Origin of the sequence: Paraburkholderia sartisoli (assembly GCF_900107685.1) — a bacterium.
In the GTDB taxonomy this organism is placed as follows: Bacteria; Pseudomonadota; Gammaproteobacteria; order Burkholderiales; family Burkholderiaceae; genus Paraburkholderia; species Paraburkholderia sartisoli.
Genome location: NZ_FNRQ01000003.1, coordinates 230687 through 285354, shown reverse-complemented (window position 1 = coordinate 285354; position 54668 = coordinate 230687). Strand labels below are relative to the sequence as shown.

Here is a 54668-nt window from a genome sequence, read left to right as displayed (position 1 = left end):
TCATGGAGGTGCCCTATACGATGGGCTGGCCGGGTTCGCTGCTCTATGTTTCTGGAATCGTCCTGCTGATCACGCGGGCGTTCGCTGCAAGCCGGGCGCGGCCGCACGACCGCTTCGGTGTTTCCGGCGTCGGCATCGCGGTCGCGATCGTCGCGATGATGCTGTTCTCCAACACGCTGGCGGGCATGACGGGCATGTTCTTTTTTATCGGCGTGCTCATGCCTGTAAACGGTCTGCGGTATGTCCGCGAAACCGAAGCCGCCGCGCGTCGCGAAGCGGCGAAGCGTCAGGCGGCGCAGGCGGCACATGCGGCGCAACCGCCGCCGACTGCTGTCGTCACGCCTCAATACGGGCCGCACACGGTTCCGTCCGTTCCCTTCCATTCTGGAGCCGGGCGATGAGAATTCTGATCGTGACCCACCGCGTCAGCACGAATGACGGCCAGGGACGGGTGAACTACGAGATCGTGCGCGCGCTGCTGGCCGCGGGCCATTCGGTGACGGTACTCGGCTCGCGCATCGAAGAGGCGCTGCTGGCCCATCCGCGCCTGCGCTTCGTGCGGATTCGCGAGAGCTGGCTTCCGACCCGCCTCGTCAAGTACCAGGTCTTCGCATTGCGCAGCGGCATCTGGATTGCCGCGCATCGCGGCCAGTTCGACCTGATTCACGTGAACGGCTTCATCACGTGGGCGCGCGCCGACGTCAACAGCGTGCATTTTGTCCACGACGGCTGGTATCGATGCGGGTTTTATCCGATCAATCTTCGGCAGGGCGCGTACGCGGCGTATCAGCTGGCCTTCACGCGGCTTAACGCATGGTGCGAGAAGCGCGCGTTTCTCGCCGCGCGCACGGTCGTGCCCGTGTCACGGAAAGTGGCCGCCGAGGTGCAGGCCACGGGCATCGCCGCGCAGCGCCTGCACGTGATCCACAACGGCGTCGACGTCGACGAGTTCGCGCCAGGTCCAGCCGAACGGGCGCGTTTCGGCCTGCCGTTGACGCCGTTCCTGCTGCTCTTCGCCGGCGACCTGCGCGTCGCGCGTAAAAATCTCGATGCGGTGCTGCGCGCGCTGGTGTCGACGCCGGCCCACGTTCATCTGGTGGTGGCGGGCGGCGTGGGCAACTGTCCTTATCCCGCGCTCGCGGCCGCGCTCGGTGTCGCGGACCGGGTGCATTTTGTCGACTTCGTGCGCGACATGCCGGCGCTGATGCGTTCCGTGGATGCGTTCGTGTTTCCATCGCGCTACGAAGCGATGAGTCTCGTCATGCTCGAGGCGCTCGCGAGCGCACTGCCGGTCGTGACGGTCGCCACCGCCGGCGGCGCCGAAGTGATCGACAGTGCGTGCGGCGTCGTGCTCGACAGCCCGGAAGATTTCGACGGTCTCGCCGCGGCGATCAGCTGGCTTGCCGCTGATCCCGCGCGCGCGCGGACCATGGGCGCGGCCGCTCGCGAACTGGCGACGTCGCTCAGCTGGGAACAGATGGCGATGCGCTATCTGTCGCTCTACGAAGAACTGCGCAAGACGCAGCCTCCCGGAAAAAACGGGATCACCCACAACGCGGTATCCGCGACGTCATGAGCACCTTGATCAATTCGCTGCAGATCGGCATGCACTGGTTCGGCGAGCGGCCGGGTGGCCTCGACCGGGTATTCAAGGCCCTGATCGAATCGCTCCCGGCGCAGGGCGTCAGCGTGCGCGGTCTCGTGGCGGGCAGTGACGACGTGTTCCACGACTCGGGTGGCCAGGTCCACGCGTTCGCGGACGCCGAAGATCGTCTTCCGACCCGCATGTGGCAGGCGCGCAGGCATTCGCAGAAACTCAAGCGTGCGATGCCGCCGGACGTCGTGGCATCGCACTTCGCGCTGTACACGGCGCCGACGCTCGGCGTATTCGCGAAGATTCCGCGCGTCGTGCATTTTCACGGCCCGTGGGCAGACGAGGCGGCGGCGGAAGGGCGCAGCAGCGTGTCGCGCGTCGTCAGGCACGCGATCGAGAAGTCGGTGTATCGCAACGCGAGCCGGCATATCGTGCTGTCACGCGCGTTCGGCGATCTTCTGCGCGAGCGCTACGGCGTGCCTGAAGAGACGATCCGGATCGTGCCGGGATGTGTCGACGTCGAGCGCTTCAACGTCACGCAGACGAAAGCCGAAGTGCGCGAGAGGCTCGGTCTGCCGGCTGATCGCCCGCTGGTTTTCTGCATCCGGAGGCTGGTGTCGCGCATGGGGCTCGAGGAACTCGTCGATGCGATGTTCGTGGTGCGCCAGAGCGTCCCCGACGCGTTGCTGGTGATCGCGGGCAGGGGCCCGCTCGAACCCGCGTTGCGCTCGACGATCGCAGCGCGCCGGCTCGACAGCCACGTGCAGCTTGCCGGCTACGTGGCGGATGAAACCCTGCCGCTGTGGTATCGCGCCGCCGACGTGACCGTCGTGCCGACGCTCTCGCTCGAGGGCTTTGGCCTGACGACGATCGAGTCGCTCGCGGCCGGCACGCCCGTGCTGGTGACGCCGGTGGGCGGCCTGCCGGAAGCGGTGGCGCCGCTTTCGCCGGAACTGGTGCTGCCGTCCGTCGGCTATCAGGCGATCGCCGCCGGCATCGCGGATGCGCTGCGCGGCAGGCGCGTGCTGCCCGATGAAACCGCATGCCGCGCATACGCCCGCGCGCGCTTCGACAACGCCGTCGTGGCGGCCCAGGTCGCCCGCGTTTACCGCGAGGCGCTCGGCGAGCCTTGAACCGTGCGGCGTGGCGGGGTTTGTGTGTGCGCGCGCACCGATACCGCGCCCGAACGCTGCTCCAATACGTCAAACGAGGCATTCCGGCTGGCGCGGCAACGTCCGCATGGCGATACGCAGCGCGCTGACAAGTCGCCGCGCGAACGGTGATGCCGCCAACCTGGGGGCAAGATGGACAGTCGGATTCTGCGTAACGTCGGTCTGAATCTGCTTGGAACGGCCGTCCCGATCGCGATTTCGTTTGTGACCGTGCCGGGATATCTGCTCACGCTTGGCGCCGAGCGCTATGGCGTGATGAACCTCGTCTGGACGCTGATCGGCTACTTCGGCGTGCTCGACATGGGCATCAGCCTCGCCACCGAGAACCGCATCTCGATTGCCCGCGCGGCAAAGGACCAGTCGCACGAACGCGTCGAGCAGGTGTTTTTCAGCGCGCTGTTCGTCAATTTCATGACCGGCACGGCCGGCGCGCTGCTGCTCTGGGGTATTTCGTTCACGTGGCTGAAGATGTTCGGCCATCTGTCGCCCGCGTTCAGTCAGGAGGTGTACGCGAGCCTGCCGTGGCTCGCCGTCGCGATTCCGCTCGCCAATCTCACGTGGGTGATGGCCGGCTCGCTGACCGGCGCGGAGCGCTTCGCCGTCTTCAACCTCAACCAGGTGTTCGGCATGGCGACGTTCCAGTGCCTGCCGCTCGTCGCCGCGCACTGGATCTCGCCGACGCTGCCCGTCGTGATCGCGACCGCCGTCGCCACGCGCTTTCTCGGCGCGATCATCTTTGGCGTGTCGACGTGGCGCGTGCTCGGCCTGACAGGCTGGCGCCGGCCGCGCTGGCCGATCATCAAGGAACTGTTCCAGTACGGCAGCTGGATCGTGATCGGCGGCAGTGCGGAGATGTTCGCGGCGAGCATCGACCGCGTGATCATCGGCACGATGCTCGGCGCGCGCGCGGTCGCGTATTACTCGACGCCGCAGAATCTGGTGGGTCGCCTGTCGGTGCTGCCGACCGCCGTCATGCGGACGCTGTTTCCCCGTCTTTCCGCTTCGTCGCATGTCGACGCGCACGAGCTGGCGCGCCAGGGCATTGCGCTCGTCGTCGGCATTCTCACGCCCTGCACGATCGTCGTCATCTGCGCGCTGCATCCGTTCCTGCTGTGGTGGGTCGGCAGCGAAATCGCCAGCGCGGGCACCACCGCAGGCCACCTCGTCGCGCTGTCGGTGTGGGTCGGCAGCTCGGCGAGCGTCGTGCGCGTGCTGTTGCAGGCGCGGGCCGATCCGGGCCGCGCCGCGCGCATCAGTCTCGTGCAGTTGCCGGTGCTCGCCGTCCTGCTGTGGGTTGGCATCTCGATGTTCGGCCTCGTCGGCGCGGCGCTGGCCGTGCTGCTGAAGACGCTGATCGACGGCGCGCTGCTGATCATCCTGTCGCGCCTCGGTGGCCGCGCGCTGCTGGGCGTGCTCGTGCCGCACGCGCTCTGCCTGTGCATGGCCATCGCGATCGCGAGCGTGGTCGACAGCCGCCTGATGCTGGCGGGCGCGGCGCTCGTGCTGGTCGCGGTGAATCTCGCGCTGTCGCTGGCGCTTTCGGCGGAGCTGCGCGACTTCGTACACAAGTTTCTGGAACGCGCGGGCCTCGGGCGCCGCATCACGCCGCGGACGGAGCCGCTCGACGCGGAAACGTGAAGCGGTGCGGCGCGCGGCGCCCGTGACTGTGTGCATGCGCACGGAAGCATTGCCGCGTGCCTGCTGTAATGCGCGGGACAGGGCGCGGGGCGCATGGTGCGCGGGTTCGACGGCAAACCTCTTGCATGGGAATGAACGGGCAATGGAACGGCCAGAGGAATCGAATCAACCGATGGAGCCGATCGTTTTTGGCGGATGTTTCGGCTGGCTGCACGGCGCGGATAGTGCAAACGGCGCGCATGCCGGGCGCGGTGTCGTGCTGTGCAGCCCGTTCGGCTACGACATCCTGTGTACGCATCGCGGCTGGCGCAAACTGGCCGAGGGCATCGCCGCGCGCGGCATGCCGGCGTTGCGCTTCGACTATCCTGGCTCGGGCGATTCCGCCGGCGTCGAGGAAGACCCGGGCCGCATCGACGCATGGCTCGACAGCATCGACGCCGCTATCGAAACGCTGCGCGCGCGCACGGGCGTCACCGAAGTCGCGCTGTGCGGATTCCGGCTCGGCGCGCTGCTGGCCGCGCGCGCCGCCGAACGGCGCGGCGGCGTCGACGCGCTCGTGCTGCTCGCGCCGGTGATCTCGGGGCGCCAGTACGTGCGCGAGCTGCGTGCGCACCGCCAGAGCTGGGCGACCACGCCCGCGGGTTTCAGCGCGGATCCGCTGCCCGACACGAACGCTTATGTCGAAGCGTTCGGCTTCGGCGTGCATGGCGAGGACGTCGCGCGACTCTCCGCGCTCGATCTGACGAAGGTCGAGTCCAGCGTCGCGAAGCGCGTGTTGCTGCTCGATTCGCGCGGCGGCAAACAGGCGGCCAATCTGGCGAGCCGCCATGAGGCGCTCGGCAGCGAAGTGGAAACGGGGCCGTTCGACGAATGCGACCGCTTCCAGCTTGAGGCGCTCTACAGCGAAGTGCCGCACGACGTGTTCCTCCGGGCGACCGACTGGCTCGCGCGCGACATGCCGCCGCGTGCCGGTGGGGCGAGTGCCAGCAAGCAGACGTGCCACGAACTGAAACTGCCCGCGCAGGGTCTGTGCGAAACACCGGTTTCGTTCGACGTGCCTTACCAGGACGGCCGGTATTTCGGCATGCACTGTGTGCCGGACCGCATCGATCCTGAATTGCCCGCGGTACTCTTCTGCAACACGGGCGCGAGTCATCACATCGGCGACGGGCGCATGTTCGTGCTCTTCGCCCGGCGGCTCGCGGAGCAGGGCATAGCCTCGCTGCGCATGGATCTCGCGGGGCTGGGCGACAGTTCGCCGCTGTCGCCGACGGTCACGCTCGATACGATCTACGCCGACGCATCCGGTATCGACGTCGCGGCCGGCGCGCAGTGGCTCGTTTCGCAGGGTTACCGGCGCGTGGTGGTGGTGGGCGTGTGCGGCGGCGCGTTCAACGGCCTGCATGGCGCGCGCAGACATCCGGCGATCGTCGGGTGCGTGGGCGTGAACCTGCAGAAGTTCATCTGGGATGGCGAGGATCGCGCGCCCGGCACGCCGGTGTTCGCGCAGAGCCGTCTCTACTGGCGTTCCGCGTTCAGTCTGAAGAAATGGCTCGCGGCGCTGCACGGCAAGGCGAACCCGATGCGCGCGGCACGCGCGATATCGCAGCGCGCGTGGCGTCTCGTGCGCGCACGGACCGGCGACGTGGTGGCGCGCGTCGGCGGCGAGGATAAAGACCCGATCCGCACGCTCGCACGCGATCTGGCCGCGAAGGGCGTGCAGGTCCGGCTGGTGTACGGCGAGTTCGACGTCGGTCTTGAAGAGCTGAAGATTCACTTCGGCACGCACGGCAGCGGTCTTGGACGGTATCCGTCGATCCGTGTCGTCCTGCTGCCGAAACTCGATCACGCGCTTTTCACCGGCGCGGCGCGCGAAGCGGTCATGCGCGACACCGAAACATGGCTCATGCAGTCGATGCGCGAGCCCGTGGTTTCGAAGTCCGACGCGAAGGATGCGTCGCAAATGAGGCAGGGCGCGGACCGGCGGCACGCCGGACTCGCGCCCGATGCAGCGAATCCTGCCGTCGCGGTTACGGAAACAGATTCCGACCGTCAGGGCGACACGGCGCTCCAGGGGGCGCATTTTCCAGGAGTCGGATCATGAATCTGGGCAAGGCACTCGATCACGTCAACCAGAGCGCGTGGAATTCGCGTGACGCCAGGCGCGAATTCACGACGCACCCAGGCTGGAGCGATCCGGGCGAACGCGCGGCCATCGAGTGGGTGGCGTCGCGCACACGCGGCCAGCCCATTCTCGACGTGGGCGTGGGCGCGGGGCGGACGGTGCCGATGCTGACCGCGCTGTCGAGCGACTACACGGCGGTCGATTACACGCACAGGCTCATCGACCTGTGCAAGGAACGTCACCCGGGACTCGACCTGCGCTGGATGGACGCGCGCGACATGTCGGCGCTGCCGTCCGGTCACTATGCGTTCGTGCAGTTCAGCTGGAACGGCATCGATTGCGTCGATTACGACGACCGCATGCGCATCCTGCAGGAAATGAAGCGCGTGACGCGGCCCGGCGGACTGATCCTGTTTTCGTCGCACAACCGCGAAGGCCCGGGCTATCGCGAGCCGTTCAGCCGGATCTTTCCGGTGTTCACGTTCAATCCGCTCAAGCTCGGCGTGCGCACGATGCGCACGTTGCGCCGGCTGCCGGCGGCGAGCTACAACTATCTGCGGCACGCGCGTCTCACGCGCGATTTCGACGGCTATTCGATCGCGACCGCGGCCGCCCACAACTTCGGCATCGTCATCGTGTACACGACGCTCGCGCACGAACGTCGCCAGATCGCGGACCTCGGCCTCGAACTCGAAGCCGTGTTCGGCAGCACCGACACGCAGCGCATTCCCGACGACGCAGCTTCGTCGGACGCGTGGTGGCTGCATTTCGTGGCGAGAAAGCCGGAACATCCGCTGGCTTGAGATGACGTTTGCAAAGGTATCCAGGAGATGAAACGGACCTGTTCGTGGCTGACTTACCTGCTCGTGGGCGCGTCCATATCGCTGGTCTGGGCCGTGACGATGTCGAATCCGGCGCGTCTGAACTGGAGCCCGTGGGCCTATTCGGAATGGCTGATCAGCTATAACGCGGGCTTTATCCGGCGCGGCATCAGCGGCTGGCTGATCAGTCTCGTCAACGGCGATGGCGCGGACGTCGCCACCGTCAATCTCCTCGTGTTCGCGAACTACGCGATGCTGAGCCTGCTGATGGTGTCGGTCTGGGCGCGCTCGCGCGAACGCAGCCCGGCCGCGCTCGCGCTTGCGTTTCTGGTGCCGGGCGGTCTCTTCCAGATGGCGATCGGTAACGCGTTCTTCTTTCGCAAGGAGATCGTTTTTCACGTGGCGCTCGGTATCGACTGCCTGCTCTACAGCGCGATCGTCCGTTCGACCGTGATGCCGCGCCGGCTGCGCGCGGCGCGTTTTCTTGCCGCGTTCGTCCTCGTGCAGGCGGTAGCGCTGCCGCTCCTGCACGAATCGTATGCGTTCATTTCGTTCCCCGCCGCGTGGCTGATCGTCCGGCGTCTCGCCGCGATGTTCCCCGCGCAGCCCGCGTTCGCGCGCGTGGTGAAAGTGTCGCTCGTGCTGCAGGTCGTGATGTTCCTGATGTGCGCGGCGTTCAAGGGCAACCCGGACATCGCGGGCCAGCTCTGGCACATGCTCGCCCCCGCCGACCGCTCGCTGATTTCTCCCGGCACGCCGATGGTGCCGGGCGGCGGCATCTCCGCGATCGGCTGGAGCACGGTCTTCAATCTTTCCGGCGTCGCGTATCTCTTCATGGCCGGGCAGTTCTGGGTATGGGGCTTCGCGGGCGCCGGCATCGCCGCGATTCTCGTGCTCGTGACGCTGTGGAACGGCGGCGGCTACGGTCTCGCGCACGAAGAGATGCTGCGCCGCCATCTGGCGCAGCTCGGGTTTCTCTTTGCCGCTTCGCTGCCCATGTATCTGCTGGGTATCGACTGGGGGCGCTGGCTCTCGGCGGTGTCGATTTCGTATCTGCTGCTGTTTTTCGCCGACGGCCCGGCCGCGATCACGGTGCCGGATCTGAAGCGTCTCGTGCCGCGCGGGTTGCGCGCGCGGATCGCGGACGCATTCGTCGTCACGCCGCCCGACGTGATGCGCGGCATCGTCGCTTCGGCGGCGCGCCACCGAAAGGCGCTGTTTCTGCTCGCGCTGTTCTTCTGTTTGACGTTTCGCGCGCCCGAATGCTGCGTGACGCTCGGCAGCCCCTTCTACCGGTTAAAGCCGATGCTCGAACAGATCGTCAAGCCGGCGCTGCATGGCCTGTAGCGGCGCGTACCGTCCCGCAATGTGGCGCCACGTACAGAGGTCGCCGGGCCGGTCTGCTTCAATGGACCTGCGATGCACGTCGTGCGCCTCGTGCGCGTCACATGCATTGACCTGCATCCGCGCCGCAGCGTATGAATCGCGCGCCGCGCGTCGTATCGACGGGGAGAGTGTCGAATGAACGATCTCGCATTGCCTTTTGCGTTTCGCGACCGTGACGCCCGTTCGCGCTGCACGGTGCAGCCCGTGATTCTGGCGGGCGGCTCCGGCACGCGGCTGTGGCCCCTGTCGCGCGAACAGTATCCGAAGCAGATGATTGGCCTCATCGACGACGAATCCCTGCTCGAAGCCACGCTGCGCCGTCTTGACGGCGCGTTCGCGCCGTCGGGTGACGATGCCGGTCACGCGGCTGACAGCGCCATCGAAATGGTCCAGGCCGCGCCGATGATCGTCTGCGGCGAGGACCTGCGGCTCCTGACGCTCGACAAGATCGAACGTTGCGGCAAGGCCGCGCGGCTCGTGCTCGAACCGTTGCCGCGCAACACGGCGCCCGCGCTAACCGTCGCGGCGCTGGCCGCGCGCGACGACGCGCCGGACGGCAGCGATCCGGTGCTGGTCGTGATGCCGGCCGACCACCTGATCGCCGACCGCGCGGCCTTCGCGCACGCGCTCGAAGCGGCCGTCGCCCACGCGGCGCGCGGCGCGATTGTCGCGCTCGGCGTGCCGCCCGAGCGCGCCGAAACCGGCTACGGCTATATCCGGACGGGCGCCGCGAGCGGCGACAACGGCGCGCGCGCGATCGACCGCTTCGTCGAAAAACCTGACGCCGAACTCGCTGCGCGCTATGTCGCGTCGGGCGAATACTGGTGGAACAGCGGCATTTTCGTGGTGCGCGCGTCGGTCTGGCTCGCGGCGATCGGCGAGTGCCGTCCGGCCATCGCGGCGGCGTGCGCGGACGCCTTCGCGCACGCGTCGATCGACAGCGACAGCGACGGCGCGTTGCGGCTCGATCGCACGGCCTTCGCGGGCTGCCCGTCCGATTCGATCGACTACGCGGTGATGGAACAGATCACGCTCGACGGGAGGCTCACGGGCGTGGTCGTGCCGTTCGTCGCGGGATGGTCCGACGTCGGCGCATGGGACGCGGTGTGGGACGTCTCGAAGAAAGATGCCGATGGTAACGTCGCGCGTGGCCGCGTGCTGTTCGAGGGCTCGCAGGACAGCTTCGCGCATTCGGACGGCCGCCTCGTCGCGTGCGTCGGCGTGAGCGGCGTGGTGGTCGTCGAAACGGCCGACGCGGTGCTGGTCGCGTCGAAGGATCGCGTGCAGGACGTGAAGGCGATTGTCGGCCGGCTGAAGGCGACGGCCGGCACGGAAGCCAGGGAACATCGCAAGGTGCAGCGGCCGTGGGGCTGCTATGACTCGATCGATCACGGCGAGCGCTTTCAGGTGAAGCGCATCGTGGTGAAGCCGGGCGGCAGGCTCTCGCTGCAGATGCATCACCACCGCGCGGAACACTGGGTCGTGGTGCGCGGCACGGCACGCGTCACGCGTGGCGACGAACACTTCCTGCTGACGGAAAACCAGTCCACGTATATTCCGCTTGGCGTCACGCACCGGCTCGAAAACCCGGGCAAGACGCCGCTCGAAATCATCGAGGTGCAGTCGGGCAGCTATCTCGGCGAAGACGACATCGTGCGCTTCGACGACCAGTATGGGCGTGTCGCGAACGGCGCGGCAGGCGAGGGGGCCTCGCAGGGAACCGCGAGCGGAACCGTGGGGGCCGACGATGAATGCACGGGCACTTCCGGTCAGTGACACTGCGTGTCCCGACCGCGCGGCGAACGAAAACGCCGCGCAATTCGACGAGCGCGATTTTCGTCGCGCGCTGGGCCGCTTCGCGACCGGTGTCGTCGTGATCTCGACGGGCCGCGGCGACCAGTTGCACGCGATGACCGCCAACGCGTTCATGTCGGGGTCGCTGAAGCCGCCGCTCATCGTCGTGTCGGTTGGACAGCGCGCGCGCATGCACGAGCGTCTGATGCAGAGCGACCTGTTCGGCGTCAGCGTGCTGTCCGACGAACAGGAACCGCACAGCCGCCACTTCGCCGGCGAGCCACAGACGTGGCTCGCGCCGCGCTTCACGGAAGTCGACGGACTCGATGGCGTGGTGCTGCTCGACCGCGCGGTTGCGCGCTTCGGCGCGCGCGTCGTCGACCGGCATCCATGCGGCGACCACACGCTGTTTGTCGGCGAGGTGCTCGCGTTTTCGCTCGACGAGCATGCGCCGCTCGTTTTCTTCGGCGGCCGCTACGCTTCGGTCGCGCGCGATCATTGAGCGGCGGCGCGGGCCTGGCGCGCCCGGCGCGGCCTCGCCGGATTCCGCTGGCGTGTCGCCGCGTGGCGGCGTGGTGTGAACGGCTGTGCGCGTGCGCCGGCGGCGGGCTCGCATCTCATGCAAGGCAGTGCAATTTTTTCATGGAACATCCGCTTGCGGGCCGCGCGGCACGCGCCTTTGGCCGATGTGCGTTACGCAGACGAAACAATTTGTCAGAGGGATAACCCTGTCAGGACGTATCCCAACTGGCGCAACGCTGATGAACGACGCAACGTACAGAAAAGCAATCGGCAAAGATACGCGGGCGCAGGGTCAACGGGTAACACAGGCGACGGACGCCGTATCGGGGAGAGTGTCATGGAACAGCCGAACAAGGACCGCTCGCTGGTGAGCAAGGTCATGGATGGGCTCGTCACGGGCATCGTCGAGGAAAAATATGGGGCGGTGCTGCCGCCGCAGGATGTGCTGTCGAAGGACTTCGACGTCAGCCGCACGGTGATGCGCGAGGCGCTTTCGATGCTGCTCGCGCGCCACATGCTCGACGTGCGGCCGAAGATCGGCACGCGTATCCGACCGATGCGCGACTGGCGCATGATCGACGAGGAAGTCGTGAACTGGCGCTTTCGGGCGAAACCGGATCAGACCTTCCTGCGCGACGTGATCGAGTTTCGCATGCTGATCGAGCCGCGCGCCTCGGCGCAGGCGGCGGCGCGCGCGACGCCCGCCGAGATCGCCGGCATTCGCGACGCGTACACCGCGTTTCGCGCACTGCGCCCGGGCGACCCAGGATATGCGGCGGCGGACGAGCTGCTGCACACGCGCATTCTGGTCGCGAGCGGCAACCAGTTCTTCCAGCAGATGGCGGCGATCATTCGCGGCGCGCTTTCGGCGGCGCGCGAGGTGGTCGACCAGAAGGACGGTGTCTGGCAGGCCACGCTCGACACGCATGCCCGCGTGGTGAGCGCCATCGAGCGTCACGACCCGAAGGATGCGGAAGCCGCCTCGCGTGCGCTGATCGACTTCACCGCCGACGAGATCTGCAGCATGTTCGAGGCAGAACGGCCGGTGTCCGGCTAACGCCGTATCGATGCGATTCCAGTGAAGGGCAGGCGATGGCGCTTTGGTCGGCCCGAGGCTCACATGCGCGACAATGTCACCTGTCAGCAACCGCACTGGAACAGGCCATCGATGAAAGAAGAAACCGTGATCCGCTGGGGCATCGTCGGAACAGGGCGCATCGCGCGCCGCTTTGCACAAGGCCTCGCGCACGTACCCGCCACGCGGATCGCCGCCGTGTGGTCGCGCCGCGCCGAACCGGCAGCGGCGTTCGCCGCGGAATTCGGCGGCGCCGCGTGCGACAGCCTCGACGCGCTCCTCGCGAGCGACATCGACGCCGTCTATATCGCCACCCATCAGGACAGCCACGCGGATTACGCGATCGCCGCGCTCGCGGCCGGGCGTCACGTGCTGTGCGAAAAGCCCGCCACCGTCAACGCGGCGCAACTCGATCGCGTGGTCGAAGCGGCGCGCGCCGCGCAGCGGCTCTTCATGGAGGCGATGAAGCCGCCGTTCTATCCGCTCTATCGCCAGTTGCGCGCGCATCTCGAAGCGGATCCGGTCGGCGCGATCGGGCTCGTGCGCGCGGGCTGCTCGGTGCCGGGCGTGCCCGATGACCATCCTTCGCTGTCGCCCGATCATGCGGGCGGCGCGCTGCTCGACATCGGCATCTACGAGATGTTTCTCGCCGTCGACTGGCTCGGCGCGCCGCTCGACGTGCAGACCATCGGCCGGCTCGGCGCAACGGGTGTAGACGTGTTCGCGAGCCTCAACAGCCGCCACGAGCGCGGTATCGCGCAACTCTTCTGCGGCCTTGACCTCGCCGGCAAGGGCGACGCGCTGCTCGCCGCGAAGGGCGGCCACGTCACGATCCACGAAAACTGGTGGAACCCGACGCGCGCGACGATCCGTTACACGGACGGCCGCGTCGTCGAACTCGACGCGCCGTTCGAAGGCGGCGGCCTGAACTACGAGACCGCGCACTTCTGCGAGCTGATCCGCGCGGGGCATACGGAGAGTCCGGTCATGACGCACGCGAAATCGCGGCAGATGATCATGATGGCCGACACCGCGCGCGCGACGCTCGGTCTGCGCTTCGCCGCCGACGAGTGATACGATCTGCCCGGTCGACGCGTTGCAGCGAGCCTGCCGCGCGTCGATCGAGCTTTCGGATTCCTTGCCGCAGGAGCAGGTCGTGACACGTATGTTGATGAGATTCTGGCGCAGCAATAAAAGCCTGATCACCTTTCTCGCGCTGATGGTGCTGTTTCGCAGCGCGGTGGCCGACTGGAACGTCGTGCCGAGCGGCTCGATGCTGCCGACGATCCGCGAGGGCGATCGCATTCTCGTCGACAAGATGGCGTACGACCTGCGCATTCCGTTCACGCATATCGCGATTGCGCATCTGCACGATCCGCGGCGCGGCGATATCGTGACGATCGATTCGTCGGCGGCGCACGAGCTGATTGTGAAGCGGCTGATCGGCCTGCCGGGCGACCGCATCGCGATGCGCGACAACGTGCTGTACGTGAACGGCGTGCGCGCGGATTATCAGCCGATGCGGCAGGCGCCGCTGCCGGGCGACGCGCTGTCGCCGGGTGACTATCTGCGCGAGCGGTTTGGCGGCGTGTCGCACGCGGTGCGGCTCTCGGAAGTCGCGCCCAGCCCGCGCCGTTCGTTCGGCCCGGTGACGGTGCCGCCGAACGCCTACCTGATGCTCGGCGACAATCGCGACGACAGCGCCGACTCGCGCTACTTCGGTTTTTTCCCGCGCAACGAGCTGATGGGCCGCACGCGGCGCGTCGTGTATTCGCTCGACCCGCATCACTTCTACGAGCCGCGCTTCGACCGTTTCGGCGCGGCGCTCGACGGGCCGGCACGCGGCGGTTAGTCAGGTTAGTCAGGCCGCGGCGCGCCGGCTGGCGGGCTTACGCGTTGTTTGCGAGCGCCTGCGCGCACTCGGCGACGAGCGCCGGGCCGCGATAGATGAACCCCGTGTAAAGCTGCACCAACGAAGCGCCGGCCGCCAGTTTGGCGCGGGCATCGGCACCCGAAAAAATACCGCCGACGCCGATGATCGGCACCGTGTCGCCGACTTCCGCGCGCAGCTTGCGGATCACTTCGTTCGACGCGTCGAACACCGGACGGCCCGACAGCCCGCCGGCTTCGTCCGCATGCGGCAGACCCTTGACGGCTTCGCGCGAGAGCGTCGTGTTCGTGGCGATCACGCCTTCGAAGCGATGGCGCAGCAGCGTACCGGCGATCGACTTGATCTGCTCGTCGTCGAGGTCCGGTGCGATTTTCAGCGCGAGCGGCACCAGCTTGCCGTGCAGGTCGGCGAGACGCTGCTGCTTGTCCTTCAGCGCGGCAAGGAGCGCATCGAGTTCGTCCGCGCCCTGCAACTGGCGCAGGTTCTTCGTATTCGGCGACGAGATGTTGACCGTCACGTAGCTCGCGAACGGATACACGCGCTCGAGACAGTACAGGTAATCCTCGGCGGCACGCTCGATCGGCGTGTCGGCGTTCTTGCCGATGTTCAGGCCGAGGATGCCGCGATAGCGCGCGGCCTGCACGTTCTTCACGAACTGGTCGACGCCCGCGTTGTTAAAGCCCATGCGGTTGATGACCGCATTCGCTTCCGGCAGCCGGAACATGCGCGGGCGCGGGTTGCCCGGCTGCGCGCGCGGCGTGACCGTGCCCACCTCGATGAAGCCGAAGCCGAGCGCGGCGAGGCCGTCGATGCACGCGCCGTCCTTGTCGAGCCCGGCGGCGAGGCCAACCGGATTGCGGAACGTCAGGCCCATGACGGTACGGGGCGAGTCGGGCACGCGCGGCGCGAGCGCGCCGGCGAGGCCGCTGCGGCCGGCGGCGCCGAGCATGCGCAGCGTCAGATGGTGAGCGTCTTCCGCGTCCATGCGAAAGAGCCGGGCGCGCACGAGCGGATACAGGGAGCTGAACAAGGGGGAGCGGAACACAGGACGAAGCCGGGCGGCCGGAAATGAGAACCCGCTATTTTAGCCGATGCCGCCGCCGCGCCTGCCGTTGGGTTTTTCATCGGGCTTGTCAGCGGGATTGCCCGGTAAGGTCGCGCCGAACGGAGAAAGATCGATGTTCGCGGTGTCGAACACTTTCCACAGGCCTTCGTGCAATCCTTCGAGCGGATGGAAATTCGCCTTGTACGCCATTTTCTGGCTCTCGCGAATCCAGTAGCCGAGGTAGACGTAGGGCAGATTCAGGCTGCGTGCCTGCTCGATCTGCCAGAGGATGTTGTACGTGCCGAAGCTCGCGTGCGGGTGGTCCGGATCGAAGAACGTGTACACCGACGACAGGCCATCACCGAGGATGTCGATCATGCTGACCATGCGCAGGACGCCGGGCAGATCGGGGTGGCCGCCGTGCGGCGGCTCGCGGAATTCGACGAGGCGCGAGTTGATCCGGCTTTGCAGCAGGAACTGTTCGTACTGGTCGCGGCTGTCGCGATCCATGCCGCCGCCCGCGTGCCGCGCCGACTGGTACCGCATGTAGAGCGCGTAGTGCTCCTCGTCGTAGTGCAGCGGCGCGACGGACGCGATCAGCTCGCCGTGCTTCTTCCACACGCGGCGTTGCGTGCGGTTCGGGTGGAAACGCCCGACCGGCACGCGCACCGGCACGCAGGCGCGGCAGCCGTCGCAGTAGGGGCGATACGTGAAGACGCCCGAGCGCCGGAAGCCCGCCTTGACGAGTTCGGTGTAGACGTCGGAGTTGATCAGATGGCTGGGCGTGGCGACCTGCGAGCGTGCGATACGCCCTTCCAGGTAGCTGCAAGGGTAAGGCGCCGTTGCGTAGAATTGCAGCGCCGAAAGCGGTGACAGCGGCAGCTCATTCGGGTGAGTCACGTTGGCGGCTCTCGAAGCGTTTTCGGGTCCAGCAAACCCGACGGTTCATGAGCGGCGCGATCCGCGTGACTGTTTTCACGCCGGCCGTGCTCCGCCGTTTGCCTTCGGTTTGCTCTTCAGTGTGCCTGTTACGTCGCCCGCGTGACGACGTCGGTCAGTACGGTCTTGTCGAAACGCCAGGGTATGGAAGGCGCATCGACAGAGGCGCGCACATGCGCGACGAACGCCTTGCGCGCTATCTCGCGACCGCCCAGCGACGCCAGATGCGACGTGTTCTGCTGGCAGTCTATCATTTCTATTTCGTGACGTCGCAGGTGGGCGACGAGCGCGGAGAGCGCGATTTTCGACGCATCCGTGACTTCGGCGAACATCGATTCGCCGAAGAACATCCGCCCGAACGACACACCGTACAACCCGCCGACGCGCCGGCCTTCGTGCCAGGTTTCGATGCTGTGCGCGTCGCCCGTGCGGTGCAGCGACGTATAGGCTTCGACGACATCCGCGGTGATCCACGTGCCGCGCTGGCCGTGGCGGGGCGTGAGCGCGCACGCGCGCATCACGCTCGCGAAATCGTGATCGACGCGGATTTCCCACGTGTCGTCGCGCAGCACGCGCTTGAGTGTCTTCCTGAGCGAAGGCGAGACCTTGAACTCGCCCGTTCGCAGGATCATGCGCGGGTCGGGGCTCCACCAGAGCACCGGCTGGCCGTCCGAATACCACGGGAAGATGCCGCGCCGGTAGGCGTCGATGAGCCGCGAGGGCAGCAGGTCGGCGCTCGCGGCAAGGAGGCCCGGCGCGCCGCTCGCCGCTCCGAGGGCGCGCTCGACGGGTGGAAACGGATCGTCGGGTCCGAGCCAGGGCACCATGCTCGCGGCCCGCTCAGCCGTCGCGCAGCGAGCGGAAGATGTCGCCGGTGTGCAGGCTGTAATTGCCCGACGCACGATCGGCAAAGAAGAACCGCAGTGTCTGGCCGACGGTCGGGAATGCGATGTCGTCCCACGGAATTTCGTGTTCTTCGAAGAGGCGCACTTCGAGGCTTTCCTCGCCGGCGGCGACGTCGGGATCGAGCAGCCGCGCCATGTAGAACAGGTGGACCTGATGCACGTGCGGCACGTTCAGCAGCGAGAACAGGTTCTGCACCTCGACGCGGGCGCCGGCTTCTTCCAGCGTTTCGCGCGACGCCGCTTCGGCCGTGGTTTCGCCCATTTCCATGAAGCCCGCGGGGAGCGTCCAGTAGCCGTAGCGCGGTTCGATCGCGCGGCGGCATAGCAGCACCTTGTCGTCCCAGACCGGAACGGTGCCGACCACGTTGCGCGGATTCTGATAGTGCACGGTGCCGCAATCGGCGCAGATGAAGCGCTCGCGGTTGTCGCCGGGCGGAATGCCGAGGCTGACTGCGTGGCCGCAGACGGAGCAGAATTTCATGGGCAAGGGGAGGAGGAGCGGTGATGGGAGTTTATCACCGGGCCGGCCGTTCACGATGGCTGGGAGCGTCGTCCGGCGCGTGGCCCGGGCGGCGGGTGGCGGCGAACACGCGTGGAAAGCGGCTGGAAGGTTCCTGGGAGCCGCTGCGAAACGCTGCGCGCAGGCGGCGGCGAGTCTAGTGGCACGCGCGTCGTTCGAACAGCGACCAGTCGGGCACTTCCTTCACGAGGACCACCTCGCATTCGTCGTTTTTGAATAGCATCGCGGGCAGGGGCGCGGTATGGCGCACGAAGAAGTAGCGGTACGCGCGGCCGTCCACCGCGTGCCAGTCGAAGCTCTCCGCCGACGATTCCTGCGGCCCCGGTCGCACCACGGGCACGCGGTCCGGCCGGAAGCGCACGATTTGCGGCAGGAAGAACGCGAAGTTGAAATCGACGAAGCCGTGCCGCTCGGCCTGATACCACAGCGGATACGTGTGGTACGTCCAGAGGTTATGGACGATCGGGCTTTCGGGCGCGTAGATCAGGCTGAGCGCGCGCTGGCCCGGAACGGTCGCCGAAAGCAGCGTTTCGAACGGCGCGTTCTCGACGGCGAAGCGATGGTTGCGCACGGCCAGCACGCCCAGATACGACCAGCAGAACAGCACGATTGTGAGTTGCGTGAGCCATGTGAGCCATGTGCGCCGCGTGTACCGGGTGGGTGCCGGCGACGCCGTACGATTCGCGATGGCCGGGTCGGCCTGAAACATCACTGCGTAGAGCGGCAGCAGGAAGATCGGGAAGCGCTGATACAGCAGGGCGATGCCGAGCGCGTCGGACGGTGCGCAAAACCAGATGAACACGATCGCGAGCATCGGCAGCCAGGCGGTCGGATCGCGATCGTTGAGCTTCGCGCGCAGCAGCCATGGCGCGGCCAGCATGAACACCGCGCCGAGCAGGAAGTACGCGTCCTTCATCTCGGTGGCGAGCGTATAGAGCGCGAAGTTGTAGACGCGATGCCAGCCGAACGGACCGGTCCAGTCCCACGCCATGCCCGACGATGCCTGCGTCGCCGCACCCTGTATGACGAGCGCGTTGGATCGCACATAGAGCATGTAGCCGAGCGTCAGCGCGCCGAGCAGCACGTACGGAACGAGCGCGCGGACGATGCGCGCGGGTTGTCGCGTGAAGCACGGAATGAACGCGGCGCCGACGGCACACGCGAACAGGAAGACCAGCCCGTGCGAGAAAAACAGCACCACGCCGGCCACGGTCAACGCCATGCCACCCGCGATGCCGGGCGCACGCGCGAAGCGTCGCGCGAGGAGCAGGAAGTAGAGCCCGACGGGCACGGCGAGCAGATACGTGTAGAAGCCGTATTGATACGCGAAGCCGAAAAAGCCGGGCACGTACAGCCAGTCGAGCCGCGCGTCGGCCTTGTATTCCTTGCGAAGCGCCACGCCCGCTGCGACGTACGCGTAGAACGCGAGCATCAGGAAGAGCTTCATCGCGCTCACGACCGGCATCACGAACGACAGCACGAACGCGAGACCGTAGCCGAGCAGATAGGGCGTGAAGTAGTTGGCCCGCACCAGATCGGCCCACGGCGACGTACCGTTGACGAGATCATGCAGCAGCGCGACCTGGGCGGCGTGCTGCGGCAGGTCGCCCATCGGCGGACGCGGCGCGATCCAGAACAGCGCGCCGGCCAGCAGCACCGTGCCGATGAAAAGAAGCTGGCCGGGCCATGTGCCCGCACCCTGGTCACGGTCGAGTGAGGCAAGCGAAGCGGAAGCGGGATTCATTGTTACCCTCGTTTGCCGGACATGTTCACGGCGTGCGAAAAGTTGCTGCATCCCGTTGCTGCATCGCTTGCCGCGATCCTCTTCACGACGGGCGACGGGAGTGCCTTGCCGGCCGCTCAGGCCTGCGGCGTGATGGATGAAAAAAGGAGCGCCACGCCCACCAGCAGGAAGCCCGCGCCGGTCAGCGTTCTAAACGTCAATGCCTCGTTGCTCACCAGCGCGAAGATGAAGATCTCGAATACGGTCACGCCGACCATCAATGGATACGCGATGCTCAGTTCGATTTTCTTCAACGCGATGGCGTAAAAAATGAAGCCCAGACCGTAGGCGCCCAGCGCGCCGACGCGCAGCAGCATCGCCTGGTTAAAGAGTGCGGAAAGGTGACTGAAATCGTCGGTTGATTTGCCGGCGATCCGAAGCAGCACGCTCGCCGTTGCACTACAGGTGCCGCTTAGCAGCAGAAATATTATGTACATTGTGGCCTGTCGCGGGCGGTCGGAAAATCGGCGTGCCGCATCGACACGAATCGACGCTGCGCAACCCTGTGTTTTTGCAAAACTTTTCGCAGAACATACAGGGACGACGATTTGACGTGTGTTCGCTAACCCACGCCGCGCAATATTCGAGGAATCAGGGAGTTGAAGGAGAAGATGAGATCAGGGAGCCGCGCTGAAGAGGGTCGCGCGATGAGTGTGCGGTCAGTGTGACCAGCCAGAAAATGGCGGGTACAAAGCAAAAAGCCCATCACGGGGATGGGCTTTGAATACTTTCGAGGGACCTGGTGTCAATCCATTCAGTGCTATTTGAATGGTTGGTTGCGGGGACAGGATTTGAACCTGTGACCTTCGGGTTATGAGCCCGACGAGCTGCCAGACTGCTCCACCCCGCGTCCGTCGAAGAAAAGATTATAGGACAGATTGAAAGCTGGCGCAACGGGTATTTACGAATCCGTTTCAATGCCAGCGTGACGGGCGCTTCGCACAGACGTGAAGCTGCGGCAATCGCAGGGACGATCAAGCCGCGCGCTGCGCTAGAATTGAGCCCTTCCTGAGCCGCCGTGGTGCGGCTCACTCTCTCATCTTCCGTTTCTCTTGCTCTCATGGATATCGCACACGATCTGCAGTCGATTCTCGCCCAGGAAAAAGCGCTGGTGTATCCCCGCTTCGATACCGACCGTGCGTGGCAGCTCGGTGTGTGGCTGCGCGAAGTCGCGAAGGCGCGCGGTCTTGCGCTTGCGATCGACGTGCGCACGTTCGGCCAGCCGCTCTTTTTCAGCGCGCTCGATGGCGCCACGCCCGACAACGTCGACTGGGCGCGCAGGAAGGGCAACGTGGTCGCGCATTTCCGCCGCAGTTCGTACGCCATCGGCCTGCGCATGCAGCAGGCGGGCGCGACGCTCGTCGACAAACACGGTCTGCCTGCGAGCGAATATGCGTCGCATGGCGGCGCGTTTCCGCTGACCGTCGCGGGCGCGGGTGTGATCGGGTCGGTGACCGTGTCGGGTTTGCCGCAGCGCGCCGATCATGAGCTCGTGGTCGAAGCGCTGTGCGCGCAGCTCGAACTCGACTACGGCAAGCTCGCGCTCGCGAAGGTCTGACGCCGATGCGTCTGCCTCCCTACCTGTGGCTCGCCATCGCAATCGTCGCGGAAGTGATCGCGACTTCCGCGCTGCGTGCCGCCGATGGCTTCTCGCGGCTCGTGCCTTCGATCGTTGTCGTCGCGGGTTATGCCGTTGCGTTCTACTGTCTTTCGATGACGCTCCGGTCGATACCCGTGGGCATTGTCTACGCGATCTGGTCGGGCGCCGGCATCGTGCTGATCACGCTGGTGGCGATGGTGCTCTATCGCCAGGTGCCGGATCTTGCCGCGATCTGCGGACTCGGGTTGATTGTCGCGGGCGTCGTCGTGCTCAACCTGTTCTCGAAGATGCAGGCGCATTGACCGCGCGTCGCGACCGCGTGCGGGCGCAGCCGCGACGTTACTTGCAGCGAATCACCATCGAGCGGTTCTTCACGTTCGCCGAAACGACGTTCGTGATGCCGCCGCCCGCGGCGCCGCCTTCGTCGTTGTCCTTCGAGATGATGTCGTAACCGGTTGCGCCGCAGGCCTTGCCGGCCTGCACATAGCACGACGCCCAGCTCGATCCGGCATCGGCGCCGCTGCAGTTCACGGCGAAACCGGTCTGGCCGTTCGGCAGGTTGATGAGCGACGTGGTGTTCGACGACGCACACCCGGCGAGACCCGCGACCAGCAGGGCGGCGCAGGGCAGCGCGACGACGCGCGCCGCGGCAGGGAGGGCAGACTGGCGCAAGCGCCGCTCGAATAGCTTCATCGTGTGTCCTTGTGACTGAAAATGCGTGCGGTGATGGACGCGGGTTGCGCACGCGGGTTGCGCGTGGGCCGGCGACGTGCGTCAGGTGAGCGCTGGATCGATGCGGATACCCGCACCGCCGACGATGCGACGACTTTCAGCGCCGCTTTCGGTTGCCGCGTCTTCCCAGATGCTGATGGCTTTGGGCATGTCGATGCCGTGACGTCCGGCATACGTAAACCACGTACTGGCGGCATCGGGCTCGGGGACTTCCGTGTCCTGCATGAAATATTTTCCCATATCGACGTTGCTCTCTCCGGATTCGCGCTGGTTGGGCTGCGCATCTTTCGATGCCCGTTCATCAGTTCGACCGTGCCGGCGGCCACAAGTGCGTGGCAATCGCCGTGCTGGCACAGAACTTATCGCGGCGGGAAATGACAGATACCTGATACGACCGCGACGACTGCACGTCGCGCCGCATTGCAGCAGTCCGGTTTTTGCGCAATACGTGCCGGTCATCGTGCTGGCCAAAGCGATATCGACGAGACCGACAGCGTGCAACTTACCAGAACAGGCAGCAGGAGGACGACATGGCAGAACGGGTGAGCGGCCCCTATCGCGGGTACTACATCAGCGCCGCCGCGCGGCTCGTCGCCGCCCACGAGGCGACCCAGGCGGAACATCCGGATCACCGGCCCGAAGGACTGTACGTTGGCTCAGTCAGCCTTTCGCAGCGCGGGCCGGACGATCCGCACCGGATCGAAACGCTCGTGGAACTGGGCGCGGAGCACCGGTTTGCCACCGAGACCGATGCGCTCGAACATGTCGAGAAAGCCGCGCGCGAGTACGTCAACCGTCTCGTCGATACACCCTGAGCGGCGGCCGTGCAGGGCAATGAAGGGCCGCGTGCGGAAGGCTGCCGGCTGGACCGTCATGTGTCCCTGCGAGTAGCATGATGTGCTGCGCGCGCCTGCCTGCGCCTGCCTTTGAAACAGCCGGGTTGCGATGCGGTTCATGCCGGATTTTCCTGATGAGGCGACCATGGAAATTCGTTTTCTCGCGGAAGCGCCCGCTTATCGCGACTTCAACCTGACCCTCGTGTTTCCCGCGCTCGTGGACGGCGAACCGGTGCCGTGCGCGATCTCCGTCGAGGCGCTCGAAGACCATTTCGGTGCGCAATCCCGCGACAGTGAAGGCTGGCGCCGCGCGTTCGACGCGGGCCGCGCGCATATCGAAGCCGTGGCGCGCGAGCATCTGCGTATCAGCAACGGCACGCCGGTTCTGCTGAAGAGCGGCCACTTTCCACCGGGCAACGTCTCCGACGCGTAAGGATTCCGTCAACCGCGCTGCCGGTGCATGTCAGGCCGCGCGGGCGGCGTCGCGACGCGCGGCTTCGACGGATCGTGCGATGCCTTCTTCGTATGATGTTTTGCTGACCGGTCCGATGAGCGTGCGCAATGCCGTGTCGTCAAGCACGACCGGATCGGTGACGAGGTAATGCATCTCCACCAGTTCCCGCATTATCGGATTGAACAGCCCCATCACGCGTAGCGTGGGCTTGCCCGCCACGATCAGCCTGGGCGCACGGCTCGCGAGCGCGTACGCCTTTTCCGCGACTTCGCGCTGCGTGATCGTACCCGCGCCGGCCAGATGCAGCACGCGGCCATACGCCTGCGGCGTGCGGGTCAGGGTTTCGATGACAGGGCCGACGTCCGGCATGAAAACGAACTCGTGTGGCACGTCGATCGGGCCGATCATCTGCGCACGCGTGCCGCGCGCGGCGCCCTCGAATACACCGTGCAGGAAACTGCGCTCGATGCCCGGACCATAGAAGTCCGGCAGACGCAAAACAAGCGTCTCGAGCCCGTGGTGTCCGTGCGCGTCGAGCACGAGATTTTCCTGCGCGAGACGCATCTTGCCCTTGAACGTATGCGGGTTGCGCGGATGCGCCTCCGTTACCGGCAGCGTCTGTGCATACCCATACGGGTAAACGGTGCCGATCAGGATCAGTCGCCGCACGCCGGCTGCAATCAGCCCGTCGAGCGTTTTCTGCGTCAGCGGCGGGTGCGTCGCGAACTGGTTGTAGGGCACGCCGACCAGATACACGGCGGTATCCAGGCCCGCCAAAGCCGACTTGACCGATGCCGGATCCGCCGGATCCCACGTGACGATTTCCGCGTTCGGATCGTTGCCGAATACGCGCTGCAACGCGCTTTGCCCGCGGCCGATCACGCGGTACGGACGGCCCGCCGTACGCAACGCCGCCGCGATGCTTTGCCCGGCCGCGCCAGCGGCGCCGATCAGACCCACTTTTCCTGCCGTTTCCATGTCGACTCCCGTTTCAGGCACGGCATCAGGAAGGGTCCTGACGCCACGCGGGTTAACGTCTAAATTAAATTGAACGATGTTCAGTAAACGGTGTTCAGTTTAATTTGACTTTTCAGTTTGTCAACCCGAAAATGCACTGCATGGGAATCACCGAACGAAAGAACCGCCAGAAAGTGGCGCTGCGCGAACGCATCCTCGATGCGTCGCGGCGCATCGTGATGCGTGAGGGCTTTGCTGCGCTGTCGATGCGCAAGATTGCCGACGCCATCGAATATTCACCGGCCACGCTGTATCTGCATTTCGCGAGCCGCGACGAGATCGCGCGGGCGTTGTGCGCGGAGGGCTACGCGCAGTTGCTGGCAAGCTTCGAGCCGCTCGCGGCTATCGCCGATCCGGCACAACGGCTACGGGCGCTCGGGCACGCGTATGTCGCGTTCGGCATCGCGCATCCGCAGACATACCGGCTGATCTTCATGGAAGATCCCAGCTATACCGGCGCGGCGCTGACCGAAGCCGCCGAGGCATCGGACGAACCGGACGACGCATCGTTTCGTCTGATGGTCGATTCGATCGACGAACTCAGGGCGGCGGGGCGGTTGCCGGCATCCACGCAGGGCGAGGTGTGGGCCGAGGCGTTGTGGGCGACGATGCACGGTGTCGTCGCGCTGAAGCTCACGTGTCCGGTCTTTCCGCGCACGCCGGTCGACACGCTGATCGACGTCGCGTTCGACGCGTGGTTCGGCTCCGTGCAGCAGGGTACGGGCGCCTATGCAGCAGAGACAGCGGCCGACCCGCAGCCGCCGTTGCAAATGCAAACGCCAACGCCAGCGCCAGTGGAACCGAAGCCACGCGCCAGACGCACGCGCCGCGCGGCCGCGAAACCGGAATCGCCGGTCGCGTGATACCGTTCAGTTCCCGATTCATTCAATCCAGCGCAGCCCATGTCCATCACCGCAACGCTCGCGACGAGCGACGAGATCGTCACCTATGTCGCGAATCATATTGGCTTCATTGAACTCGAGCGCCCGAAAGCGCTGAATGCGCTTTCCACCGGCATGATCCGCGCGATGCACGCCGCGCTCGAGGGCTGGCGTGAAGATTCCGGCGTCCACGCGGTCGTCATCCGCAGCCAGCATGCGCGGGCGTTCTGCGCGGGCGGCGATATCCGCTTTCTGTACGAGTCCGCGCAACGCGGCGAACGCGACGCGCTGGACACGTTTTTCATCGAGGAATACGCGCTCAATCACGCGATCTTCACGTATCCGAAGCCGTATGTCGCGTTGATGAACGGTGTCGTGATGGGCGGCGGCATGGGCATTTCGCAGGGCGCCCATCGCACGCACGGTCTGCGCGTCGTGACCGGTTCGACGCGCATGGCGATGCCGGAAACGCGCATCGGACTCTTTCCGGATGTCGGCGCGGGCTGGTTTCTCGCGCGCGCGCCGGGCGCGCTTGGACGCTATCTGGCGATCACGGGCGAGACGATCGGCGCGGCCGATGCGCTCTACGCCGGTCTCGCCGATATCTATATCGACGATGCCGCGCTGCCCGCGCTGATCGATACGCTGAAGCGCGAATCGTTCGCGTCCGGCGCCGACGTGGTGGCGTGCGTCGCGCGTGAGGCGGCGCGCTGCGAGATCATGCCGCGGCCGGACGCGTCGCCGCTCGCGCAGGTGCGTGTGCTGATCGACCGGCATTTTTCGAAGCCCGACGTCGGCCAGATCCTGAAGTCGCTGGAGACGGAAACGGGCGCGGAAGCGGAATGCGAGGCAGCCGAATGGGCCGAGCAGACCGCGGCCGTGCTGCGCGAGCGTTCGCCGCTGTCGATGGCGATTTCGCTCGAAGTGGTGACGCGCGCGGAGGGATCGATGGCGGAGTGTCTGCGTCGCGATCTCGATCTGACGCGCTCGTGCTTCGCTCAGGGCGACGTGATCGAAGGGATCCGCGCACGCATCATCGACAAGGACAACCGTCCGGCGTGGCGGTTCGCGCAGATTGAAGACGTGCCGGCCGAAGCGGTCGAGAAGATGTTCGAGAGCCCGTGGCCGGCGGACGCGCATCCGCTGCGTGAGCTTCAGGACTAGCCGGCGTCGGGCGTAACCGGGCCGCGATGGTCCGGCGCCACAGCCAGGATCAATGCCCCGGTTAGCGGCTTCAACGGCGCGCGCAGCGACGATCTGAACGATCGCCGCGCGCCGTTGCGTGAAACGCCTATTCCTCTTCGTGCGAGGCCATGAATGCCCGCATGAAGACGAGCGCACCCCAACCCCACATCGCATTGGCTGCAAAGCCGACCGCAAGCCGCGGCAGCATGTTGCCGCTCGGCCAGATACCGCGCAGCGGGTCAACGACGAAAACGCCTGCGGCCGTCAGCACGATGCCGCCGAACACGAACGCCTGAACCCACGGCGCGATCCGCTCAGGCGAGACGCGCAGCAACCAGGCCATCAGGACCGCCCAGCACGCACTCCAGATCGCATTTGCGATGAAGGTGGGCAAACCGAGTGGCAGGAACGGGTCGGTCGAGAATCCGCTCGGGTCGATCAACCCGGCCGCGTGCAGTAGCGCGAGCGTCGATTCGTGGAAAAACAGGGAAGCCAGAAAGCCGGACACGAATGGCAGGATGATCTTTTGCATGCGATGTACCGCCAGGGGCACGTCGACGCGCTTCATGGCGCCGTGCCGGGTTATCGGAAAACGTGCGTCATTATATAGAGCGCGAGCGGGTGCGCCTCCGCGTTCGCTTTCACCGTCGCTGCGCCCGTATGTTAAAGCGTCGGGCTAATCACGAAAGTGGAAAACCTAAGCTCAAATAAATCGTTCAAAAGCTTCGGGGCCGTCCATAGACTGTTTCTCCATGCAGACGCGATAGCCGTCACCCTTCTGGCGCACGCAGGTTTGCGTCGCGCGTTCCTCGATGATGCCGTTGCATCGCCGTGTGTCATGAGCGGCGAGACGCGATGTCGCGTGTCTCGCGTGTAGATGTCCAGCGGGATCGCGTCCGTTTCGAATAAAAAGCAGGAGCAGCCCATGAATGTGTTCTGGTTCATCCCGACTCACGGCGACAGCCGTTACCTCGGTACATCCGAAGGTGCGCGCGCAGCCAGTTACGACTACTTCCAGCAGATCGCTGTCGCCGCCGATACGCTCGGCTACGAGGGCGTGCTGCTGCCCACCGGCCGTTCGTGCGAAGACGCGTGGGTGGTCGCCGCGAGTCTGATTCCGGTCACGAAGCGGCTCAAGTTTCTCGTCGCGATCCGTCCGGGCATCGTGTCGCCCGGTTTGTCGGCGCGCATGACGGCGACGTTCGATCGCCTGTCGAAAGGGCGTTTGCTGATCAACGTCGTGACAGGCGGCGATGCGGTGGAACTCGAAGGCGACGGGCTTTTCGTCGATCACGATACGCGTTACGACATCACCGACGAATTCCTGCGCATCTGGCGCGCGCAGTTGAGCGCGTCGCACACGAACGATTCGATCGATTTCATCGGCCGGCATCTGACGTCGAAGGGCGGCAAGGCGTTGTATCCGCCCGTGCAGGATCCGCATCCGCCGTTGTGGTTCGGGGGTTCGTCGCCGGCTGCGCATGCGCTCGCGGGCGAGCACATCGACACGTATCTGACGTGGGGCGAACCGCCCGACGCCGTCGCGCGGAAGATCGCCGACATCCGCGCGCGGGCCGCGACGCATGGCCGCGAGATCCGGTTCGGCATCCGCCTGCACGTGATCGTGCGCGAAACCGAAGACGAAGCGTGGGCCGCCGCCGACACGCTCATCAGCAAGCTCGACGACGAAACGGTTGCGCGCGCGCAGGCGTCGTTTTCGAAGATGGATTCCGAAGGCCAGCGCCGCATGGCCGCGTTGCACGGCGGCAAGCTCGGCAACCGTCAGGCGCTCGAGGTGTATCCGAACCTGTGGGCCGGCGTCGGCCTCGTGCGCGGCGGCGCGGGCACCGCGCTCGTCGGCGATCCGCAGCAGGTTGCCGCGCGCATGCAGGAATACGCGGACCTCGGCATCGAGACGTTCATCCTGTCCGGCTATCCGCACCTGGAGGAGTCGTATTGCTTCGCCGAGCTCGTGTTCCCGCTGTTGCCGGGCCGTCTGAAAGAGCGCGTGAGCGGGCCGCTGTCGGGACCGTTCGGCGAGATCGTCGGCAACAACTATTTGCCGAAAGCCGCGCAAAGCTGACCGGGCCGCGCGCGTGCGTGATGCCTTGAAGGTATCACCGCGTGACGCTCAATCAACACGGAGAAAGCCATCATGGCTGAATCGCTTGTCGAAACAGGGCGCCTGCGACGGCTCTCCGCCCAGGTCGCGCCGTTGCTGATCCTGCTCGCGTGGGAAGTGGCCGCGCGAAGCGGCGTGCTGTCGGCGCGCGTGTTGCCCGAGCCGCTTGCGGTGGTGAAGGCTGCGTGGTCGCTGATTCTCTCAGGTGAAATGTGGACCGATGTGAAAGTGAGCGCGTGGCGCGCGGTGTCGGGACTCGTCATCGGTGGGGGCATTGGCCTCGTGCTGGGTCTCGCGACGGGGCTTTTCAGGTCCGCCGAAGTCGTGCTCGATTCGACCGTGCAGATGATCCGCAACATCCCCGCGCTGGCGATGATTCCGCTCGTGATCCTGTGGTTCGGCATCGAAGAGGAGGCCAAGGTTTTTCTGGTCGCGCTCGGCGTGTTCTTTCCCGTTTACGTGAACACGTACCACGGCATCCGCTCGGTCGATGCCAACCTGATCGAGATGGCGCACAGTTACGGCGTGAAGGGTTTCCCGCTGTACCGGCATGTGATCCTGCCGGGTGCGTTGCCGTCGATTCTCGTCGGCGTGCGGTTCGCGTTCGGGCTGATGTGGGTCACGCTGATCGTCGCGGAAACGATCTCCACGCAGTCCGGTATCGGCTACATGACGATGAATGCGCGTGAGTTTCTGCAGACCGACGTCGTGGTGGTCGGCATCCTGCTGTACGCCGCGCTCGGCAAGCTTGCCGACATGTTCGCGAAGTACATCGAGCGCGTCGCGCTGCGCTGGCACCCCGCCTATCAACGAGGAGCGAAAGCATGAGCGCAACGCTTTTTTCCGCATCGTATGCAGGCGTCTCGGGCCTCGATCTCGAATCCGAACTCAAGCAGATGCGCGCGGCCGATCATGATGCGATCGACGCATCCGGTACGCCGGATACTGCCCACGCTCGCGACGAAGCGCGCATCGTGGGCGCAACGCCTGCGCTTCTGCGAGAAACGCCGCGCGCGGGCGACTACGCCGTCGAGTTGCACGGCGTCGGCAAACGCTATGGCGAGCGGAAGGTTCTGTCGGACTTCAGTCTGTCGATCGAGCGCGGCAGTTTCGTTGCGATCGTGGGCCGTAGTGGCTGCGGAAAGTCGACGCTGCTGCGCCTTGTCGCCGAGCTCGAGGCACCCAGCGCGGGCGTGCTGAAAAAGCACGACGCAGACGGCGCACCGCTCGATACGCGGATCATGTTTCAGGACGCGCGTCTGTTGCCATGGAAGACCGTGTTGCAGAACGTGATGCTGGGCCTCGGCCGCGGCGCTCGCGAGGACGCGCGCGCGGTGCTTGCCGAAGTCGGGCTTGCCGGTCGCGCGGATGACTGGCCCGCGCAGCTTTCCGGCGGTCAGCGTCAGCGCGTCGCGCTGGCGCGCGCGCTGGTGCATCGTCCGCAACTGCTGCTGCTCGACGAGCCGCTTGGCGCGCTCGACGCGCTCACGCGCATCGAGATGCACGCGCTGATCGAACGGCTGTGGCGCGAGCACCGCTTCACCGCGCTGCTCGTCACCCACGACGTGCATGAAGCCGTGGCGCTCGGCGACCGCATCCTGCTGATCGAGGAAGGACGCATCGCGCTCGATCAGCCGGTGCCGCTTGCCCGTCCGCGTGTACGCGCTTCGTCGGCTTTTGCCGCGCTTGAGGAACACGTGCTGGATCGTGTGCTGAAGAGCACGCCGGATGACAACGCGCCGCTGTTCCATTCTTCGTTTCACGATGCGCACTCCGACGCAGTGTCCGCTGCGTCAATCCATTCCACACGGCCGACGGACGTCCGCTGGGCCATCTGACATCGCACGCATGTGTCACCCGTTTTGTCGTTCCACTGGAGTCAATCGATATGGGCATTGCCGCAATCAACGTACGCAATCAGTTCAAGGGGAAGGTCAAGGAAATCATCCGCGGGCCGGTTGTGTCCGAGATCGACGTCGATACGCCGTTTGGGATCGTGACGTCGGTGATCACGACGCGCTCCGTCGATGAACTGGAACTGAAGGTCGGCGCGGAAGTGATCGCGCTGGTGAAATCGACGGAGGTGTCGATCGCGCGTCTATGACGTGCGTTGTGGTTTGCACGTCCCGGTGGCGGCGCGGTGCGGGTGACAGGTCGGGCGCGCGGTTTGTTGCCTTTCGTCGCCCGTGGCGTGCGGCTTCGCGTGACGAACCGCAAACGTGCTCGCGTCACGCGGCTACTTCGCGTTTGCCGCGCTGGCCGGGGGCTCGCGCGTGATCTTGTCCCGGGTCGGTTTGTCGGGGCGCTTGACCGGCATGTTGTCCGGATTATTCGCGTTGTCGACGCGCGCGCCGCCCGATGCGGCCGAAGGCGGAACGGCCATCGACCCTGTGGTGTTTTTCGGCGCAGGCTGTTGTGGTGTCGTGAGCCCACTCGCGACGGGAAGAAACAACGCAGTGGCAACACGCGCAGCCGGTACCCATTCGATGCGTTTCATTCGACGCTCCCAGCGTTTTTCAGGCTATTCCTCGCAGGCGCGCATCAAACGCATCCGATGCGCGCATCGTCACCGGGCGCCATCGCCCCCGGCTTGTATGTCATCCGAAAGCAGCAAACAACACGCCTGAACCGGGGCTGCGTCTGTCCCCGAATCGCGCCGGCGCGATTTCGTGGAAGTGCTAGCATGAATTGAGCATGTGGATGCGAAAGGAGGCAGCCATGTCAAAAGCCCTGAGTACCGAAGCGATCGACGCATTGCGGCAACTGAACGAAGTCGGCAGCGGGCAGCCTGCGCCGCAGTTGTCGTCCAGTGTCGCGGCTGAATTGCTGAGTGCCGGTGTCGTGACACGCAGCGCGGACCATGTCGAAATCACCTGCGACGGCAGAAAGTATCTATCCGGCGACTGCGACTGACATTGAACCAGGGTGCGCGCGCAAGCCGCGAGGCCATCGACGCGACGTATGGCGCTCGCGCAGACGCGAGTTGACGACGGTTTCGCTGGTTGTCGAAGCAGTCAGTGGGAAAAGCAGGGGAAGGCGAGGCTATTTCGTTCCGAAGCGCACCATGCGAAATAGTGTGTGGAACATCAGCAACTGAAGGGGAAGGACTTTCTGGGGTGGCTGATGGGACTCGAACCCACGACGACAGGAATCACAATCCTGGACTCTACCAACTGAGCTACAGCCACCACTGGAACGACTTTGAACTGCTTTCTGGCTCGCCATGAACTGGCTTGCCGATCAAGAAGCGAGATTATACAAACACGACTGCGGTTTGCCTAGTCCTTTATTCAAACATTTCGGCGGGCTCACGCAGATGCGTGCGTGCTTCATCGAAGATCGCGAGATCGCCGGTCGCCAGTTTCCTGTTATCCGACAACACACGGCGCCACCCACGCGCCCCCGCGACACCACGATACAGTCCAAGTGCATGACGCGTAATACCGCCGAGGAACGTGCCGCGTGCAAGCTCGGCCGCGCAATACTCGATGAGTTTCGTTTCGGCGGCTTCACGGCTCAGCGCGGGTTCTGACGAGCCGTAGAAACGCGCGTCGACATCGGCGAGCACATACGGGTTGTGATACGCCTCGCGCCCGAGCATCACGCCATCGACGTGCTGCAGATGGGTCTCGACCTCATCCAGCGTTTTCACGCCGCCATTGATAAGGATTTCGAGCTGCGGAAAATCGCGCTTCAGCTGATACGCGTAGTCGTACTTGAGCGGCGGGATCTCGCGATTTTCTTTCGGGCTCAAGCCTTTGAGGATCGCGTTGCGCGCATGCACGATGAACACATTGCAACCGGCGTCGGCAATCGTGCCGACGAAGTCGCGCACGAATCCATATTCCTCTACCGCATCGACGCCGATCCGATGCTTCACCGTCACCGGCACCGAAACCACGTCGCGCATTGCCTTCACGCAGTCGGCGACCAGTTGCGGCTCGTTCATCAGACACGCGCCGAACGCGCCACGTTGCACACGCTCCGACGGGCAACCGCAATTCAGATTGATCTCGTCGTAGCCCCACTGCTCGCCGAGCTTCGCCGCGCGCGCGAGGTCGGCCGGCTCGCTGCCGCCCAGCTGCAACGCAACGGGTGCTTCGTCGGACGTGAACGCGAGATGACGCGCGACGTCGCCGTGAATCAGCGCGCCTGTCGTCACCATCTCCGTATAGAGCCACGTGTGGCGCGACAGGATGCGGTGAAACGAGCGGCAATGACGATCGGTCCAGTCCATCATCGGCGCAACCGATACGCGACGGGGACTCGGAGATGGGGACGAAGACATGGGAACGGCCAGGCGGCGGGGAATCAAACCGCGATTTTACCGCAAGCCGGCGACGCGGCTTCTCCCTGCCGCCGGCACGGGTTTAACCACGTCGAAATCACCCGGAATCGGGGTCGAAAAGCCCGAAGCCCTTGTCCTTCAAGGCCGTACCCCATTGTTCCTGTTTGCAGAATAGTAAATTCAAATTATCGACACAAATTTTCGATAGTAGGGGTATACACTGCCTCCATCGACGTTGCGACAGGCGAAAACCAAAACCCTTCCGCAACGACCTCGTACCGAAAATCAACGTTTATTGGAGAGTCATCATGAAGAGCAAGCTTATCGCAGCCGTCCTGATCGCCGCTTCTGCCTCGATCGCCGCTCCCGCCTTTGCAAGTGGCTACGGCCCGGCGCCGCATTACAACCCGACCATTGGCGCACCGGCTTCGCAGCAAGGCCAGAATTCGCAAACCGTCGCCGCCGAGCAAGCCGCTCAGGCTTCGAACAGCGCCTACGGTGGTGTCAACGCGTCGTCGTCGCAATCCGGCAACCGCGCAGAACAAACGGGCCCGCGCTCGGTCTTCTTCGGTCATTAATTGATCGCAGGCGGGACGCCTCACAAGGGCGTCCCGCTTTTGTATTTCCTGCTGTTCGCAGTACTTCTTCGCTTTGCCCCCTGCCGTCGTTTTTCTCCCGCTTTTTCTGTCTTGTCCAATCCAGTTTCGACATCTGCTCTGTCGCGTTAGCGGCCTTGACCTTGCGTCGATCGTAATGGCAATGCGTGGTTCCTGAGTTCGCGTGTGCGGTGAAACCGGATGCATCGTCGTCGCGCATTTCCGCCTGTCAGCACTTAACCTGCCGTCAGGTCGTGCGGCATGCCGATATCTGCTGATTGCGAGGCGCAGCAGAAAATGCGCGCCCAATGTGCCATTCCCAACTTTCAGCTGGCGCGCATCTTTCTATGATGGTCGATGTCGTGTGTCCTGCCGCCGCGTTGCCTGGCGTCCGTCACGACTTACATTGCCCGGGTGGCGAAGAAGACGGAGCGTCGATGGATCCAGTCAATATTCACGTGCATCTGTATTACGGGGTCGATCCGCTGCAATTTCGAAAAAACGAGAATGCAGGCTGCCTGTATGGCTATCATTTCGCCGAATCGGACACGATGGCGCTGTCTTATTCGCGGGACCATCCGGAAGGCCGTCTGCTGCGTCTCGTGCGGCGCACCCTGAAATCGCTCCTCGGGTTCGACTTCATTCACACGTACCGCAATAGAGCCGGCCTCATGAGCGCGGACGTGATCTGGACTCACACGGAGCGCGAATATCTGTCCGTCGCGCTTTTGCTGTTGCTGACAAGGCGCACCCGCGAACCGCTTCTCCTGGCGCAGAGCATATGGCTGCTCGATATCTGGAAGTCGCTGAGCCCGCCCAAACGATTTTTCTATCGATGGCTGCTGGGCCGTGCCGATGTCCTCACCACCCACAGCCCGGACAATGCGGCGCTCGTCCAGAAATACTGGGGACGTGAGGCAACGGTGGTTCGATACGGGCTGGACACACGGGATTTCCCGCTGACGACGGCAGGCGACTGGCGGCCTCACGAGCCGTTGCGCATTGCCTCGATTGGCAACGATCGCGACCGCGACTGGAACACATTGATCACGGCCTTCGAGAACGATCCGCGTTATTGCGTGCGAATCGCGACACGGCGGAAGATCTGGCGGCGTTCGAAAGCCAGTAACGTGACCGTCGCACCGGCGCATGGCCTCGCCGCGCAACGCGCGCTATATGAATGGGCTGACGTCGTGATTGTTTCGTTGCATCCCAATCATCATGTCTCGGGCATAACCGTTATTCTCGAAGCCGTCGCGACAGGCAAGCCTGTCGTTGCCACGGCAACAGGTGGCCTCGAGGAATATTTTTCCAGCGGCAGCATCGGGTACGTGCCGGCGCATGACCCCGTGGCGATGCGCGAACAGGTGGCGTTTCTCGCACGCGAACCGGGTGTCGCGACGGAGCAGATGCGTCGCGCGCAGCGGGAGTTCGTGCAGAAGGATCTGACCACGCGCGCGTTCGCGAATCAGCACGTGATGCTGACACGGTCGCTGATCAACAGGCCGACTGAGCGCACCGTCGAGCCGTTGCCGCATTCGCGCACATGAGCATCGGCTGAACGTGACGATGCGTCAGTGATCGTCACGTTTCGTGAGGGCAGTGCTTTCCCGAATTCAAGGTTATGCACTGCCTGTCACTTTGCTGATACCACGAGTTTGAGCTTGCCGGCGCCCGCGGTACTTGCGGTGATTTGCGTGCGGCGGGTGCGCGTGCCCAGATAAAAGTGCTGGCGAGCGGGGGCGTTCTGGTCGTGCGTCGCATCGGGGAGACACGAAGCGATGTCCGCTGCCAGCGCCTGCAGCGCATCCGCGGAGGAGCCCGCTTCGCTGTGGGGTGTCCAGACGCATTGATAATTCGCGCCCTCAGTGCTGCATCGTGCGTCGTCACCATAGGGCTGGGCCAGGCTTCGGCCGTCGCTCGCCTGGAGCGAGGCGAATCCGTCCGGCGCCGCCGCCACGATTCGCTTGAGCGCGGCGCATGGGCTCGGCGTGTCATCGGCGAGAGCCACGCCAGTCGATAGCGTCCATATGGACAGTGCGGCGACTGCCAGTAACGCAGGAATCCGTTTTCCCAGCTTGATCCTGTTCATCGAACATGTCCTCTACCTGGTGCCGCGACAATGCGGCCTGGCGACGTCGCGAGCTTTTCAATCCCTTTGCAAAGTCTACCGGTGAGCATCGACGCTGCCCGGTGTGCAGATCGCAATTCCGCGCGGACTATCTTTCCTGATCGAGGCTGATGGTTGGGTCAGGCGAGGTCGCCGGATGGGGCGTGACGATATCGGTCAGGAAGAGCTCAAGGCCAAAAAGCCGTGCGAATCCCAATGCGAGCGACGTCGACAGGCGCGTGCCCTTTTTATGCCCAGCCGCTTCGAAAAGACCGCTCGGAACGGACGACGTCCCGGCGGCGGAGTCGCCGGGTTCGGCGGAAGCGAGTTCGGAATCCGGGTTCATGGCGATAGCCTTGCGCTGGACGGGGGTGACGTCACCAGCAGTGAGCCAGAAACCGGTGTACCAGCAATCGGCGTGCCTGACCGTTTTTCGTCTCCCTGTCAGTCGACCCGGGGTATCACGTTCCCGACGTCCAGTTACGCCCCGCTGCGCCCATGCCCGCTCACGTGCGCCCCCGCGCGCCGGTCGAGGCCGACTACGTCTGCGATGGCCGCGCATCCGAGCGCCGCCACGATCAGGAACGCGAGGTTGAAATCGGCAGTGGTGACGCTCTGGCCGCCGTGGCCGTGAAACCAGGCCGCCATCCGCAGCGCGATCGCGCCGAACGCGACGCCCATGCCCACGGTCATCTGCCCCAACGTGCTCGAAAGCGTCGATGCGCCGCTCATCTGCGGCTTGGGGACGTCCGCGAACGTGAGCGTGTTGATCGCGGTGAACTGCAGCGAACGCGCGAGCCCGCTGACGAACAGAACCGTGACGATCCAGAACGCGGAAGTCGCGGGCGTCAGCAGGCTCATCGCCGCGAGCGTCAGCGCCGCGAACACGCCGTTCACGAGCAGCACCGACCGGAAGCCATAACGCCGCATGATGGGCGTCGTCACGAGTTTCATCGAGAGATTGCCGGCGAACACCGCGAGCGTCAGCAGCCCGGAGTGAAAAGCGTTCATGCCGAAACCGATCTGGAACATCAGCGGCAGCAGGAACGGAACCGCGCTGATCGAGATGCGAAAGAGCGAGCCGCCGCCGAGCGCGACCGCGAAAGTCTTGATCCTGAGCGCGGACAGATCGACGACCGGATGCGCGGTACGTCGCAGATGAAACAGCGCGGCCGCGCCGGCCACGGCGCCGATGCCGAGGCACACGAGTGTCTCTTTCCAGGGCGCGTCGGCGCGCCCGGTCAGCTCCATCGCGTACATCAGCGCCGTGCAGGCGAGCCCCGACAGCACGAAACCGGACGCGTCGAACGGGCGTTTTTGCGCGTCGCGTTCATTGCCGATGAAGCGCCACGCAAGCACGAGTCCGATCAGGCCGAGCGGCAGATTCAGATAGAAAATCCAGCGCCACGACGAATACGTGGTGATCAGCCCGCCGAGCGGCGGCCCGATCACGGGGGCGACGAGCCCCGGCCACGTGATGATCGAGATCGCGCGCATCAGGCTGTCCTTGGGCGTCGCGCGCAGGACGGCGAGCCGGCCGACCGGCACCATCATCGCGCCGCCGATGCCCTGCAGAACGCGCGCCGCGGTGAATTCGACGAGACCGTTCGTCATGCCGCACAGCACCGAGGACGCGGTGAACACCGCGAGTGCGCCGGTGAACACGTTGCGCACGCCGAAGCGGTCGGCGGCCCAGCCGCTGATCGGGATGAACACGGCGAGCGTCAGCAGATACGACGTGATGCCGATGCTGAGATCGACCGGATGCACGTCGAACGAGCGCGCCATCTGCGGCAGCGCGGTGGCGATGATCGTGCCGTCGAGGTTTTCCATGAAGAACGCGGCGGCCACGAGCGTGACGATCAGCGACGAATCACCGGAACGCGGTGCGGCGGACGATGAACCAGACATCTGCATGACACTCCGGAGCGAAGCAGGGCAAGGCAAGCGAACCAACCCTTGACGGTTTGCAGCGCGAATTGCAGCGATAACGCCTGCGCGTGCGCTGCGCGAGAGCGTCATTCTAGCGGCCCAGCGCGCCGCGCGCCGGCGTGGTAACTTCGACGTTTTCCGCTCACATACAGCACAAGGAACAGTTCGATGGAATACCGCAGACTCGGCGCAACGGACGTAAAGGTCAGCGTCATCGGCCTCGGCACGATGACGTGGGGCGAGCAGAACACCGAAAGCGAAGCGCATGCGCAGATCGACTACGCGCTCGATCACGGCGTCAACCTGATCGATGCCGCTGAAATGTATCCGGTGCCGCCGCGTCCCGAGACGCAGGGCTCGACCGAGCGTTATATCGGCACGTGGACCGCGCAGCACCAGAGCGCGCGCGAGAAGATCGTGCTCGCCACCAAGATCGCCGGCCCGGCCCGCCAGCCGCACAACCCGCGGCACATTCGCGGCGAAGGCAACCAGTTCGACCGCAAGAACCTGACCGAAGCGCTGAACGACAGCCTCAAGCGCCTGCAGACGGATTACGTCGACCTGTATCAACTGCACTGGCCCGACCGCAGCACGATGACGTTCGGCCGCACGGCGTACCCCTGGATCGACGACGCGTACACGGTGCCGATCGAGGAAACGCTGTCGGTGCTCGCGGACTTCGTGAAGGAAGGCAAGGTGCGCCACATCGGCGTGTCGAACGAGACGCCGTGGGGCGTCGCGCAGTTTCTGCGCGCCGCGGAAAAGCTCGGCTTGCCGCGCATCGTCAGCATCCAGAATCCGTACAGCCTGCTGAACCGCACGTTCGAACTCGGGCTGTCGGAGTTCAGCCACCGCGAGAACGTCGGCCTGCTCGCCTATTCGCCGCTCGCGTTCGGCTGGCTGTCGGGCAAGTACGAGGGCGGGGCGCGTCCGGCGGGCGCGCGCATCACGCTCTTCGAGCGCTTCCAGCGCTACAGCAAGCCGCAATCGGTCGAAGCGACGACGCGCTATGTCGAACTCGCGAAGCGTCATGGGCTGTCGCCGGCCCAGCTCGCGCTCGCGTTCGTGAACAGCCGCCCGTTCCTCACGAGCAATCTGGTCGGCGCGACGTCGCTCGAGCAGCTGAAGGAAAACATCGCGAGCGCGGAAGTGACGCTGTCAGCGGACGTGCTGGCCGAAATCGAGGCGCTTCACGAGCAGCAACCGAATCCGGCGCCGTAATTTCACCGGCTTTCGACGGTTTTTCGCGCTTTTCGCGTTTTCAAAGCAATGCGCAGTGGACAGCCCCGGTTTTTCAGCCGGGGCTGTTCTGCTTTCAGCCGCCGCGCCCCAAGGTTCACGATCCAATGGGTGCGCCCCTGCGCGATCGGTGACGAATTGCCGTGTTCAATCGGCAAACGCGACCTAAACTGGGGAACTGGGCTGGACAACTGGCCGGCGCGACCGGATAGGGCACGGACGCCGCAAACCAGCCGTGTCTGCCCGCTGGCGCGTCGGGATGGTACGATTCAGCCCGCGATTGCATGCACCCGCTGCCAGGCCGCGAAGCGGCTGTCCGTGCGAAAAGAACGATTGAATTCAGGAAACAGAATGGCGCAACAGAAAACGAATCCGAAACTTGAACAGGCGCTCACGCGCGGGGACCTCGCAATCCGCCAGGCCAACTCGGCGCGCGCGACCGCGCTCTTGCGCGCGCTCGGCAAGATGATCGTCGAAGCGTCGGCGACGATCGGCGTGGAAGCGTTCACGCTGATTCCCGATGGCGACCGCATTTACGATCCGGCCGACGGCATGTGGCCGCAACCGCTGCTCATCTCGCTCGATGGCCCGGTCGAAGAAGCCGATCAGGACGAAGTGCGCACGGTTCGCCTCGTGGCCGACGATCCGGGCACGGTGTTTCGCGTCGAATGGCAGCGCGCGGACGGCAAGATCGGACGCCAGGACGGCGGCCCGTTCGCCACCGTCGCGTTTATTTCCGACGTCGACATTCCGTGGACCGACGACGAAGACTGAGCGCCGGTTTCGCCGTGCTTTCGACGTGATCGTGCCCGGGTTCAGCGCATCATGCGCCGCCGGAACAGCACGGAAGCCAGGATGAACGGCACGATCACATACGCCGCCAGCACGCCGACGTGCAACGCGGCGTTGTCCAGCGGCCGGCCGAGCATCGCCGGCCGGATCAGGTCCACCGCGTGCGCAAGCGGCAGCAGCAGCGTCACCTGCCGCGCGATCGCGGGCAGCTGCGCCACCGGAAAGAACACGCCCGAGAGCAGCATCATCGGCGTGAGCGCGAGCGTCTGATAGAACATGAAAAAATCGTACGACGGCGCGACCGCCGTCACGATCATCGCGAGACTCGCGAACGCGAGGCCTGTCAGCACGATGACGGGCAGCGCGATCAGCATCGACGGAAAACTCGCATAGCCGAGCACGCCCGCCACCAGCATGATCGCCGCCCCCGACAGCACGGATTTGCTGGCCGCCCAGATCACTTCACCCAGCACGATGTCGCCGAGCGTCAGCGGCGTGTGCATGATCGCTTCCCACGTGCGCTGCACGTGCATGCGCGAAAAGCCCGAATACATCGACTCGAAACTCGCCGACATCATCACGCTCGACGCGACCGTGCCCGCCGCGAGAAACGCGATGTACGACACGCCGTCGACGTGTCCCACCATCAGCCCGAGTCCGAGGCCGAGGCCAAACAGATAGATCATCGGATCGGCGAGGTTGCCGAATATCGACGCCACGGCGAGCTTGCGCCACACCAGATAGTTGCGGCGCCAGACGGCGATCCAGTTCACCGCGTTCGCGGGCAGCGCGGCGAAACCTTCGTGCAGCCGGGAAGGTTTCGCGGGGGAGGATTCGTAACTGCGTGCGTCCATATCTGTCGAGTGAGTCTCTTTGCCTGTGTCACAAACGGGTTAGCAGGTTAGCCGGTGCGCCTGCGTGAGTTCCGTGCGTCAGTCCTGCATCTCGCGGCCGGTGAGCCGCAAAAAGACGTCTTCGAGATTGGCCGGCCGATGCAGGTAGCGCAGGTCGGTCCGCTGCCTGAGCTTGACATGCACAGGTTGCGGATCGTCGACGTAGCAGAACAGCGTCTCGCCGCTGATTTCCGTGCGCACGGCGAGCGGCGCGAGTTCGTCGCGCAGCGTCGCGGGGTCCGGGCCGTAAATCTCGATCACGTCGCATCCGATCTCCGATGCGATCAGCTCGCGCGGCGCGCCTTCCGCGATCTTGCGGCCTTCCTCGATGACGCACACGCGGTGACACAGCCGCTCGGCTTCTTCCATGAAGTGCGTCGTGAGCAGGATCGTCTTGCCGCGCGTGAGCAGCGAGCGCAGCCGCTCCCAGATCAGATGCCGCGCCTGCGGGTCGAGACCGGTGGTGGGCTCGTCCATGATCAGCACGTCGGGATCGTTGACGAGCGCGCGGGCCAGCGTGAGACGTCGCTTCATGCCGCCCGAGAGTTCGCCGACGCGCGCGTCGGCCTTGCTTTCGAGCCGCGCGAATTCGAGCAGCGACGGCACGAGATCGCGCGTTCGCGTCGCGCTCAGGCCGAAGTAGCGGCCAAACACCAGCAGATTCTCGCGGACGGTGAAATCGGGATCGAGGTTGTCGAACTGCGGCACGACGCCCACGCGCATGCGCGCGTAACGCGCCCGCGACGGGATCGGCTCGCCGCAAAGACGGATCGTGCCCACATCGGGGGCGGCGATGCCGAGCAGCATGCGCAGGGTCGTCGTCTTGCCGGCGCCGTTCGGGCCGAGCAAGCCGAAACACTCACCGGCGCGCACGTGGAACGAGAGGCCGTCGACGACGGTCTTGTTTCCATAGTGCTTCTTCACGTCTTCGAATTCGATTGCAACTGCTGACATGGGGCGAGACCTGCTCCGTTCGTTGAAAGCGTCCTGCGAGGTTTGCGACGCCTGCGAGGTGAGGGCAGGCTATTCTAAGGGCATCGCTGGCGACGCGTCGGGCGTCATGGCACCGGGACGGGGCGTCTTTTGCACTGCGGCACGACATCAAATACGGTGGGGACGCACCTGGCGTTTTCCATCTCTTGCAACCTGAATTGCGGCGCACCATGATTGAAACGAAGCCGCGATCGACGCGGATGGGAGATAACCATGGCGAGCTACCAGAAAATCCTGCTGTGCTACGACGGCTCGCGCGAGGGGCGCAAGGCGCTGCGTTGCGGCGCTGACCTTGCACTGGACCTGAAGGCCGAAACGCACCTGCTGTCGGTCGTCGACATGCGCTCGAGCATCGCGCAGAGCGCGGGCCTGCTCACTGACGTAGCCTGCGGCCGTTTCGAGGACACCGCCCGCGACATTCTCCAGGAAGGTGTGAACTGGCTCACCGAGCGCGGCGTTCAGGCGCACGGGCATTTCGCGTTCGGCAATCCGATCGACGAAATCGCCAATCTGGCGAACCAGTTGCAGGTCGACCTGGTCGTGGTCGGCCACCGATGCCGCACCGGTCTTTCGCGATGGTGGATGGGCGCGGGCAACACGCCGCTGCTGGACCGCGTCTCGTGCAGCATCCTGGTTGCGTGTTCGTCAGTGGCAGAGCAGCAACAGGCTGCTGCCTGAGGTCGCACGCGATATCCGGGTAGAGACGGGTACAGACGCTCTTCAGTCGTTGAGGTCGACGGCGGACAGCTTCCACGAAAAGAGTCCATCGCGACGCAGGATCGCCGAATAGTGCGCATCGCCGACGCCGTGCTGATACGTGACGACGAACTCGTTGATCCCGTGATAACCCGCTGTCGTTTGTGGCGGCTGGGGCGGCGCCTGCTGGGCGAGGGTTGAGGCGGCGGAAGGGGCCGGCGCCGTTGCTGTCGCAGCAGGCGGCGCGTCCGTCTGGCCACTCGTTGCGCCATTCACCGTCGGGCCGGCCGGCTCCGGCGGCCGTTCGCCGGGTTCGCCGCGCGGCGGCATGCCATTCAGCAATGCGGCGACGCCATCTGGTGTCGCGTACGCATCCACCAGCGGACCAATCAACGCAACGCCGATCATTGCGCCAATCGCGGCAAGCGGATTGCCGTTGTGTTGCACGTCGAGCCTTCGGGCGAGCAGGCCAGTGACCTGCTGCTTCAGGCTGTCGCGCAGCGCCGGAAAGTCGACGTATTCATTGACCGTTTCGGCATCGCGGGCATCGGCGGCACGCTTGAGGCGGTCGAGTGCGACATAAGGCGACGCATAACCATACCCAAGCGCGGCGATGACAGCGACAACCACGATCGTCATCACGAACGCGGAAATGCGCCGTCGATTTCGTGCGGGAACCGGAACGCTCATAAGTTGCGACTCTCCGTTAAACGTCACTTAACGTTGACCGCAACGAAGCGGAAACGATCCCTTGCAGCGCGCCACATAGTGGCACAACTGCAGGAAACCATTCTCGCATGCCTTCGGTTGCCTCCGGTTATTCGAACAGCGCGCCTTGCAGCGCCGCGCTTTCTTCAGCGATGCAGCGATCGATCATCCTGCATACCGCGTCGACCGTTCCCACCATGATGAGTCGCGACGGCCCGTGATACACGCGCACCGGCGCGCGGCGCCCCGGCTCCGCGTTCAGCCCCGAGTTCAGCGAGACACGCGCGAACGCCGGCATCGCGGATGGCAGCGTGGGCGCTTCCGCCGTTGTGTCGCGCTCGAACAGCGACGGCGCACGGAGGGCGTCGAGCGCCCCGCACGGCACCAGGTTGCGCAGATGACGCAGACGTCCGAACGGACGGAAAGGGAGCAGGCGGGCAAGGCGTTCCATGAAACTCTCCAGGCGAAGTTCAGAATTCAGTCGGGCGGATCAGCCCGACTGCAATGCCTTCGAGCGCGAATTCCCCGCTGCCGGCCTGAACAAAAATGTTGTCGTAATCGGGGTTCTCGGCGATCAGCTCAATGCCGTCCGGCCGGCGCTTCAGGCGCTTTACCGTCACGTCGTCGCCAATCCGGGCCACGATGATCTGCCCGTCTTTCGCTTCGCTCTTCTTCTGGACGGCGAGCAGGTCGCCGTCGAAGATGCCCGCGTCGCGCATCGACAGCCCGCGCACCTTCAGCAGGTAATCGGGCTTGCTCGAAAAGAGCGCCGGGTCGCAGGCGTAATGCTGCGAGATATGTTCCTGCGCGAGGATCGGGCTACCCGCCGCCACCCGGCCGATCAGCGGCAGCGACAGCTGCATGATGCTCGAGTGCGGCAGCGTGAACTGGTAAGGGCTGTCATCTGAACCCGATAGCAGGCGGATGCCGCGCGAGGCGCCCGCTGCAAGCTCGATCACGCCCTTGCGCGCCAGCGCGCGCAGATGTTCTTCCGCCGAGTTCGCCGAACTGAAGCCGAGTTCGGCTGCGATCTCCGCGCGGGTGGGCGGAAAGCCGGTGCGTTCGATCGCCCGGCGGATCAGATCGAAAACCTGCTGCTGTCGTGCGGTGAGTTTGGTCATGGGGCTACTGTATGGATGAACAGGTGACTGTATTTTTATACAGTAATCCGCACATTTCAAGCTTTACTTTAAGTTCGTCCAGATCGGCGCTGCCGGAACAGCGGTTTTCGGCGTTATCGCATCCGTATTCGTGCCGTAACACCGCGCCGGGCGGGCGTTACCACTTTTTAGTATTAAAAAATGAAGAACAATTATTTTTAATGATGAAGGCCGTTCGATAGACTGGCCTCAATCGATGCAAAGCAACGTACACACGCCGCAATAACGAAAGAACAAACCGGAGAATCTGGAATGAACCGCAATACGGGGCTGGCAGGCAGGACACGAAAAATCGTCGCGGCGCTCGCGCTGGGCGTCGCGGCAGCGGCGGGCTTCGTCGCTCAGGCGCACGCCGCGGATACGACGTTGCTGAACGTTTCATACGATCCGACGCGCGAGCTGTATCAGGACATCAATCAGGCATTCGGCAAGGAATGGAAAGCGAAGACCGGCGAGCAGATCACGTTCAAGCAGTCGCATGGCGGCTCGGGCGCCCAGGCGCGCTCGGTGCTGGACGGGCTGCAGGCCGACGTGGTGACGCTGGCGCTCGCTTACGACATCGACGCGCTCGCCACCAAGGGCCTCATCGACAGGGACTGGCAGAAGCGTCTGCCGGACAACGCTTCGCCGTACACCTCGACGATCGTGTTTCTCGTGCGCAAGGGCAACCCGAAGCACATCAAGGACTGGGACGATCTCGTGAAGCCGGGCGTGTCGATCGTGACGCCGAACCCGAAGACATCGGGCGGCGCGCGCTGGAACTATCTGGCCGCGTGGGCCTATGCCGAACATCAGCCGGGTGGCAACGCCCAGAAGGCGAAGGAGTTCGTCGGCAAGCTTTATAAGAACGCAGGCGTGCTTGACTCCGGCGCACGCGGCGCGACGACGAGCTTCGTGCAGCGCGATATCGGCGACGTGCTGATCGCGTGGGAAAACGAAGCGTTCCTGTCGATCAAGGAATTCGGCGCGGACAAGTTCGAGATCGTCGTGCCTTCGGTGAGCATCCTGGCCGAACCGCCGGTCGCGGTGGTCGACAAGGTGGTCGACAAGCATGGCACGCGCAAGCTGGCCGAGGCGTATCTGAACTTCCTCTATAGCGAGGAAGGCCAGGAGATCGCCGCGAAGAACTTCTACCGGCCGCGTTCGAACAAGGTGCCCGCTGCACTGACGGCGAAGTTTCCGAAGCTGAAGCTCTACACCGTCGACGACAGCTTCGGCGGCTGGGCCAACGCGCAGAAGACCCACTTCGCGGACGGCGGCGTCTTCGATTCGATCTATCAGCCGCAATGAAGCCACGCGGCGATGGGTGAGGCCTGGAGTAAAGACCAGAAAGGCGCGCCCGTCGGGTGCGCCTTTCTGGCTGGATGGACCCCGAAGTTTCAACCCGGCTAAACCCGCTTTCGCGTGTATCGAGCGTGAACGGAACGCGGTTTTAACCCAGAACGAGCATCCAGCATGACGACGTTGACCTTCCGCAAGCCGAGTGCGTTACCCGGCTTTGGCCTGACACTCGGCATCACCGTGGCGTATCTGAGCCTCGTGGTGCTGATTCCGCTTGCGGCGACCTTCCTGAAAACCGCGACGCTCGACTGGTCGCAGTTCGTGCGCGCCGTGACGTCGCCGCGCGTGCTCGCCTCGTACCGGCTGACGTTCTTCGCCGCGCTCGGCGGCGCGCTGATCAACGCGGTGTTCGGCTTTCTGGTGGCGTGGGTGCTGGTGCGCTACACGTTTCCGTTCAGGCGCATCGTCGATGCCGTCGTCGATCTGCCGTTCGCGCTGCCGACTTCCGTGGCCGGCATTTCGCTGGCCGCCGTGTATGCGGGCAACGGCTGGCTCGGACAGTTTCTCGTGCCGCTCGGCATCAAGATCGCGTTCACGCCGGCGGGCGTGCTGGTCGCGCTGACGTTCATCGGCTTGCCGTTCGTCGTGCGCACCGTGCAGCCGGTGCTCGAGGAATTCGAGCGCGAACAGGAAGAAGCCGCCGCCTGCCTCGGCGCGTCGCGCTGGCTGACGTTTCGCCGGGTCGTGCTGCCCTCCGTTTTCCCCGCGCTGCTGACAGGTTTCGCGCTGGCCTTCGCCCGTGCGCTCGGCGAGTACGGCTCGGTGATTTTCATCGCGGGCAACGTGCCGATGAAGTCCGAAATCACGTCGCTCCTCATCATCACCAAGCTCGAACAGTATGACTATGCGGGCGCGACGGCGCTGGCCGTCGTCATGCTGGTCGTGTCGTTCCTGATGCTGCTGCTGATCAACACGCTGCAGTGGTATCTGCAACGGCGCACGAGCCGCGGTGCGTCCGGGCCGGCGGTGCCGCCGGGGTCGCACGCGAACAGCGCGGGCGCCGTCGTTGCCGGAGGTGCGCAATGAGCCGCGATTCCGTGACGACAGTCCCGGGCAACCCGCCGGGAGCCGAAGCCGTGCGCCGCCGCCCCGATCCGGTGACGGAAAGGCGCGCCGTGCGCTGGCTGCTGGTCGGCGTTGCGCTGCTGTTTCTCGCGCTCTTCCTGGTCGTGCCACTCGCGGCGGTGTTCTATCAGGCGTTCAGCAAGGGCATCGCCTTCTACTTCGAGGCGCTGGCCGATCCGGATGCGCTGTCGGCCATCCAGCTCACCGTGATCACCGCGGCGATCGCCGTGCCGCTGAATCTCGTGTTCGGGCTCGCCGCTTCGTGGTGCATCGCGAAGTTCGAATTCCGCGGCAAGGCGCTCCTCACGACGCTGATCGACCTGCCGTTCTCCGTGTCGCCGGTGATCTCGGGCCTGATCTACGTGCTGATGTTCGGCGCGCAGGGCTGGTTCGGACCGTGGCTCCAGGATCACAACGTGCAGATCATCTTCGCCGTGCCGGGCATCGTGCTCGCGACGATCTTCGTCACGTTTCCGTTCGTCGCGCGCGAGCTGATTCCACTGATGCAGGCGCAGGGCAACGACGAAGAAGAAGCCGCGCACGTGCTCGGCGCATCGGGCTGGCAGATGTTTCGCCGCGTCACGCTGCCGAACGTCCGCTGGGGTCTGCTGTACGGCGTGATTCTCTGTAACGCGCGCGCGATGGGCGAGTTCGGTGCGGTATCGGTGGTGTCGGGCCATATTCGCGGACAGACCGACACGATGCCGCTGCACGTCGAGATTCTCTACAACGAATACAACTTTTCCGCGGCGTTCGCCGTGGCCTCCGTGCTCGCGCTGCTGGCGCTCGTCACGCTGGCCCTGAAGCTGCTTGCGGAACGTCATTTGTCGGCGGAACGGGTCGATGCGCGGGCCGTACCCGCGTACGCCGGCCCCGTCACCCTGTCGCCGGCGCCGTCGCAGGCGGCCGGCCGTCCGGTTCAGTAAGGAGAGCAGCACATGGGCATCACCGTTCGTAACCTGCAGAAGCGTTTTGGCGATTTCACCGCGCTCGACAACGTGTCGCTCGATTTTCCGCCGGGCGAACTCGTCGCGCTGCTCGGGCCTTCGGGGTGTGGCAAGACCACGCTGCTGCGGGTGATCGCCGGGCTCGAATACGCCGACGCCGGTCAGGTCGTGCTGCAAGGTCAGGACGTCGCCGCGGTCGGTGCGCGCGAGCGTCAGGTCGGCTTCGTGTTCCAGCATTACGCGCTGTTCCGTCACATGACGGTGTTCGAAAACGTCGCGTTCGGTCTCAGGGTCAAGCCGCGCAAGGAGCGTCCGCCGGAAGCGGTGATCCGTGAGAAAGTGCATGAACTGCTGAAGCTCGTGCAGCTCGACTGGCTCGCGCAACGCTTTCCGTCGGAGCTGTCGGGCGGCCAGCGTCAGCGGATCGCGCTCGCTCGCGCGCTTGCTGTCGAGCCGAAAGTGCTGCTGCTCGACGAGCCGTTCGGCGCGCTCGACGCGAAGGTGCGCAAGGAGCTGCGCAGCTGGCTGCGGCGTCTGCACGACGACCTGCATATCTCGACGATCTTCGTCACGCACGACCAGGAAGAGGCGCTCGAAGTGGCCGACCGCATCGTCGTGCTGAATCGCGGGCACGTGGAGCAGGTCGGCAGCCCGCAGGACGTGTACGACCATCCGCAGACACCGTTCGTCTACGAATTCCTCGGCGCGGCGAACCGTCTGCACGGCAAGGTGGATGGCGGCGGCTTCGTGGTCGACGGCGCGGCGTTGCCGGTTTCCGTGGCGGCAGGCTTCGAAGGCCCGGCGTTCGCGTATGTGCGCCCGCACGACCTCGCGTTGTATTCGGGAGCGGACAGCCATCGCGACGGCATCACGGTCGGCGTGCGGCGCGTCGTGACGCTCGGCGGTTCGGTGCGCGTCGAGCTCGAGGGACACGAAGGCCGCGTGCTCGAAGCCGAGCTCGACCGCGAGACGTGGCGTGAGTTGCGGCTCAATGTCGGCGACGGCGTGACGGCCGTGCCGCGTGCGCTGCGCGTGTTTCCCGCGCCGTGATCGGGGAGCCGGGCACGCACGCCTGCACACGAATCAACCCAACCTGACTGCGGTTCAACCCGGGACGAGAACATGAATTTCCAGCAACTGCGTTTTGTGCGCGAAGCGGTGCGCCAGAACATGAACCTGACGGAAGTCGCGAACGTGCTGTACACGTCGCAGTCGGGCGTGTCGAAACAGATCAAGGACCTCGAGGACGAACTCGGCGTCGATATCTTCATCCGTCGCGGCAAGCGGCTGACGGGGCTGACCGAGCCGGGCAAGGCGGTGCATCAGCTGATCGAGCGGATGCTGCTCGACGCGGAGAACCTGCGCCGCGTCGCGCGCCAGTTCGCCGAGCAGGACAGCGGCCATCTGGTCGTCGCCACCACGCACACGCAGGCGCGCTACGCGCTGCCGAAGGTGATCCGCCAGTTCACGGAAGTATTCCCGAAGGTGCATCTCGCGCTGCGTCAGGGCAGCCCGCAGCAGATCGCGCAGATGATCATCAACGGCGAGGCGGACATCGGGATTTCGACCGAGGCGCTCGACCGCTATCCAGACATCCTCACGTTCCCGTGCTACTCGTGGCACCACGTGGTGGTGGTGCCGAAGGGCCATCCGCTCGTCGGCCGGCCGAATCTGACGCTCGACGAAATCGCCGAATTCCCGATCGTCACCTACGATCAGGATTTCACGGGCCGCTCGCACATCGACCAGGCGTTCACAAAGGCGGGCGCGTTGCCCGACGTCGTGCTGACCGCGATCGACGCCGACGTGATCAAGACCTACGTCGAACTCGGCATGGGCATCGGCATCGTCGCGGCGATGGCCTATGACGCGAAGCGCGACACGGAACTCGTCGCGCTCGACACGCAGCACCTGTTCGAGGCGAGCACGACGCGCGTCGGCCTGCGCAAGGGCGCGTTCCTGCGGGCATACGCGTACCGGTTGATCGAAATGTTCGCGCCGCAGCTGAACGAAACGGAAATCGCAGCGCAGTTGCGCGAGGCGGCCTGAGCGTCGTTCGGGGTGGCGATGGCGATGGCGATGGCGATGGCGATGGCGATGGCGATGGCGATGCGAGAATAATGCGTCCGCGCGGTCGGGCATACGCCGCGTGGAACCGCGCCGCGCATCGCTTACAATCGCCGCCATGAATACTTCCACTTCTTCCTCCGGCGTGGCGCCGTCAAGCGGCTTGCCGCGTATCGCCGTGCTTGCGACGGGCGGCACGATCGCCGGTTCCGCCGCCGACGCCACGAACACCGCCGGTTATCAGGCAGGCGTGGTCGGCGTCGACCGGCTGCTCGCGGCGGTGCCGGCGCTCGCGGGCGTGGCACAGGTGCGGGCCGAACAGGTCGCCAGCATCGACAGCAAGGACATGGCGCTCGCGCTGTGGACCACGCTCGCGCAACGCGTGAACGCGCTGCTCGCGGCGGACGACGTCGACGGCGTCGTCATCACGCACGGCACGGATACGCTCGAAGAGACCGCGTATCTGCTGCATCTCACCGTGAAGAGCACGAAGCCGGTCGTGCTGAGCGCCGCCATGCGACCCTCCACGGCGCTCTCCGCCGACGGGCCGCTGAACCTGCTGAACGCGGTCGTCGTGGCCGCCAGTGCCGCGGCGCACGGGCAGGGCGTGCTCGTCGCGGTCAATAACCGGATTCACAGCGCGCGCGACGTCGTGAAAACCAGCACGTTCGCCGTCGACGCGTTCCAGTCGCCCGAAGTGGGCGCGCTGGGCTGGGTGCAGGACGGACGCGTCGAGTTTCAGCGCAGCGTGGTGCGCGCGCATACGATCGCCACCGAATTCGTGATCGGCGCGCAATGGCCCGACGTCGAGATCGTCACGAGCTACGCGGGCGCGTCGCGCATGGCCGTCGACGCGTTTGTCGCGGCGGGCGTGCGCGGCATCGTGGTCGCGGGCACCGGGAACGGCTCGATCCATGCGTCGATCCAGCAGGCGCTCGCGGACGCCGTGTCGCAGGGCGTGGCCGTCGTGCGCGCGTCGCGGGTCGGCGCCGGCCACGTGATGCGCAACGGCGCCGCGCCCGACGACACGCTCGGGTTTGTCGCCGCGAACGGGTTGAATCCGTACAAGTCGCGCGTGCTGCTGATGCTGGCGCTCGCCACCGGCGCAACCGGCCCGGTCGTGCTGCAGCGCGCCTTCGATACCTATTGAGCGGCGTGTGCGCCACGAGGTCTCGCTGTCTGTGAGGTAACCCACGCGGCGGGCGGCCTTTTCGTGCCAGGATGCGCTCATACCCCGTCCATCGTGGCAGCCAATGAGCGCGTCGAAGCTCCAGTCGTGGGGGCATTACCCCTACGCGCCTCAATCCAGTCATCCGTTGTCGTGGCGAGATGCCGTCCAGGCCGAACTGGACGACACGCGCGCGCGCTTCGGCACGACCTTGCCGTTCGGCAACGGCCGCAGCTATGGCGACAGCTGTCTGGCGGCGACCGATCACGTCCTGCATATGCGCGGCCTCGGCCGCTTTATCAGCGCCGACTGGGAACGGGGCGTCCTGCGCGCGGAAGCCGGCGTGACGCTCGGCGAGGTGCTGGAGCTGTCGATTCCGCGCGGCTGGATGCTGCCGGTCACGCCCGGCACGCAGTTCGTGACGCTCGCCGGCGCGGTCGCCAACGACGTCCACGGCAAGAACCATCACGTACGCGGCACGTTCGGACGCCACGTCAGGCGGTTTTCGCTGCTGCGCTCGGATCGCGAACCGGCCGAATGCGCGCCGGGCGAAAACGACGGACTGTTTCGCGCGACGATCGGCGGGCTCGGCCTGACCGGCGTCATCGAATGGGTCGAAATCCAGCTGATGCCAGTGCGCTCCGGCCGCATTTCGATGACGAGCATCCGCTTTGCCCATCTCGACGAATTCCTCGCGCTTTCGGACGAACTCGATCCGTGTCACGAATACGGCGTGGCGTGGGTCGACTGCCTCGCGAGCGGCGATGCGCTCGGGCGCGGCATCTACATGTCCGGCGATCACGCGGCGGACGGCGATTTCTCCATCAAGGGCACCCGCCGGCGCAACGTGCCGTTCGTGTTGCCGTGGTCGCCGGTGAACCGCCACACGCTGAAAATCTTCAACGCGTTCTATTACCGGCGGCAGTCGCAGCGCGTCGAACACGCGAGCGTCGATTTCGCGAGCTTTTTCTATCCGCTCGACGGCGTGCGCAACTGGAATCGCATTTACGGGCGACGCGGCTTCCAGCAGCATCAATGCGTGATTCCCGAGGCGGCTTCGCGCGATGCGCTGAAGGAAATTCTTGCGACGATTGCAAAAAGCGGACTCGGCTCGTGTCTCGCGGTGCTGAAACGCTGCGGCACGCTGGTTTCGCCGGGGCTGATTTCGTTTCCGATGCCGGGCGTCTCGCTGGCGCTTGATTTCCCGCAGCACGCCCGCCGCAACGAAACGCTCTTTTTGCGGCTCGACGCAATCGTCAACGAAGCGGGTGGCCGCCAGTATCCGGCGAAGGACGCCCACATGAGCGGGGCGGACTTTCGCGCCGCGTATCCCGCGTGGCAGGAACTCGAACGCAATCGCGATCCCGCCCTGATGTCCCGCTTCTGGAAACGGACCACACAGCCATGAAAAACATCCTGATCGTGGGCGGCTCGTCCGCCATTGCCGTGGCATGCGCGCGGCGCTGGGCGAAGGAGGGCGCGAACCTCTTCCTGACCGGCCGGCATGAAGTCCGGCTCGAAGCCGTCGCGCAGGATCTGCGCGTGCGCGGCGCGCCCTCGGTGGCGACGCACAGGCTCGACATGAACGACCATGCGCAGCACGCCGCGATGCTGAAGGCCTGCCAGGCGGCGCTCGGACGGATCGACATCATGCTGATCGCGCACGGCACGCTGTCCGACCAGGCGCAGTGCGAGCGCGACGTCGAGGCAGCCATGCGCGAACTGTCGACCAACGCGATGTCGACGATCGCGCTGCTCACGTTGCTCGCGGGCGTATTCGAAAGCCAGAAAAGCGGCACGATCGCCGTGATTTCGTCGGTGGCGGGGGACCGCGGACGGCCGTCGAATTACGTGTACGGGGCCGCGAAGGCCGCCGTGGGCACCTTCTGCGAAGGGTTGCGGGCGCGGCTTTTCAAATCCGGCGTGCGCGTGCTGACGATCAAGCCGGGTTTCGTCGACACGCCGATGACAGCCGGACTGTCGTTGCCCGGGCCGCTCGTCGCCTCGCCGGACCGCGTGGCGACCGATATCGTGCGCGCGATCGAGCGCGGCCGGGACGCGCTCTACACCCCGTGGTTCTGGAGCGCGATCATGCTGGTCATCCGCTCGCTGCCGGAGTTCGTGTTCAAGCGGGTTTCGCTGTGAGTGCGGCCTTCCATGCGGCGTCGTGGGCGTTCCCGTGTACGTTGAATAACCCGGCGAGACAGGCGGACGCCGGGTTTCGGGGCGCGCGGAGGCCAGCATGAACACCCCGACGCTGGACGCGCCGCTGGGCCGCTCGCGCCTTGTCGTCTGGTATGCGATTTTCGCGGCGATTTCGATCGCGGCGAATCTCGGCAGCCAGAAGCTGGCGTTCTGGTTCTATCACGGCCGGTTCGCGGTGCCGCTGTCCGTCTGCATCGGCACGGGCGTGGGCCTCGTCGTCAAATACCTGCTCGACAAGGCGTGGATCTTCCGTTATCCGCATCGCAGCGTCGCGCACGGCATCCAGACGTTCGTGATGTACGTCGCGATGGGGCTCGGCACGACGCTGGTTTTCTGGGCGGTGGAGTTCGGCGCCGACGCGATTTTCCACACCGAGCCCGCGCGGCTCACCGGCGGCGCCATCGGCCTCGTGCTCGGCTATCTCGCCAAATATCACCTCGACAAGCGTTTCGTTTTCGCGTGATCCGGAGTGCGCTGGCGCACAGAGCGCCGCGCGCCGCGCCTTTAGGATTCAGACAGTAACGTGCGATACCGCGAGTGGAGCGCGCGTTACACCGACAGCCGCTTTCCGGTGCGCATTGCCCGCCATGTTCGGGTGCGGCGCCGGCATCGCGGCGACATCTGGCTCATTGCGAAACGACGCTGCGGCGGCGAGGTGTGACATGACAAGCGCGACGATCCCGCTGTGTGTGGATCTGGACGGCACGCTCACGCGAACCGACTTCCTGCTCGAAAGCTTCCTCGTGCTGCTGAAGCAGAATCCGCTTGCGCTCTTTCTGTGCATCGGCTGGGCGCTGCACGGCAAGGCATATCTGAAGGAACAGATCGCAAAACGCGTGACGATCGACGTCGGCGTGCTGCCATATAACACGCAGCTCGTCGACTATCTGCGCGACGAGCATTCCGCCGGCCGCACGCTTTATCTGTGTACCGCGTCGAACCAGCGCTTCGCCAGCCAGGTCGCCGATCATTTTGGGCTCTTCCAGGGCGTGCTCGCGAGCACCGCGGATCACAACCTGATGGGTCGCAACAAGGCCGATGCGCTCGTCGAACAGTTCGGCGACCACGGTTTCGACTACTGCGGCGACGCGCTCGCGGACGTGCCCGTGTGGCGCAGGGCGCGGCAGGCGATTGTCGTCGGCGACAAGCACATGGCCGCCGCGGCCCGCAAGGTCAATCAGGCGATCATCTTCTTCGAGCGCAAGCGCCGGATCATCCCGCTCGTGCTGAAGGAAATGCGCGTGCATCAATGGGTCAAGAACGTGCTGATCTTCGTGCCGCTGCTGACGGCCCACCGCTTCACCGACGTGAACGCGATCATCGCCGCGTGCGTGGCCTTTGCGTCGTTCAGCCTGTGCGCGTCGTCGGTTTATCTGCTCAACGACATGCTCGATCTCGACGCCGACCGCCGGCATGCGCGCAAGCGCAGCCGGCCGTTCGCATCGGGGAATCTGCCGCTGTCGTTCGGGATCGTGATGACGATCGTGCTGCTGGTCGCGGGTGCGAGTCTCGCGGCACTGCTGCCGTGGCAGTTCTGCGTCGTGCTGGCCGGCTACCTTGCCGTGACCGTCGCATATTCGTTCAGCCTGAAGCGCATGGCGCTCATCGACGTGTTCACGCTCGCGTGCCTTTATACCGTGCGCGTGATCGCGGGCGGCGCGGCGAACGATATCGCGCTGTCGTACTGGTTGATCCTGTTCTGCGTGCCGATCTTCCTGAGCCTTGCAATGGTCAAGCGCTACGTGGAACTCGAAAGCATCCTGCGTCTTGGCAAGATGGAAGCGGCGGGGCGGGGCTACATCACGCAGGACATGTCGATCCTGCGTTCGTTCGGCACGTCGTCGGCGTATCTGGCGGTGCTCGTGCTGGCGCTCTATCTGAACTCGCCGGAACTCAAGCTGCTGTACCGTCATCCGCAGATGATGTGGGCGGTGTTCGCGCTGACGCTGTACTGGGTCAGCCGCATCTGGATGTTCGCGTTTCGCGGACAGATGCACGACGATCCGATTGTGTTCGCGTTCAAGGACCGCGTGAGCTGCGCGGTGATCGGACTGTGCGGCGTATGCATGGTGCTCGCGATCTAGCTTCGCCTGCGCATACGCACGTTGTATGACGTATTGATGAAACGCGGCGGTGCAGGTTTGACCTGGACCGCCGCGTTTCCGTTATGCGCCGTGTTCAGTCAGACGCGATGAAGCAATCTCACTGAGCCGGGATCACCAGCACCTGGCCCGGGTAGATCTTGTCCGGGCTCTTCAGCATCGGTGTGTTCGCCTGAAAGATCACGTCGTTTTTCGCGCCGCTACCGTAGTATTTTTCCGCGATCTTCCACAAATTGTCGCCGGAGACGACCGTGTGGAACTGGGCTTCCGGCGCCGGATTGGTGACCGTGAGCTGGTCGTCCACTTTTTCGACGTTGTGTACATTGCCG

General features: G+C 65.1%; 58 protein-coding genes, 2 tRNA genes and 1 pseudogene (2 of these 61 running past the window's edge). 38 read left to right on the top strand and 23 right to left on the bottom strand.

Translation table 11 applies throughout. From position 1 onward, the window contains the following. The 12 genes from BLV45_RS12650 to lepB form a co-directional block, all read left to right on the top strand. Positions 1-401 carry the final stretch of a hypothetical protein gene (locus BLV45_RS12650; RefSeq protein ID WP_090533410.1) on the top strand. It extends 1318 nt beyond the left edge of the window, so only the last 401 of its 1719 coding nucleotides appear in the window; its start codon lies beyond the left edge, outside the window; its stop codon occupies positions 399-401. Beyond that, positions 398-1576, top strand: a complete 1179-nt coding sequence (locus BLV45_RS12645) for a glycosyltransferase family 4 protein (RefSeq protein ID WP_090533408.1) — start codon at positions 398-400, stop codon at positions 1574-1576. Before BLV45_RS12650 ends, BLV45_RS12645 begins: the two co-directional genes overlap by 4 nt. Further along, positions 1573-2727: a glycosyltransferase family 4 protein gene (locus tag BLV45_RS12640; protein WP_090533406.1), complete on the top strand. Its 1155-nt coding sequence runs from the start codon at positions 1573-1575 to the stop codon at positions 2725-2727. The genes BLV45_RS12645 and BLV45_RS12640 overlap by 4 nt, the downstream gene beginning before the upstream one ends. A 171-nt stretch (positions 2728-2898) precedes the next feature. Then, a complete protein-coding gene (locus BLV45_RS12635; protein ID WP_090533404.1) occupies positions 2899-4404 on the top strand; it encodes a flippase in 1506 nt (501 codons plus the stop codon). Positions 4405-4576: 172 nt separating this feature from the next. After that, on the top strand, positions 4577-6508 hold the full coding sequence (locus tag BLV45_RS12630; RefSeq protein WP_176954148.1) for an alpha/beta fold hydrolase: 1932 nt from the start codon (positions 4577-4579) through the stop codon (positions 6506-6508). Then, a complete protein-coding gene (locus tag BLV45_RS12625; RefSeq protein ID WP_090533400.1) occupies positions 6505-7332 on the top strand; it encodes a class I SAM-dependent methyltransferase in 828 nt (275 codons plus the stop codon). Before BLV45_RS12630 ends, BLV45_RS12625 begins: the two co-directional genes overlap by 4 nt. Positions 7333-7359: 27 nt before the next feature. Next, the gene (locus BLV45_RS12620; RefSeq protein WP_090533398.1) at positions 7360-8697 is read left to right on the top strand and encodes a hypothetical protein; all 1338 of its coding nucleotides are present in this window, start codon (positions 7360-7362) and stop codon (positions 8695-8697) included. Between the two features lie 174 nt (positions 8698-8871). Next, the gene (locus tag BLV45_RS12615; RefSeq protein ID WP_090533396.1) at positions 8872-10512 is read left to right on the top strand and encodes a mannose-1-phosphate guanylyltransferase/mannose-6-phosphate isomerase; all 1641 of its coding nucleotides are present in this window, start codon (positions 8872-8874) and stop codon (positions 10510-10512) included. Further along, positions 10484-11032: a flavin reductase family protein gene (locus BLV45_RS12610; protein WP_090533394.1), complete on the top strand. Its 549-nt coding sequence runs from the start codon at positions 10484-10486 to the stop codon at positions 11030-11032. Before BLV45_RS12615 ends, BLV45_RS12610 begins: the two co-directional genes overlap by 29 nt. A gap of 357 nt (positions 11033-11389) precedes the next feature. Further along, positions 11390-12109 carry a FadR/GntR family transcriptional regulator gene (locus BLV45_RS12605; RefSeq protein ID WP_090533393.1) on the top strand — a complete coding sequence of 240 codons (720 nt, stop codon included), beginning with the start codon at positions 11390-11392 and terminating at the stop codon, positions 12107-12109. 111 nt (positions 12110-12220) lie between these two features. After that, entirely contained in the window at positions 12221-13201 is a 981-nt protein-coding gene (locus BLV45_RS12600; RefSeq protein ID WP_090533391.1) for a Gfo/Idh/MocA family protein, read from the top strand. 91 nt (positions 13202-13292) lie between these two features. Then, on the top strand, positions 13293-13979 hold the full coding sequence (lepB, locus tag BLV45_RS12595) for a signal peptidase I (RefSeq protein WP_090533389.1): 687 nt from the start codon (positions 13293-13295) through the stop codon (positions 13977-13979). Positions 13980-14016: 37 nt separating this feature from the next. Here the strand turns inward: lepB and BLV45_RS12590 are convergent, their stop codons facing one another. The 7 genes from BLV45_RS12590 to BLV45_RS12560 form a co-directional block, all read right to left on the bottom strand. After that, positions 14017-15048, bottom strand: a complete 1032-nt coding sequence (locus BLV45_RS12590) for a quinone-dependent dihydroorotate dehydrogenase (RefSeq protein ID WP_090533386.1) — start codon at positions 15046-15048, stop codon at positions 14017-14019. A gap of 54 nt (positions 15049-15102) precedes the next feature. After that, positions 15103-15963 carry an arginyltransferase gene (locus BLV45_RS12585; protein ID WP_090533384.1) on the bottom strand — a complete coding sequence of 287 codons (861 nt, stop codon included), beginning with the start codon at positions 15961-15963 and terminating at the stop codon, positions 15103-15105. Positions 15964-16091: 128 nt separating this feature from the next. Further along, positions 16092-16829 carry a leucyl/phenylalanyl-tRNA--protein transferase gene (aat, locus tag BLV45_RS12580; RefSeq protein ID WP_090533381.1) on the bottom strand — a complete coding sequence of 246 codons (738 nt, stop codon included), beginning with the start codon at positions 16827-16829 and terminating at the stop codon, positions 16092-16094. A gap of 13 nt (positions 16830-16842) precedes the next feature. Then, positions 16843-17388, bottom strand: a complete 546-nt coding sequence (locus tag BLV45_RS12575; RefSeq protein ID WP_090533379.1) for an NUDIX hydrolase — start codon at positions 17386-17388, stop codon at positions 16843-16845. Between the two features lie 175 nt (positions 17389-17563). After that, positions 17564-19171 (bottom strand): hypothetical protein, encoded by a 1608-nt coding sequence (locus BLV45_RS12570; RefSeq protein WP_090533376.1) that lies wholly within the window; start codon positions 19169-19171, stop codon positions 17564-17566. 116 nt (positions 19172-19287) lie between these two features. After that, complete coding sequence (locus BLV45_RS12565) at positions 19288-19647, bottom strand: DMT family transporter (protein ID WP_090533373.1); 360 nt, start codon at positions 19645-19647, stop codon at positions 19288-19290. Positions 19648-19983: 336 nt separating this feature from the next. Continuing rightward, positions 19984-20060, bottom strand: a tRNA-Met gene (locus BLV45_RS12560). Between the two features lie 210 nt (positions 20061-20270). On the opposite strand from BLV45_RS12560, the gene BLV45_RS12555 reads away from it, so the two are divergent. Together BLV45_RS12555 and BLV45_RS12550 are read left to right on the top strand one after the other, a co-directional pair. Next, complete coding sequence (locus BLV45_RS12555) at positions 20271-20768, top strand: heme-degrading domain-containing protein (protein WP_090533371.1); 498 nt, start codon at positions 20271-20273, stop codon at positions 20766-20768. 11 nt (positions 20769-20779) lie between these two features. Continuing rightward, entirely contained in the window at positions 20780-21112 is a 333-nt protein-coding gene (locus BLV45_RS12550; protein WP_407671010.1) for a DMT family transporter, read from the top strand. A gap of 37 nt (positions 21113-21149) precedes the next feature. On the opposite strand, the gene BLV45_RS12545 is transcribed toward BLV45_RS12550, so the two are convergent. Both BLV45_RS12545 and BLV45_RS12540 read right to left on the bottom strand, forming a co-directional pair. Beyond that, positions 21150-21503: a hypothetical protein gene (locus BLV45_RS12545; RefSeq protein WP_090533367.1), complete on the bottom strand. Its 354-nt coding sequence runs from the start codon at positions 21501-21503 to the stop codon at positions 21150-21152. Between the two features lie 81 nt (positions 21504-21584). Next, entirely contained in the window at positions 21585-21782 is a 198-nt protein-coding gene (locus BLV45_RS12540; RefSeq protein ID WP_090533365.1) for a hypothetical protein, read from the bottom strand. Between the two features lie 290 nt (positions 21783-22072). Between BLV45_RS12540 and BLV45_RS12535 the strand changes: the two genes are divergently transcribed. Together BLV45_RS12535 and BLV45_RS12530 are read left to right on the top strand one after the other, a co-directional pair. Continuing rightward, positions 22073-22357, top strand: a complete 285-nt coding sequence (locus tag BLV45_RS12535) for a hypothetical protein (RefSeq protein ID WP_090533364.1) — start codon at positions 22073-22075, stop codon at positions 22355-22357. 166 nt (positions 22358-22523) lie between these two features. Next, positions 22524-22811, top strand: a complete 288-nt coding sequence (locus tag BLV45_RS12530; protein ID WP_090533362.1) for a DUF1488 family protein — start codon at positions 22524-22526, stop codon at positions 22809-22811. Between the two features lie 30 nt (positions 22812-22841). Here the strand turns inward: BLV45_RS12530 and BLV45_RS12525 are convergent, their stop codons facing one another. Further along, positions 22842-23810, bottom strand: coding sequence for an NAD-dependent epimerase/dehydratase family protein (locus tag BLV45_RS12525; protein WP_090533360.1), 969 nt, complete (start codon positions 23808-23810; stop codon positions 22842-22844). A gap of 140 nt (positions 23811-23950) precedes the next feature. Between BLV45_RS12525 and BLV45_RS12520 the strand changes: the two genes are divergently transcribed. After that, positions 23951-24712 carry a TetR/AcrR family transcriptional regulator gene (locus BLV45_RS12520; protein WP_090533358.1) on the top strand — a complete coding sequence of 254 codons (762 nt, stop codon included), beginning with the start codon at positions 23951-23953 and terminating at the stop codon, positions 24710-24712. A gap of 39 nt (positions 24713-24751) precedes the next feature. Beyond that, positions 24752-25894 carry an enoyl-CoA hydratase/isomerase family protein gene (locus BLV45_RS12515; protein WP_090533356.1) on the top strand — a complete coding sequence of 381 codons (1143 nt, stop codon included), beginning with the start codon at positions 24752-24754 and terminating at the stop codon, positions 25892-25894. Between the two features lie 127 nt (positions 25895-26021). On the opposite strand, the gene BLV45_RS12510 is transcribed toward BLV45_RS12515, so the two are convergent. Further along, a complete protein-coding gene (locus BLV45_RS12510; RefSeq protein ID WP_090533870.1) occupies positions 26022-26447 on the bottom strand; it encodes a hypothetical protein in 426 nt (141 codons plus the stop codon). Positions 26448-26840: 393 nt separating this feature from the next. Here BLV45_RS12510 and ssuD point away from each other — a divergent pair, with 393 nt between their 5' ends. The 4 genes from ssuD to BLV45_RS12490 all read left to right on the top strand — a co-directional run bounded on the left by ssuD (position 26841) and on the right by BLV45_RS12490 (position 30141). Continuing rightward, positions 26841-27998, top strand: a complete 1158-nt coding sequence (gene ssuD / locus BLV45_RS12505) for an FMNH2-dependent alkanesulfonate monooxygenase (protein WP_090533355.1) — start codon at positions 26841-26843, stop codon at positions 27996-27998. Positions 27999-28070: 72 nt separating this feature from the next. Then, a complete protein-coding gene (ssuC, locus tag BLV45_RS12500; RefSeq protein ID WP_090533353.1) occupies positions 28071-28865 on the top strand; it encodes an aliphatic sulfonate ABC transporter permease SsuC in 795 nt (264 codons plus the stop codon). Beyond that, the gene (locus BLV45_RS12495; RefSeq protein ID WP_090533351.1) at positions 28862-29875 is read left to right on the top strand and encodes an ATP-binding cassette domain-containing protein; all 1014 of its coding nucleotides are present in this window, start codon (positions 28862-28864) and stop codon (positions 29873-29875) included. Before ssuC ends, BLV45_RS12495 begins: the two co-directional genes overlap by 4 nt. Positions 29876-29925: 50 nt before the next feature. Then, a complete protein-coding gene (locus BLV45_RS12490) occupies positions 29926-30141 on the top strand; it encodes a TOBE domain-containing protein (RefSeq protein WP_090533349.1) in 216 nt (71 codons plus the stop codon). 132 nt (positions 30142-30273) lie between these two features. Here the strand turns inward: BLV45_RS12490 and BLV45_RS12485 are convergent, their stop codons facing one another. Then, the gene (locus BLV45_RS12485) at positions 30274-30534 is read right to left on the bottom strand and encodes a hypothetical protein (protein WP_090533347.1); all 261 of its coding nucleotides are present in this window, start codon (positions 30532-30534) and stop codon (positions 30274-30276) included. A 221-nt stretch (positions 30535-30755) separates the two neighbouring features. On the opposite strand from BLV45_RS12485, the gene BLV45_RS12480 reads away from it, so the two are divergent. Beyond that, positions 30756-30950 (top strand): hypothetical protein, encoded by a 195-nt coding sequence (locus BLV45_RS12480; protein WP_090533345.1) that lies wholly within the window; start codon positions 30756-30758, stop codon positions 30948-30950. Positions 30951-31149: 199 nt separating this feature from the next. On the opposite strand, the gene BLV45_RS12475 is transcribed toward BLV45_RS12480, so the two are convergent. After that, positions 31150-31225: transfer RNA gene (locus BLV45_RS12475), tRNA-His, on the bottom strand. A 98-nt stretch (positions 31226-31323) separates the two neighbouring features. Then, positions 31324-32325, bottom strand: a complete 1002-nt coding sequence (dusA, locus tag BLV45_RS12470; RefSeq protein WP_090533343.1) for a tRNA dihydrouridine(20/20a) synthase DusA — start codon at positions 32323-32325, stop codon at positions 31324-31326. 308 nt (positions 32326-32633) lie between these two features. Between dusA and BLV45_RS12465 the strand changes: the two genes are divergently transcribed. Beyond that, the gene (locus BLV45_RS12465; RefSeq protein WP_090533340.1) at positions 32634-32903 is read left to right on the top strand and encodes a hypothetical protein; all 270 of its coding nucleotides are present in this window, start codon (positions 32634-32636) and stop codon (positions 32901-32903) included. Between the two features lie 455 nt (positions 32904-33358). Then, positions 33359-34471 carry a glycosyltransferase family 4 protein gene (locus BLV45_RS12460; RefSeq protein ID WP_245753211.1) on the top strand — a complete coding sequence of 371 codons (1113 nt, stop codon included), beginning with the start codon at positions 33359-33361 and terminating at the stop codon, positions 34469-34471. An 86-nt stretch (positions 34472-34557) separates the two neighbouring features. Here the strand turns inward: BLV45_RS12460 and BLV45_RS12455 are convergent, their stop codons facing one another. The 3 genes from BLV45_RS12455 to BLV45_RS12445 form a co-directional block, all read right to left on the bottom strand. Continuing rightward, complete coding sequence (locus tag BLV45_RS12455) at positions 34558-35013, bottom strand: hypothetical protein (RefSeq protein ID WP_090533338.1); 456 nt, start codon at positions 35011-35013, stop codon at positions 34558-34560. A gap of 127 nt (positions 35014-35140) precedes the next feature. Beyond that, positions 35141-35377 carry a hypothetical protein gene (locus BLV45_RS12450; protein WP_090533336.1) on the bottom strand — a complete coding sequence of 79 codons (237 nt, stop codon included), beginning with the start codon at positions 35375-35377 and terminating at the stop codon, positions 35141-35143. 134 nt (positions 35378-35511) lie between these two features. Next, positions 35512-36948 carry a DHA2 family efflux MFS transporter permease subunit gene (locus BLV45_RS12445; RefSeq protein WP_090533334.1) on the bottom strand — a complete coding sequence of 479 codons (1437 nt, stop codon included), beginning with the start codon at positions 36946-36948 and terminating at the stop codon, positions 35512-35514. Positions 36949-37131: 183 nt separating this feature from the next. On the opposite strand from BLV45_RS12445, the gene BLV45_RS12440 reads away from it, so the two are divergent. Together BLV45_RS12440 and BLV45_RS12435 are read left to right on the top strand one after the other, a co-directional pair. Then, positions 37132-38184: an NADP(H)-dependent aldo-keto reductase gene (locus BLV45_RS12440; RefSeq protein WP_090533332.1), complete on the top strand. Its 1053-nt coding sequence runs from the start codon at positions 37132-37134 to the stop codon at positions 38182-38184. 369 nt (positions 38185-38553) lie between these two features. Beyond that, positions 38554-38976: a hypothetical protein gene (locus tag BLV45_RS12435; protein WP_090533331.1), complete on the top strand. Its 423-nt coding sequence runs from the start codon at positions 38554-38556 to the stop codon at positions 38974-38976. A 41-nt stretch (positions 38977-39017) separates the two neighbouring features. On the opposite strand, the gene BLV45_RS12430 is transcribed toward BLV45_RS12435, so the two are convergent. Next, positions 39018-39848, bottom strand: a complete 831-nt coding sequence (locus tag BLV45_RS12430) for an ABC transporter permease (protein WP_090533329.1) — start codon at positions 39846-39848, stop codon at positions 39018-39020. 78 nt (positions 39849-39926) lie between these two features. Continuing rightward, positions 39927-40844: pseudogene (gene nodI, locus BLV45_RS12425) on the bottom strand (nodulation factor ABC transporter ATP-binding protein NodI); the annotation flags it as partial. Positions 40845-41093: 249 nt separating this feature from the next. Here nodI and BLV45_RS12420 point away from each other — a divergent pair. After that, positions 41094-41558, top strand: coding sequence for a universal stress protein (locus tag BLV45_RS12420; RefSeq protein WP_090533325.1), 465 nt, complete (start codon positions 41094-41096; stop codon positions 41556-41558). A gap of 42 nt (positions 41559-41600) precedes the next feature. Here the strand turns inward: BLV45_RS12420 and BLV45_RS12415 are convergent, their stop codons facing one another. The 3 genes from BLV45_RS12415 to lexA form a co-directional block, all read right to left on the bottom strand. Then, on the bottom strand, positions 41601-42266 hold the full coding sequence (locus BLV45_RS12415; RefSeq protein WP_090533323.1) for a DUF2939 domain-containing protein: 666 nt from the start codon (positions 42264-42266) through the stop codon (positions 41601-41603). A gap of 127 nt (positions 42267-42393) precedes the next feature. Beyond that, positions 42394-42735, bottom strand: coding sequence for a hypothetical protein (locus BLV45_RS12410; protein WP_090533321.1), 342 nt, complete (start codon positions 42733-42735; stop codon positions 42394-42396). 19 nt (positions 42736-42754) lie between these two features. After that, positions 42755-43405 (bottom strand): transcriptional repressor LexA, encoded by a 651-nt coding sequence (gene lexA / locus BLV45_RS12405; RefSeq protein ID WP_090533319.1) that lies wholly within the window; start codon positions 43403-43405, stop codon positions 42755-42757. A gap of 291 nt (positions 43406-43696) precedes the next feature. Here lexA and BLV45_RS12400 point away from each other — a divergent pair, with 291 nt between their 5' ends. The 10 genes from BLV45_RS12400 (at position 43697) to BLV45_RS12355 (ending at position 54321) form a co-directional block, all read left to right on the top strand. Next, a complete protein-coding gene (locus BLV45_RS12400; protein ID WP_090533317.1) occupies positions 43697-44734 on the top strand; it encodes a sulfate ABC transporter substrate-binding protein in 1038 nt (345 codons plus the stop codon). 165 nt (positions 44735-44899) lie between these two features. Further along, positions 44900-45811 (top strand): sulfate ABC transporter permease subunit CysT, encoded by a 912-nt coding sequence (gene cysT, locus BLV45_RS12395; RefSeq protein WP_090533315.1) that lies wholly within the window; start codon positions 44900-44902, stop codon positions 45809-45811. Further along, positions 45808-46776: a sulfate ABC transporter permease subunit CysW gene (gene cysW / locus BLV45_RS12390; protein WP_090533312.1), complete on the top strand. Its 969-nt coding sequence runs from the start codon at positions 45808-45810 to the stop codon at positions 46774-46776. The genes cysT and cysW overlap by 4 nt, the downstream gene beginning before the upstream one ends. A gap of 12 nt (positions 46777-46788) precedes the next feature. Continuing rightward, a complete protein-coding gene (locus BLV45_RS12385) occupies positions 46789-47847 on the top strand; it encodes a sulfate/molybdate ABC transporter ATP-binding protein (RefSeq protein WP_090533310.1) in 1059 nt (352 codons plus the stop codon). 72 nt (positions 47848-47919) lie between these two features. Continuing rightward, positions 47920-48846 (top strand): CysB family HTH-type transcriptional regulator, encoded by a 927-nt coding sequence (locus tag BLV45_RS12380; protein ID WP_090533308.1) that lies wholly within the window; start codon positions 47920-47922, stop codon positions 48844-48846. 136 nt (positions 48847-48982) lie between these two features. Beyond that, the gene (locus BLV45_RS12375) at positions 48983-50014 is read left to right on the top strand and encodes an asparaginase (RefSeq protein ID WP_090533866.1); all 1032 of its coding nucleotides are present in this window, start codon (positions 48983-48985) and stop codon (positions 50012-50014) included. A gap of 103 nt (positions 50015-50117) precedes the next feature. After that, entirely contained in the window at positions 50118-51440 is a 1323-nt protein-coding gene (locus BLV45_RS12370; protein WP_090533306.1) for an FAD-binding oxidoreductase, read from the top strand. After that, positions 51437-52177, top strand: a complete 741-nt coding sequence (locus BLV45_RS12365) for an SDR family oxidoreductase (RefSeq protein ID WP_090533304.1) — start codon at positions 51437-51439, stop codon at positions 52175-52177. The genes BLV45_RS12370 and BLV45_RS12365 overlap by 4 nt, the downstream gene beginning before the upstream one ends. A gap of 97 nt (positions 52178-52274) precedes the next feature. Continuing rightward, positions 52275-52700, top strand: a complete 426-nt coding sequence (locus tag BLV45_RS12360) for a GtrA family protein (RefSeq protein ID WP_176954147.1) — start codon at positions 52275-52277, stop codon at positions 52698-52700. 199 nt (positions 52701-52899) lie between these two features. After that, complete coding sequence (locus BLV45_RS12355) at positions 52900-54321, top strand: UbiA family prenyltransferase (protein ID WP_090533302.1); 1422 nt, start codon at positions 52900-52902, stop codon at positions 54319-54321. A gap of 118 nt (positions 54322-54439) precedes the next feature. Here the strand turns inward: BLV45_RS12355 and lysM are convergent, their stop codons facing one another. Further along, positions 54440-54668: the end of a peptidoglycan-binding protein LysM gene (gene lysM / locus BLV45_RS12350; RefSeq protein ID WP_090533300.1), read on the bottom strand. It continues 269 nt past the right edge of the window; 229 of the gene's 498 nt are visible here — the last part of the coding sequence; the start codon falls outside the window, past its right edge; its stop codon occupies positions 54440-54442.

Coding starts and splice junctions, on each gene's coding strand:
- BLV45_RS12565 (WP_090533373.1), bottom strand. CDS start 19,647: ATGTACATAATATTTCTGCTGCTAAGCGGCACCTGTAGTGCAACGGCG.
- BLV45_RS12360 (WP_176954147.1), top strand. CDS start 52,275: ATGAACACCCCGACGCTGGACGCGCCGCTGGGCCGCTCGCGCCTTGTC.
- ssuD (WP_090533355.1), top strand. CDS start 26,841: ATGAATGTGTTCTGGTTCATCCCGACTCACGGCGACAGCCGTTACCTC.
- BLV45_RS12440 (WP_090533332.1), top strand. CDS start 37,132: ATGGAATACCGCAGACTCGGCGCAACGGACGTAAAGGTCAGCGTCATC.
- BLV45_RS12515 (WP_090533356.1), top strand. CDS start 24,752: ATGTCCATCACCGCAACGCTCGCGACGAGCGACGAGATCGTCACCTAT.
- BLV45_RS12610 (WP_090533394.1), top strand. CDS start 10,484: ATGAATGCACGGGCACTTCCGGTCAGTGACACTGCGTGTCCCGACCGC.
- BLV45_RS12370 (WP_090533306.1), top strand. CDS start 50,118: ATGAGCGCGTCGAAGCTCCAGTCGTGGGGGCATTACCCCTACGCGCCT.
- BLV45_RS12510 (WP_090533870.1), bottom strand. CDS start 26,447: ATGCAAAAGATCATCCTGCCATTCGTGTCCGGCTTTCTGGCTTCCCTG.
- BLV45_RS12375 (WP_090533866.1), top strand. CDS start 48,983: ATGAATACTTCCACTTCTTCCTCCGGCGTGGCGCCGTCAAGCGGCTTG.
- BLV45_RS12415 (WP_090533323.1), bottom strand. CDS start 42,266: ATGAGCGTTCCGGTTCCCGCACGAAATCGACGGCGCATTTCCGCGTTC.
- BLV45_RS12525 (WP_090533360.1), bottom strand. CDS start 23,810: ATGGAAACGGCAGGAAAAGTGGGTCTGATCGGCGCCGCTGGCGCGGCC.
- ssuC (WP_090533353.1), top strand. CDS start 28,071: ATGGCTGAATCGCTTGTCGAAACAGGGCGCCTGCGACGGCTCTCCGCC.
- BLV45_RS12620 (WP_090533398.1), top strand. CDS start 7,360: ATGAAACGGACCTGTTCGTGGCTGACTTACCTGCTCGTGGGCGCGTCC.
- BLV45_RS12600 (WP_090533391.1), top strand. CDS start 12,221: ATGAAAGAAGAAACCGTGATCCGCTGGGGCATCGTCGGAACAGGGCGC.
- BLV45_RS12615 (WP_090533396.1), top strand. CDS start 8,872: ATGAACGATCTCGCATTGCCTTTTGCGTTTCGCGACCGTGACGCCCGT.
- BLV45_RS12485 (WP_090533347.1), bottom strand. CDS start 30,534: ATGAAACGCATCGAATGGGTACCGGCTGCGCGTGTTGCCACTGCGTTG.
- BLV45_RS12495 (WP_090533351.1), top strand. CDS start 28,862: ATGAGCGCAACGCTTTTTTCCGCATCGTATGCAGGCGTCTCGGGCCTC.
- BLV45_RS12365 (WP_090533304.1), top strand. CDS start 51,437: ATGAAAAACATCCTGATCGTGGGCGGCTCGTCCGCCATTGCCGTGGCA.
- BLV45_RS12385 (WP_090533310.1), top strand. CDS start 46,789: ATGGGCATCACCGTTCGTAACCTGCAGAAGCGTTTTGGCGATTTCACC.
- BLV45_RS12455 (WP_090533338.1), bottom strand. CDS start 35,013: ATGAACAGGATCAAGCTGGGAAAACGGATTCCTGCGTTACTGGCAGTC.
- BLV45_RS12520 (WP_090533358.1), top strand. CDS start 23,951: ATGGGAATCACCGAACGAAAGAACCGCCAGAAAGTGGCGCTGCGCGAA.
- BLV45_RS12480 (WP_090533345.1), top strand. CDS start 30,756: ATGTCAAAAGCCCTGAGTACCGAAGCGATCGACGCATTGCGGCAACTG.
- lexA (WP_090533319.1), bottom strand. CDS start 43,405: ATGACCAAACTCACCGCACGACAGCAGCAGGTTTTCGATCTGATCCGC.
- BLV45_RS12570 (WP_090533376.1), bottom strand. CDS start 19,171: ATGAATCCCGCTTCCGCTTCGCTTGCCTCACTCGACCGTGACCAGGGT.
- BLV45_RS12540 (WP_090533365.1), bottom strand. CDS start 21,782: ATGGGAAAATATTTCATGCAGGACACGGAAGTCCCCGAGCCCGATGCC.
- BLV45_RS12530 (WP_090533362.1), top strand. CDS start 22,524: ATGGAAATTCGTTTTCTCGCGGAAGCGCCCGCTTATCGCGACTTCAAC.
- BLV45_RS12635 (WP_090533404.1), top strand. CDS start 2,899: ATGGACAGTCGGATTCTGCGTAACGTCGGTCTGAATCTGCTTGGAACG.
- BLV45_RS12465 (WP_090533340.1), top strand. CDS start 32,634: ATGAAGAGCAAGCTTATCGCAGCCGTCCTGATCGCCGCTTCTGCCTCG.
- BLV45_RS12450 (WP_090533336.1), bottom strand. CDS start 35,377: ATGAACCCGGATTCCGAACTCGCTTCCGCCGAACCCGGCGACTCCGCC.
- BLV45_RS12430 (WP_090533329.1), bottom strand. CDS start 39,848: ATGGACGCACGCAGTTACGAATCCTCCCCCGCGAAACCTTCCCGGCTG.
- BLV45_RS12575 (WP_090533379.1), bottom strand. CDS start 17,388: ATGAAATTCTGCTCCGTCTGCGGCCACGCAGTCAGCCTCGGCATTCCG.
- BLV45_RS12625 (WP_090533400.1), top strand. CDS start 6,505: ATGAATCTGGGCAAGGCACTCGATCACGTCAACCAGAGCGCGTGGAAT.
- aat (WP_090533381.1), bottom strand. CDS start 16,829: ATGGTGCCCTGGCTCGGACCCGACGATCCGTTTCCACCCGTCGAGCGC.
- BLV45_RS12645 (WP_090533408.1), top strand. CDS start 398: ATGAGAATTCTGATCGTGACCCACCGCGTCAGCACGAATGACGGCCAG.
- BLV45_RS12400 (WP_090533317.1), top strand. CDS start 43,697: ATGAACCGCAATACGGGGCTGGCAGGCAGGACACGAAAAATCGTCGCG.
- BLV45_RS12545 (WP_090533367.1), bottom strand. CDS start 21,503: ATGAAGCTATTCGAGCGGCGCTTGCGCCAGTCTGCCCTCCCTGCCGCG.
- dusA (WP_090533343.1), bottom strand. CDS start 32,325: ATGTCTTCGTCCCCATCTCCGAGTCCCCGTCGCGTATCGGTTGCGCCG.
- BLV45_RS12605 (WP_090533393.1), top strand. CDS start 11,390: ATGGAACAGCCGAACAAGGACCGCTCGCTGGTGAGCAAGGTCATGGAT.
- BLV45_RS12380 (WP_090533308.1), top strand. CDS start 47,920: ATGAATTTCCAGCAACTGCGTTTTGTGCGCGAAGCGGTGCGCCAGAAC.
- BLV45_RS12460 (WP_245753211.1), top strand. CDS start 33,359: ATGGATCCAGTCAATATTCACGTGCATCTGTATTACGGGGTCGATCCG.
- BLV45_RS12445 (WP_090533334.1), bottom strand. CDS start 36,948: ATGCAGATGTCTGGTTCATCGTCCGCCGCACCGCGTTCCGGTGATTCG.
- BLV45_RS12490 (WP_090533349.1), top strand. CDS start 29,926: ATGGGCATTGCCGCAATCAACGTACGCAATCAGTTCAAGGGGAAGGTC.
- cysT (WP_090533315.1), top strand. CDS start 44,900: ATGACGACGTTGACCTTCCGCAAGCCGAGTGCGTTACCCGGCTTTGGC.
- BLV45_RS12435 (WP_090533331.1), top strand. CDS start 38,554: ATGGCGCAACAGAAAACGAATCCGAAACTTGAACAGGCGCTCACGCGC.
- BLV45_RS12555 (WP_090533371.1), top strand. CDS start 20,271: ATGGATATCGCACACGATCTGCAGTCGATTCTCGCCCAGGAAAAAGCG.
- BLV45_RS12420 (WP_090533325.1), top strand. CDS start 41,094: ATGGCGAGCTACCAGAAAATCCTGCTGTGCTACGACGGCTCGCGCGAG.
- BLV45_RS12535 (WP_090533364.1), top strand. CDS start 22,073: ATGGCAGAACGGGTGAGCGGCCCCTATCGCGGGTACTACATCAGCGCC.
- BLV45_RS12630 (WP_176954148.1), top strand. CDS start 4,577: ATGGAGCCGATCGTTTTTGGCGGATGTTTCGGCTGGCTGCACGGCGCG.
- BLV45_RS12640 (WP_090533406.1), top strand. CDS start 1,573: ATGAGCACCTTGATCAATTCGCTGCAGATCGGCATGCACTGGTTCGGC.
- BLV45_RS12355 (WP_090533302.1), top strand. CDS start 52,900: ATGACAAGCGCGACGATCCCGCTGTGTGTGGATCTGGACGGCACGCTC.
- BLV45_RS12410 (WP_090533321.1), bottom strand. CDS start 42,735: ATGGAACGCCTTGCCCGCCTGCTCCCTTTCCGTCCGTTCGGACGTCTG.
- cysW (WP_090533312.1), top strand. CDS start 45,808: ATGAGCCGCGATTCCGTGACGACAGTCCCGGGCAACCCGCCGGGAGCC.
- lepB (WP_090533389.1), top strand. CDS start 13,293: ATGTTGATGAGATTCTGGCGCAGCAATAAAAGCCTGATCACCTTTCTC.